This window comes from Thiomicrospira microaerophila (assembly GCF_000934765.1).
GTDB classification, from domain to species: domain Bacteria; phylum Pseudomonadota; class Gammaproteobacteria; order Thiomicrospirales; family Thiomicrospiraceae; genus Thiomicrospira; species Thiomicrospira microaerophila.
The window spans coordinates 1-42,950 of the sequence record NZ_JYNN01000024.1 but is presented as its reverse complement, the minus strand read 5'-3'; the positions used below and the strand labels follow the sequence as shown (position 1 = coordinate 42,950).

Genomic DNA, 42,950 nt, shown 5'->3' with positions numbered 1-42,950 from the left:
CGGATGCGCATTGGGTCAAAATAAGGAATGTGGCCGTGTTTTTTATCGTTATAAAAGCTTCTGGTGTAGAGCTGTTGAATCAGCTCAATATCGCGTTGTGAGAATTTGTGATCCGAGTGGTATTTGCTGAGCAAGTGAACCGTGGCATTGTTTTGTGGGAGCTGATAAAGCCCCACGATGGTTTTACGTTTAGCGCTAAACCATGGCCAGACCTGGTCGGGTTCGAGCTGGTGGGATTTGGCATAGTCCATAATCATCCACAGCAGTGTCGGTGCGCTCAGTAGCAGTTGGCAGGCGGCTTCACTGCGGCTCACAAACCACAGTGCGCTGAAGGTATGGCCTTCAAAGCGTTGCTCAAAGTCTTTTAGCGCCGCTAATACATTGGTCGGGAAGCTTTGTTGCCAGGCCTGGCTGTCCGGTTGATGGGTGAAAAAATCCATCGATAGGCCCTTGTCTTCAAAATAGGCCAGTGTGTAGATTTTGTGGTGAACATGGTGCAACCAGCTCACCCCTTTTTGCCAAGGCGTCAACTCGAGTTTTAATGGGTAGCCAAACATATCCGATAAATCAAAGGCGAGATTTGCATGCATGGATAGGCTCCTGTTTGATCGCTTTAGAGTTTAAATAATGTTGGGGATTAGGCTGGTTTTTCAGCTTCAAGTAATAAGGGCTTCATGGCTTGCACTAAGGTCTCAACAAACGGGGTATGAAACACCTGATCGTTAAAACCCATGTAACCCTGGCGGTGAGCACGCGCGCTAAAAAATAATAAAATCATCAAGTCTTCAATATCTTGGGTTTGTATCTCACCGGTGAGCTCAAACAGTTCTTGCGCTTGGCTTAAAAAACTAACATAACCTTTTTTTAGGCTAGGGTATTTGGCATCAAACATTTTGTAACCATCAATCTGGTGTGCAATTATAAAGATACCTTTTTCGTCCGTGTCGAGCATCGCGTAGGTGAGCTCAGCCCGTTTTATTCGTTCAAGCATGATCAATGTCCCCCTTGTGGGTTTGAATGAGTTGTTGAATCTCGCGGCTACTTTGTCCATAGCTGACAAATACCAGATCTAAATTGGCTTGGTTGAATCGCGCTAGGGTGCTCTCAATCGCTTGGGTAACCCAAGAGACCGGATTACCAAATGCCCCAGCGCCAAGCAAGGTCAGATAGACCCGTTTATTGCCGGTGCGTTGTTGTTCGAGTAGTGCATGATGAAATGTAGCTTCATAGGCGGCTTCGAGCACAAGCTGGGCAAAAGGTTGCCAGCGTTCCTCACTGTAGTTTGAATAGGCGACTGGCAAGGCCGAACAGTAGACTTGGCTGACACAGTGATCTGCCTTGCCGAGCGTGACTTGTGTGTTTTGTTGCAGACCGACTTTAATCGTGGCTTTGAGTTGTTCACGCTCCGTGCTATTCAGGCCACGCAAATACTGGTGGAACGCAACCAGGCCTGGTTGGGTTGGCATCACATAACCGTTCTGCATCTGCCAGTATTGATGCTGTTCGTTATGAATGGCTGATTCAAAGGCATCGAGCATATTGAGTTGACGCTGGTCGGTTTGACCTTGCTGATTTTGAATCGGAACAAGGTAATTACGGTAGAGCGTACCAGCGGCACAGGCCATCGCACAAACCGGACCTTGGGTTTTGTCATAGGCGTAGTCGCTAATGCCCTCAAGGGGCGTAACCTGGGGTGATACCATTTCGAGCAGGTTAAACTGCGAAGCGACTTGAAACAAGGCATTTTTATTCACGGGGTCTTGATGTAAATCGCGAACATCCCCCACCCATTCGGATAATCGATTCGGTGCGCTCATGATGGGTAAGGCGGCTGTTTGTTGGCGCAATTGAGCGAGCGTGGGCGTGAGTAAGCGCCCTGCTTGATAACGCCGACCATTTGGCAGACAGATGAGCGTATCGCCCTCCATCTCCAGCTGGGATTGGGTGCTGTGGTAATCGGTTTCAGCAAAGCCGGTGAGTTGTTCGAACCAGTTCATTTTGATGGTTGGCCTTTTGTTAAAATGAATATCAACGCTTAAAACAGCAAAATTAAATCCCATTAAAAGGTTATCAATCAACCAGAGCTTAATATACCAGAATTCTAGGCACGGCTTTTGTTACGCTTAATAGAACTCGTTGAGCGTCAAAACCTGATCAATCCGTGTGGTATATAGCGCACTTTTGGCTTAAATGTCCGATAAGATAATCGCGGATTTTTAAGAGGTTACTTTCCCCATCAGAAAGCTCGTAATACAATCAAAGTGGCGTTCAATCGCGTCAAAACTATGGTTGCCATCCGGTTCAACAACTAGGTTAGCTTGCGAAAACTTCTGTTCGGCAAACCGGTAATCCAGCACTTCATCCCCTTTTTGCAAAAGCACCTTAAAGCGATTGACACCCTTAATTTCGGCTACATCAAAACGCTTTAGTGACTCAACATAGCTTTGACGCCATTCAAATTTAGCGCCATCATAATGGTTTGCAACTAAGCCAACTTGAGTGGTGAGCAATGAAAAAGGCTTAACGGCAGGATTAATCAACACCGCGTTTAGCTGGTACTTTTCGGCTAAATAAGTGGCATAAAAACCGCCTAATGATGAGCCAATCAGCGCAATGGTTTCGGTTGATGGATAGGCCTGTATTAAAGTTTCCAGAGTGTCTATCGCCAATGCTGGTGCTACCGGTAAACTCGGCGCGATAAATGGTATGTTTTGTTTTGCATAATAGTCACCAAATGCCTGAGCTTTAGCGCCCATCCCACTTGATGCAAAACCGTGAATATAAATAATCATGTATTACTCCAATCATGCGTTGTTCCAACACACTGCGCATCTATCATCATGTGCAGATCCTTTTCACCCTGTCCGGAATCACAAACCTCACTGTCTAAATGAATGACATTGATTTTATCGATAAGGCTTTTACGCAAACGCTGACTGAACAGGGCTGGTGATACACGATAATCACGCGGATCATCCGCATCAAGATTAAATATCTCCATGCGGTGTTCCTTGTTCAGATCACAACACAACTCATAGTTGATTCTATGCCCAGTTTCCGGCTCAATCAGCGACCCATAGGCATAATCAATCGGCTCACCCAAACATAAAAAGTTATCGTGTATGGTTTGCAAAACCCGATCAGATAACACCGCAACAAACCGCGCATCAAAGGCTTTCGTAATCGACTTGTGCACCATCCCTCCTTTAAGACTTAAAACCCTGCAACTGGTCCTGCTTTAGCTTGAACTTCGGCAAAGAACACCAGATGATCGATGTATTGATAATCGGCTTGGATCAAAAACGTCTTCTGCTGAAACGCATTAAACAAAAAACAACAAGGTGCGTTAAGATTAATGCCCGCTGACGCAGGCGAATGGATTTTCCCATCCCCTAATTTTTCCAAGTCTGCCACCCCTCGCTGGCTTACACCGGTCGCATTAATAATAATCTGTCCTAATTCACCAGCGTTTTGTTTCGTGTAGCGTGGGTTTTGTTCATCAACCAATAACCATACATGAAGGTTTAATTCGTAATCAGACCATTCATTTGTTGGCTGTGTTGTTTTCGTCAACCAGGCCTGGTCAATCTCTATTAACGCCTGCTTTAATTTAGGCTCAGCATCGGCCAGCGTATTGTTTAAGTGTGCCAGTGCGAAGGTCTGCTCAGAACGCTGAGCTATGGCCTGCTCATTGTCGTAGAGTGACATTTCGCGTTCATAGTGTAGTTTGAACTTTAAACCAGCCCCACCCAAACCAGCGATTTGCTTCCAGCTTAATGCGTTTGAACCATAAGCATGGTCATATAACGCATGAAACCAATAACCGTGATATTGGCCACCGGGGCGATTTTCATCATCGGGAAAATCATTCCAGTTGGTTGCTTGATCATGGTGGAGCGGATGGTAACGCGACACATCAAACAGCGCGGCACAATGATCGGGGCGCAGGTTATAGTCTGGAGCATACCCATCCCAAAAATAGACCAGTTCCTTTTTGACCAATCCTATCGGCAAGTAATCATTTTGGGGAAACCTATGATGGCATGTGTCATCTAACCAATGCGCCCAATCCTGCTGAACTTGTATTAGTTTTTGGTTGATGGCAATGAGTTTTTGCCTTTCTTCAGATGTTAATTCTTCCATTGTTTTACCTCATCATCCGAATTGATATTTTCAAGCTGTATTCCGGCACACTTTAAAATTTGCACTTGGTCCGCCCGGACAATATTTTTTGACAATCGTAATGGCTCGATGAATGCGTTGCCTATCCGTAACCCCAGCCCAACTTACATAATGAGTATGAAACAAGTCACCGCCAAATTCAGTGGCCAAGCCATTAGCATCATAACGACAGACACCACGACAGGAAATTTTGAGATAACGTTCCACATCCTCTGGCGTAACAATCTCCGCGCTATCCCAAATAAATTGGTTCATATCTTCCAAAATCACGATCTTCAGAAACGCAGGATCCAGCTTTACAATGCTTTTAATTTCGCATTGTTCATTAATCGTAACCTCAAGGTTTTCAGCAAACCCGGTATCCCCCGTTTTCAAAAATTCAACAGCATCAAATAAATCTTGGCTCGCATTTGAAACACCCGAGAACACCATTAACACTACACTCGCAAATAAGGTTTTAATCACAATTCACCACCTCAATTACCTGAGGCTGAGATTCACTCAGCTTTTGCAAAAACCGGTCAAGCTCCATAAGGTGCCCCTCATGGCTAAGATCAAAAATTTCCAGTCGGCCTTCCTGGTTTAAATCCATACAAATTTCAAACAAAAAATCTTCACCATCAACTTTCGTTTTAAAATGGCCGAATGCGTAATTAACCCGATTAAGTTCATCCTCAACCAAAACACAGTGCTCCCCAAATAACCGAAGAACATCAGGCGGAAAAGCCTCAATTAATGCCGGGTGAAATATCTTTTCAGTATCATTGCTCAAGTTATCGGCTCCGTTTTGTGCCCACACCACAAACAAATTTTAGCCCGCGGTGTTATGCGTAAACGCTGACATTTTGGACAAGAATCCAAATAAATTAAAGCCTTATCGGCTTGCAATATCGTCTGCGCACAATCATGCGCAAAGCTGGAAGCCGCTAGAAAATCCTTATCGCAGGTTATCGGTGTTTTAGGTTCAGCAATCCTCATTTTCGGGCGCGTAAAGAACACCCGATAACAGTGATCTAATTCTGACAAGACCGAGGGCTCAAGCCAATGTGCGAAATACTTAAGCGCATAGCGTTCCTCAAACTCGCGGTACCTAGGTAGTCCAATATTTGAGCTTTGAATAAACTTCGAATAGGGATAAAAGCTAGGTTCAGTATTTAATTTAGATTGGATAAGTGTCATATTAAACCTCAAGTCGCTTTTTCATGCGGTTGATAAAGGCTTGCTCGGCCAAAATTAATGCCTGCATGGACTGGTTTTTTAGCGGTTCGTCTGTACTGTGTTTTTTTGAATTTTTGTCAACAATATTCGCTTGTGCCTCAAGTTCAGATGGCATTTCAATACCATCCACCAAAAACCAGGCCTGGTTGTTTTCAAGCTGCTTGCAATTTTTACGGATTAAGCTGGCGCAATGCTTTTGATACATGGCGAATATTTTGTGCTGCTTGCTTGTATTCATCAAATACCCGTTTTACAGCAATATTCAAGACAGAAATGATGGCTTCATCCACCGCCCGCACTCGCTGCTGAGAAGATAGCTTACCCTTGTAGGGCATATCATGCTTAATCATCAAAGTCCCATGAACCAATAATGGCTAATTTCGTCATAGCAAACACCTATCTAAATACTTGGCTTTAGCTTAAGTGATTGTGTTTGATAATGACAGCGATTGATAACTAAATTACGACATTAATTGTCGCATTGTCATAAGTAACAAAGCAGGTAGCTAAGATTCAAGAATCCTCCGATATTGAGCAGACAGCTTTTCAATTTCGCCAATTTTACTTTTATCAGCGTAAAGATTGGCCCAATATTTGTTCGGGTTCCATTCATGTACCCTTTCGGCTTTTTCAATTTTTTGGTTAAAGTAACCCCAAAACCACAGGTCATCCCACACCAACATCTGTTCAGCGCTGTATTTACATTTATCAATTAAAAAACTGTTTACATTAACGAAATTCCAATTCAATTTAGTTTCGTCGGATAACTTTTTAAACACTGACAATATAACGCTATCGACCGGCAAATAAATCCTATCAGGTAAAGCTTTTGGGGCATCAGCCCATATGGCTTGACCTTCAAATAAACCTATCGGTGATGGAAAATGGAGAAGGATCAATTCTTTGACATATAAAGCTGATGTTTTTGGCCCCCATCCGTTTTTCTCTTTAAGGTTTTGGTAAATATCTTCGTAGGTTAGTTGATTTTTATTGAGCTTATCCGCCTTAAGAAAGTCATTGAATTCTGAGTATGAGGTTAAGGTATTTTTGCCGTTATCATGAATGCTTTTAAAAAATTTAGCTAACTCGTCAAGATTGGGTTGACTTTGCGTATTTACGGTTAAATACAAATGACTCATAGCGCTTTCAGATGGGTTTGAGTAACTTAGAACCTGCTTTAAATATTCACGCTGTAAATTTTGGTTATAGACCCGATGCTCAGGCACACTAAGAAATCTAAAAAGTTCATTTAATTTATCTTCAAACATTGGATTGTCAAAATTTTTTATCCGCATTAGCGTTGTCCTTCGATTAATTTGTTAGCACTGCATTTGAATAATCAATGATGAATATGATTATCTGTCTACCTATACAAGCGCAGGTAATTGATATTAAATAATTTGGTAAACTGAGTGGCTAATTAACATTAAGTATTGCTGATTTAGCAATCAAGGTTATGAGTTAGTTTTCATGTTAACAACTTCCTTTAATCGCTGATAAATCTTTACCATTGCTAGTGTATCAAGCCGACAATAATCTAATAAAGCTTGCCGGATCCTGTCGCGTTGATTTGGGTCTTTCAGGCGGTGTAGGTTGGCAAAGGTGTCCATAGCCATGCCGCCGTTTTGGACTTGAAGCTGTTTGTAATCGAGTTCTGGGTCGTTAGGAAACATCGCTGGTAACACCGATTTGATGGAGAAACTGCCGTTAAAATCAGGATGGTAATAACCAAGTTTCCTAAACGGTACAATCAAATCTTTAAAACGCGGAACCAGTTTTAGCAGGCCTGGTTGATAGGCTTCAAAATCACGTGCTAAGTCTTTAATACGGCTGATTTCAAAGCTTTGGTTAAACGCGATAATGCTGCCCTGTTCACCTAAATCTTGAATCATCTGCACCACCAGGCCTGGTCGTGGGTCGCTATGTTCATCACCAAGATATTCTTTATGCTCTAGCTCACCGTTTTGATGCAGGATATGCAGCGAGTATTGAAATGGCATTTGCATATAGGGTTTTTGACCGTCAAAACGCGGAATGGCTTCCATAAAGGTTTCAAAGTCAAAAAAGTATAGCGGATAGACTAAATCCGCCATAAAGCCCTGAATGATGTGCGGCTGAATTAATGGCTGACCTGTACTGGCAGTTTCAACTTGAATGCGTTGCACCCTGCTGAGTGATTCGGTGGGCGGAATGTCGGCATACTGCACGATGCCTCGGTGGTATAAATTAAACTTTTTCGCCGCGTTCATGCGATTGAGATTAAACACGGAAACGGCCGGCACATCGCTCCAACAATGGTTTTTAAAATCGCAACTATGTGGATCACCACAGTGTGAGCCAATTGCCATTTGGGGTTCATCAGCTTTTAACATCGCCTCCATTCCCGCTAGATATTCAGGTACGTCTTCTACTAGTGTCAGTACGTTCTCGGTGATGTCTTCTATCCTAAAAAGATGCTGAACATCCAACTCGCCATGACGAAGATATTTATTGTTGAGGTGAACGATATGAATGCGTCCAAGCGTTAACACCTCGGACAGAGAATACCATTGAACAGCGGCATCTTTACGGTGATAGTCTTTAACGCTGGTGGAGGCTTTGACTTCATAAACATCCCAAACATCACCGTTTTTAACCAGAATGTCAGCCATCGCAAAAATGCCTCTTTGCTTAAAGGCCGCTTCATAAATCACCTCAACGCCATCCTCTATTAGTTGGCGAGTTTGTTCAATCATGCCATCAAAGTTTTTCGGGTCGAACTCAATTTCAACCCCGCCGGGGAATAGCTGACAAGCCAAATCGCCTACTGTATTCCCAGTGTTAAACAATGATTGCTGCGCGGCATCGGGCTTTTCTCGCAATTGGGGACGATTTTTTAACAACCATAAGGATTTATGGCACTGTAGACCACGAACATATTGAGATTTTGAGAGCATATTTGACGTCCTTCTCGTGTAATAGCGTCACTATACCTAACTTTTTTCCTCATGCTACTACTTTAATCTTTCATCCCGACATGTCATGTCGCATCGGATTGCTTAGACTATTCACAACATCTAGCACGCTCATTAGAATGGTTTTAACGTTATCGCATAGTATTCAAAAGTAAAAATCATCTGGAGTGAACGCTGATGCCTCATTGTTATTATGAGTTAAATTTATCGGAAATCTTTGGCTACCCCCTTCGCATAGGTTTGAGCCCATGGCATGTAGGGATTAAATGGTCATATCTCGATACGTCATCGCAAGCTGACGATCAAGACATAAGTCCAAATCTGGGTGTCACTCTGGCCGGGATTTTAAACACCGACAATCACCAGGCCTGGTTGAGTTGTATCCCACGACCAGTATTAAACCAAGCCTTGGTTTTTGAACAACATTATGGCCATGGTTTAAGTGCCTTGTCGTTAGCCAGCCAGGATAAAAGATTAAATCGAATGTTAGGTTTTTCGCCCTTTTTGTTGTGGCATATTTTAGAATACGGTGAACATCAGCGTTTAAGTCAGTACGAGCTAATCCAGCTTGCCGTCCTGCCACGTGAGCAAGTATTACGACGAATCGGTTTACCCCAACCCCTTTCGATTGAACGCTTGTTTAGGCATCACTATAATCCAGTTAACCAAATCGCTGAGCCTATTGATATTGATCTATTGCGCTGGCTTCGTGAGAACCCTGAAATCATGTACTCAAAATTTATCGAAGACACCCGTCACTGGTCTGCTGCCGAGATTCGACAAAAAGTTGATGAACTGAAACACATGGGCAGCCAGTTACAAATTCATAACATTACGCTCCAAGTTCAAAACTGTATGAGCATTAGTCACTTAAACCTGCTTTATGAACGATTTAACGAAAAGTATTTGTACTTCAAGCAACAGCGCCAAGAACTTTTAGGTTATCGTCGAGAACTGTCACATTATCCAAAACCAGCATTGGGTGTTCCCTCAAGCTGGCAGTTTATTGATAGTTGGCAACACTTGATGGAGGAGGCCTATTTAGTTGACCACCAAATCGGTTTGTATCACCCGATGATCTTACGCGGACAGTATGCTATCTTCAAGGTATGCAACCCTGAACGCTTAACCATCGGTTTTAGGGTTGAATCCGAACAAGTGGCGCTCGACCAGATCTGGAGGGTAAGAGATGAGGCGGCACGAGCGTAAGCTTTTCGACCAATAACACGACACCATAAAAAACCAGATTTAGTCTGAACCTCTACAAGTCAGTCTATGGATAACGGTGCAACTGAGGGACACTCACAACACCAAGCAAAAGCTTGGTGTCCGCACTCAAGTCATCTAAACGCTCAACTAACCACTTCACCAATTCTTCGCCATTTAAGGTTCTAATGTCGTACTCGTTTGCCAGTGATATCGCTTCATCGCTCAATGTGCCGGTTGTGACAAAGAGCTTCGTCACAACATGGTCCTGGTCGTTTGGGTCTTCAATAGCTTTGAGTTGTTTTATCCCATGATCGTCAGAATGACCTTTGTGATGTTTGGCCTGAACGTACAGTACCTGATCACCCAGCCAGTCATTTTTTGTCGCTTTAATGTCAATGTCACTGATATCCGCACCTTGGTTTTTTCCAAGTATGCTCGCCTCATAACCCTCAAGAACAAGCAGCTCTTTAATCAGTTTTTCCAATCCGTACCCACCACTTTCGAGACCCACATTTCCTGAACGAAGTGCGGCTAAGAATTCAGCTTCAAACTCTGCTTGTGCTTTTTCTTGAAACTGCTGAACCGCGTTGCGATAACCTACCTCTTTAAGGCTTAAGGATTTTGCCTGTTCAATCAGTTTATTTATTTCATCACCAAACCCATTTAAGCCAACAACTGACATACGAATCTTCAATCGTGAGCTTAACTGGTTGGTTAAACTTCCTCTTGGTATGCGAACAGGAACTCCTTCTTTGTTGACAAAGTTAACCTTAATACGGTTCTCACCAAAAACAACACCCCGCTCATACAGCCGTTCTTCCATCGCCTGAGCAATATAAATCGCACGACTAACAGGGACAATTACAATGTCCCCAGGCTGTATGTTAAAAAAGCGTCTAATTTGTTTTTCCTGCCGACCAAGGTTAATTTTTTTCGAACGCATGTGTTCTATCAAGCTATTGGCTGAATCAAACTCTACAAACGGAATAGCTCCCCAGCCATAGCCGATGAATCCATCTTTGACGAGTACCTCTGGGCTTCTCACTAAATAGTAATTAGGCATACACTTTCCTCAAGTTTTAAAACAGCTGTGCTGTTTTGTTCTTTTATTACTCTATTCTTCTGTTTAGGATTGTCACAAACACTCAAACAGATTCCATTTAAATACCATGCTCAACTTGAACATTTAAAAGTCATATTCATCAACACTGCATAATCGTCCGCTAACGGGATGGTGCAAAATTTTGGAAAAACAATAACACACTTTTTGCATCGGACAAAAGAATACCCACGAGTTTAGTCGAAAAATAGGAATACTATAAACTATAGACGCCTATTTACATGACCTCGCTCAAATTTTTGCGCCAACCCAATCAGCGATGTACTCATAGAAGTGCACCCAGCTAATCGTAGGTTTTACTTTTAACATAACCGATTAAACACAAACGTTTCACCTACTTTTTTGCTGAAGTCAGTGTTAACGCACCTGATTAGTGATGCTGTGTCTTAAAACACAGACTTGAGTTCACTTAAAAATCCAATGCCCGCTGATTTTTGATAGCCCGGTTTATAACTGCACTCCTCTTGCAGCGCTTCGAGCACCAGGCCTGGTTCTAGGTCTTGATAACCCAAGCTAAACTTGCGTTTTACGGCGGCAAAGTCGCCCGGTGTTAGAAGGCTGAGTTGTTCTATTTGTTTTTTAATGGATTCAACATCATCATCGCTCACATCTTGATCTTTGAGTAGTTGGGCGAATAACAACCAGGCCTGGTTGGGTTTTAGCGGTTTAAACTTGAGCTTGACATCAAAGCGGCGCATAGCGGCTTGGTCTAGGTCTTTGACCAGATTGGTCGAGGCGATAAACACACCTTCAAACGCTTCCATTTGGGTGAGCATTTCATTGACCTGAGTGATTTCCCAACTACGCTGTGCTTTTTCACGTGATTGCAGAAAGCTGTCGGCTTCATCTATCTGCAGCACTGCGCCTTCTTTGCGTGCTTCTTTAAACGCCGCAGCGATATTTCGCTCGGCTTGCCCGACATAGGGTGAGAGCAAGTCTGAGGCACGTTTGATAATCAGTGGTTTATCGAGCTGCTCAGCAACATAGTGTCCAAAGGCGGTTTTACCTGTACCTGGTAAACCATACAAGCAGAAACGTCCTTGTTCACGCCTCTTAATTCCCTCGACCAGTTTTTCTAGGTTTAGGTCTGTGTTGAGATAGTTAAGTGAATAAGCTAGCGCTTCGGTTGGGTTTTTAATCAGCAGTTCTTTTTTACCTTGGGCTTGCAGGGTGGCGTTCATTAAGGTTTCGATTTCAGTTTCGATCACACGCGGATTGGTTTGCTGTGCGTGAACCGATTTGGCGACTTTTATGGCGCGCTCCATCACAGCCGGAACGAGGCTGCGTTCTTTGGCGAGCTGGTCAATCCATTCAGCGCGCACCGGCAAATCGGCCACAAGGTTTTGCAAAATGCTTTTGCGCACGGAAGTGGGTGGTGTACTGATCTCCACCACCATATCAAAGCGTCGTAAATAGGCGCTATCCATTTGATGTACGGCATTGCTAATCCAAAAGGTGGGTACCGGGTTGGTTTCCAGCAACTTATTCATCCAGGCTTTGCTGTTCGGTTGTGAACTGCGTGGCATGAGCCAACTCATCATCGCACTTGGAAAAACATCCTCCACCTCATCAAACATAATCAGCGCATTGGCTTGGGTGGCGAGTACGCTTTGCGCAAGCTTATAGGTATCAACACGTCGCACGCCATTAACGCCATCGCCATCCTCGTCTTCGTTGTTGATTTCAAATAACTCACGGTTCAATGCGTGTGAAACGGCTTTAACCCATTGTGTTTTACCGGTACCCGGTTCGCCATAGACCAAAACATTTATGCCTTTTTTGCCCTGCTCATTTTTTAGATAGTTCAGCAAGGTGTGTGTGGGTTCTTCAATATGCGGATAATTGGACAGGTTGAGCACCGGTGCGTCACATTGTGTAAAGTAACGGCTAAGCAAGTTGAGCGGCGACTGATGTTCGCTGATAATTAATTCGGCAAATCCATTCAACAGTTCTGCCTTGCGCGATGCATCATTGGCACCATTATTGTCTATTCGCATTAAACCAGAACGATACAAGCGCCCTTCTTTGCTGGTGGCTTGGAGTATATTGGCCGTCTTGGTTGATAACACCACCGCTAACATTTGGACAAACTCACGGCGATTCATATCCCCAAGCATCCCAAGAAACAACTCTAATGACTTGTTAGTCATCAACACGATATAAAATCCCAGGACATCCGCTTCGGTTTTATTAAGGTCAAGCAGCTTAGCGATAGCGCCTAAATTATCCCCCAGCGCACCCACCAGGTTTAGTTTTGCGGCTTCCAATGTTTTGATCAAGCCTTTAGCCGGCTTGCGTACTTGTTTGATGAATTCAACCAGGTCGACATCTTCTTCATCTTCAAAGGGTAAATCATTGAAGGCAAGTAAATTCATTAGCTGGTTGGTGGAAATATCCCGAAACCGTTCAGTCGTTACCAACCGTCTACAACAGCGCGAATCCCTCAACACGCGCAAACACCACAGCGCTATCATGGCTGATTGATCTTCAGTATTTTGAATAGAATATTGCGCTTGTGGGGCGCTATGCAATGCCGTTTTTTTCGCCATTTAATTATCTCCTTGATCAGGCTGTTTAGGGATAATGTACGCGGATGCCGTTAAAATTGAAACGCTTGAGGCTGACTATAGCGACATTAATTGTCGCTTATGGGCCATGAGATGCCTAACCTGCTTTGGTGCGCTAGACATACAGGGCTGTGAAGGGGTTTTACGCGCTATTGGATAGATTGGCCAACAGTCGAAAACGCGTTATTGAGAGGCTAAAAAATTGCGCAGCTTGCTAGCAAGCCAATCACGCACATTCTGAAAGGGTTCAGATTTTACCAGTTCGGATAACACACAAGTATCAAACAAGTAATTCATAATGCCAAGTCTCGTATCGACTCCTTAGAACGCTCCACCACTAAATCATCACCTTTGGGTGCATTCAACAAGGTATCGAGCAGATAGTTAGACTTACCACTTATTTGTTCATAGTCTTTTAACGATAAGATCACAGCGACTTCGTTACCACGCCGGGTAATCAATTGGGCGCCTTGCGTTATCGCCCGATCAATCACTTCGCTAAAATGGGTTTTTGCTTGCTGTATCTGCCAGGTTTGCATCTTGCACCTCTTTTATTATCTAGAATAGTCAGTCTGACCATTCTAATGTCGTGTCATTCAAGACACAAGGATTGAAAAATAGATAGCGAGCTATGTTCTGGCCTAACTTGAACGCTATTTTCGGAAACATTTGACACGAGCCCATCAACTTGGTTACGCTGACGACATATTTTGTCACCATTAACCGAGAGGTCATTATGAACGATGCCTGCATGAGACGCATCCAAACACTTCGCCTGCTACCTAAAGCACCCGCTCGCATCAGTGTAACGCGCATTCACGATGCGCTCGTCGGCCAGGGTTTTGAGATAGATAAGCGCTCGATTCAGCGTGATCTAAAGTCACTCGCTAACCTATTCTCAATTGAATCCGATGGAAATAAGGATATTCCAGGTTGGTACTGGAAGAAGGATGCCGAAAAACTCGAACTACCTGAGATGGAACCGGCGGTGGCTTTGAGCTTTAGAATGGTTAAATCATTTTTAGAGCGTTTCATGCCCCCGAGTACCTTATCTGATCTGGGTGATTATTTTAATCATGCCGACAAGGTACTTGAAAACCTACCCAACAATCAATTGTCGGATTGGAGCAACAAGGTCGCCCTGCTCTCACGCAACCAACCGCTGATGAACCCGCTAATAACAGAGGATGTGCTCAACCAGGTCTATAGCGCCTTACTCAGTGATAAACAACTCAATGCCGTATATCGTCCTCGCCATGATGAGGAGACCAAAAGCTACACGATCAACCCATTGGGCTTGGTCATGGTTGATAAGGTGATTTATTTAGTGGGTACGCTTTGGAAATACCGCGACATTAAACAGTTTGCGCTTCACCGGTTTGAATCGGCTGAGGTGTCTAACGATGAGGCGATAGCCTTATATAACTTTGATCTGCAAAAATATATTCAACAAGGTCAGTTTGAGTATTTGGTGCAAGGTGACAAAACAATTAAGCTTAAACTAGCCGTCTCCGATGAAATCGCTTTCCATTTATCCGAAACGCCACTATCCGAAACCCAAACCATCAAGCTTGATAAGAACACGAATCGCCTGATTTTACGCGCCGAGGTTAAAAACACTCAGCAACTGCGTTGGTGGTTGATGAGTTTTGGTGCCGAAGTAGAAATATTAGCACCAAGTAGTGTACGAGAAGAATTCAAACAGAGCGCTAAGGCGTTGGTAGAGCTTTATGAACCTTTGGATTAGGACAGGGTTCTATCCTTTTTTCCATGGTAATTGGTGGCACCCGCCCTGTGAAAACATAAACGGCGACATACTTGAATGTTAGTCCCCTCAAAAACCCGATAGGGCAATGAATCAGGATCACTTAGCTCAGGTGTGGCAATGAGCGCCAGTATGGCAAAACCTAATGATTGGACTAACTCAGTCATTGCTTATTTAACTATTTAACGACATGGTTTTGGCTTGAATACCCTTGCTCTCACCTGAATTGGTATTAGCAATCAGCGGTTTAATCCAAACGGGTTTAGGCCTTGAGCACTTGTCATTATAAGGCGGCATTGAAATGTAGCCTTTTTGATAATGGGTTTTAAGCGTTTTATCAGCGCGCATGGCACTGACTGAATCATCTGATTGACTGGGTGATTTGAGGGGTTTTAATTTTTTGTCTTGGCACGGGGGCATTTAGTATAATGCACTACAGGCACGCGACTCAGAGCAGGCTTGGTTTGCGCCTATAGCACTGAGTTCCAAAGCGGATTAATTTTGGGCTTTTAGGCCAAAAATCCTGTCAAGTACTTTTTTAATTTTTTCAGGCTGAATATTTACCTTTTTTGCAGCCGATTGGCTTTAGTCCGACAGGCTCCTAGAGATTAATATTCAAAACATGATGACACTAACAAGGAGTGATGGCATGTTAGCTGAGAATTTTGATCCCCCGTATGTCGCATATGTAACATACAGGGCATCCATCAACTGCCTTTAGCTCGTACTAATACAATTTGTTTAGCTAAGCACATAGGTAAATCTAAGCCAGTGATTTCAAAAGTTCGATAAATGCAGGATTGGCGAGGGTTAGGCCAAAAATCATCAAGCCGATAATCACCTTCAGCAGGATTAGCATGTTTTTTTGTTCAGAGCGCACTTCGCTGATCTCAGCTCTAACAAACTCCTTAGTAGCTAACTCATTACGCAGGCTATCATAAAGTTCATTTTTTAGCTGTTGCTTTTTTTCAAGAATTGATTCAACAGCTTTATCATCAATCGCTTGAATAGACGACTCAATTGCGCGAGCGAACGCGTCTGTTTTCTGCTTGTCACCAAGTGCCTCGAGTAACAAGTCATAAATAGGGCGTGGCAAGGTATAGGTCATCACATAGTCCTTAAAAACTTAATATATGATGATTCTAACATTAATTTAACACATGAATAAATGAAATTGAATCGCAAAATTTTTGCAATCTAAAGGTAATAAGACTTCCTGTTATCGTGCCGGTCAAATCATCCGTGCTCATCCCCACAAAGAGCGCATTGATGAAATTGTCGCCTTCGATATAGATGTTTTCGGTGGTGTCCAGACCGATTCGTCATTGTCTGATCACTAGCTGTATGCGTCATTCTTGTGTTTTTTTGCTTGCGGTTTATGTGAGTAGATTTTTTTATTTTTTACTCACGTTTTAGAGTCTTGTTCAATTTTTGGCATTTTTTACTCATAGCCTATTTACCAAAATCCCGACGATAAATATTGTTCGTGTCGTTTTTGGTTCAATTGATCGTTAACCAATCCATTTGTACCAGATTGCGGGCGTGAGTATTGAACACTAAGCCGAGTTGGTGAATTTGTTTGCCGGCCTGTTGTTGCGCCAAGTATGGCTGAGAGTAGTTTTTAGCCTGGATTTGCGCCAGCGCCGGGTTGGAGTCTTGTGGTTGGTAGTCTTGGCTTTTATCCAGCTTGATTTCGGTAATGTAAATATGGTCACCGAGCTGAATCGTCAAATCCACTTGACCGTGATTGTTGATGTTTTCGGGGATAATATTGGCGTTGATGCTCGATAGCCAAGCAAACAAAACCGAAGCGTAATAGCCTTCGGCATCAGGTAAATCGTTTTTTGTGAAATTGCGCCAAGGAATTGAAGCGAATAAGCTTTCAATTTGTTGTTGAATCGCAGGGAAATCGGCGCTTGCTAGGGCTTTATACAGGGATTTTTGATACTCCAACGGATTGACTTGTTGGCTGTAATCGGTGAAGAACTGGTTATTTAATGCCAGATTAACTTCTTTATTCGGCACACGCAAATGGTAAACTTGGCCACCCCAAGGCGATTCTTCTACCCTATCAATCATTAAATATCCGGCTTGAAACAATAGCGTAATCGGATTGATCCGTTCAATATCAAACGAATCCAATACCTCTTCACCGACTTCAATGTCGGCCAAATCGGGTAAAAAATAGCGGTGTTGGCGAAATAATTTGAGCAAAAAGCTGGGATTTCCAGTTTCAAACCAATAGTTGCGGTAGGTTTGATGGTTAGAAATAAATAATAAAACATCAAACGGGTTATAAACCGGCTCACCGAGAAATTGATAACCGTTGTACCAGTCTTTCAATTTTGCCCAGTCCACACCTTGCAGATGCTGTGCAAACTCGGTTTCTAAATCGCTTTGGGTGTAGCCGCAAAGCGTAGCATAGTCTGAAAACAGCGTGATGTCCTTGAGTTGGTTCATGCCGCTAAACAAACTGCCCTTGGAAAACTTGGTGACACCGGTCATAAACACAAACTGTAGATGCGCGTCTTGTCCTTTGAATACCGAATAGATATTTTTCAGTCCTTCGCGAATTGAAGTGGCCGTATCGGTTTTATCGATATTGTCTAAAATGGGCTTGTCGTATTCATCCACCAGCACCACCACTTTTGAGCCGTATTGCTTGGCGGCGGCTTGGATCAGTTGCGCCATACAACCGGCCGGGTCATGCAAAGAAAAATTCGGGCAAGTGAGCCCAAGACGCTGTTGGTTGTCTTGCAGTAGGTTGTAAATCGCCTGATCGAGTTCGGCACGGGATTCCAATACCCCACCGCCAAATGAGAATTTAATCACCGGAAATGTTTTCGACCAATCCCATTTGTCTTCAATATATAGCCCCTTAAACAACGTTTGATTGCCTTCAAACAGCTCTTTAAAGGTATCAACCAACAGGCTTTTACCAAATCGACGTGGGCGTGAGAGAAAATAACGCCCGGCGCTGTTGACCATCTCATGCACCATCGGTGTTTTGTCGATATAGACGTAATCACCTTCACGAATCGCGCTAAGAGTTTGAATTCCAATCGGCAGTTTTTTCATGTGACCCAACCTAATACCGTGTAATAATTTTGTATTTTAGCATAGATAGCCTTTTTGCTCGGTTTCACCAATCCGTTTTTTGTCGTGCTTCTGCACATTCCTTCAGATTAAAAAATGGTTATTATCTTGCATGCTGTTGCGATGTACTGAAACAGAAAAAATCGCTATGGCACTGCATAGGCTTTTAGCATCTCAAATCGGTTGACTAGTTGAATCTGAGTTTCAGATTCAAGTTCTATATCGACCAGTGTCGGACTTGCCACCACAATCGCTAGAGCTTGGGCACGGGATATCGCGACATTTAAACGATTGGGGTTCAGCAAGAACTCGACACCCCGTGCTGTTTCGTTGGCATAGCTGGCGCACATCGACAGAATAACAATCGGCGCCTCTTGTCCTTGAAACAGATCCACGCTGCCGACCTTCGCTTGCGATCCGAGCGCACGTTTGAGATAACTCACTTGATAGTTATAGGGTGCGATAAACAAGATATCATCCAAGCTAATCGGGCGTTGCTCGCCTTTCTGATTGGTGAAGGTTTGACCGATTAAGGCATCTTTTAGTGCTAGGATTTTCTCAACCTCTTCGATGCTTGCTTGGCTATTGCCTTGATGCTCCACCTCCACCAGCACCAGGCCTGCTGATTTTGCTATCCCCTCGATGGGCTGGGTATAGTCTATCCGCTGTTTGGCACAATCCGCCGCAGCGCCAAGGCGTCCATCGTAAAAGGCGTTGGAGATATAGTCATTGACATCAGGATGCATGCGATATGTCATACCTAAAAACACGCCCAATTCAGGTGGTATTGTATGATGACCCTGTAAAAAATAATCTAAAATTGACAAATCAGTCGGTGAGGGGTGCGAGCCTTGTATTGGTTGCCCAAGTTGCATTTGATCACCCAGTAAGATCAGACTCTCAGCCGAAGAACTCATCCCAACCAAGTTGGCAAGCGATACCTGTCCTGCCTCATCAATAAACAAATAGTCCAAACTCTCACACATATCTTCACGCGCAAAACCCCATGCGGTGGTGCCAATCATAAAACCTTGTTCATACTCGGCGACCAGGCCTGGTAGGTCTTTATTTTGCACACACGCAATCCCGAGCAACTCGCCTTCTTCTTGATCGGATTGATTGGTATGCATCATCGGGAATTCTAGCCCCTGCTTTTGCGCCAATTCTGCAATGGCTTTCATCAGGTTAAATATCGCTTTATGACTATTGCTGGCAATGCCAATACGTTTATCCGCTTGAAGCAAAGCTAAAATCAGATGTTTGGCCGTAAAAGTTTTTCCTGCACCCGGTGGGCCTTGAATAGTGAGCACACCCTGTTCCATTTCAATCAATAAATGAATCATTAATTTGATGCGCTGTTCACTCTTTGCTTCATTGGCAATTTGATTCAACCAGGCCTGGCTCTGGGTAGTATCACGTCGCAAAAATCGGAGTAAAGCGGTTGGAGATTCAGGTTCATCTAAATACGCTTGCGCCACCGCTTCAATCGCTTCTGGAATCGGGCGTGGATTGACAAACTCATCTGGAATTAATGTTAGGGTCTGCGCGGGCTGGGTTTTGCTTTTTAACGAAAACCGATAGGTTTTGGGATTAAACTCAGCCATTTCGACTTTTTCTCCCTCTGCACCGAGCACATAATAGCTGCGCCCCGCTTTCGGCAATTTAAGCTCTTGCTCTGGATCTATTTGATACTCGTAACACAGATTGCGGTCACGCGGTTTAAGCTTAAAGGCTTCGCGGTCTGTTCGACGCGCATAGGCAATGCAATCGGCATCTTCATAAAGCTGCGCATCATCCATGCTCATGCGATCAAATAGTTTCCACCAAGTCGGCTTGGCTTCGCGTTCATGGAAAAACAACAGTTGGGCCATGAGTTCAGCCACCGCCGCTTCGGCGGGGTCAGTTGCTTTTAAAGCCTCGGCGCGCGCCATCAAATCGTCATGTAAGGCTTGCTTTTTGGCTGCCCGTGCGACTTTTTCTTCATCAATCGGCTTGTCCTCTTTTTCAATCCGCGCAAATTCAATGCCGGCTTGCTGCTGTTCGTCGCGCAGCCAGTCCACCAATTCTTGGGTGGAATCACAGTCGTCCTTGTTATACAGCCGAATATTGTTTAACACATCGGAATCTTGCCAGGTCAGACCATCAGGATTATCACGCCAAGCCTCATATACCACCACCGAATCGCCACCGTTGGCGACAGCGGTGTCGCGCTTACCACGATAAATATGCTCGACACTTTTGATCGAATAGTTTGGCTCACCAATACGCAGGCCGTGGCGAACAATGGCATATAAATCTACAAACACCTCATGGCGCAACAACTCATCCACTTGATGTTCGCATACCCCATAACGCCCCATTAACCGCCGGATGGCGGCGATTTCATAATGGGCATAATGATAGACATGCATTGTGGGGTCTTGTTGCCAGCGTTGATAAACCCAATTGATAAAATCAGCAAAGGCTTGTTTTTCTTGGTCGGCATCATGCGCCCAAAAGTCTTTAAAGTCGCGCTCGCCCTGGTCATTGAAATAGGTCGCGCCCCAAAGATACTCTAAACCGCCCTCCACCATTGGGTCGCCCTCGATATCAAAAAACACATCCAAAGCGGAATGCGGCGGCAATAGGCTCAAACCCTTCGGCTCGTCCGCTTTGGGCTGAATGACGCGGTAAGCCGGTTTAAGATCCCCGTTGGCTTGGCGTTGGCGGGTTTCAATTTGTAGCTGTGCTTGTTCTTTGAGCTTGTCGAAGGTTTCCGGCTTTAGCTTTGGAATCGTCGTAAGTTGGGTATGGGCCAGGTCGTCCATGGTGTCTATCCCTGCCGCATTGAGCTTCACAATTTGGCCACGCGTAATATTGGCGACTTGAATCAAATGGTCACGCGCGTGCAACAGGCTTTTGGCATAATCCGACCAATCACCCCAGTTTTTTGAATCGGCGGGGTCGGCGGGTTGGTGAAGATCAAACGCCTGATGCATCGCAACAAAACGCTGTTTCAAGGCCAGGTAGGCATAATAATAATCATCGGTTCTGAACCAGGCCTGGTGGTTATTTCCCAATACAACAGAGACCTGAACAGGCTTGATGCCCTGAATCGCTTCAAGCATTTGCGCATAGGCACACAATTGAATTAAAAAGTAGGGTTTTACCGACTTGGACAACTTTGTGTCCCACACCTGATAGTGGTAATCGCCTAGATTCGATGCGCCGGGTGATTTGACTAAAAAATCACTGAATCCACGAAACCCATCATGCGCTAAACAACCTTGAAAAATGACATCATAGCCTTGTTGCATCGCTTCAATAGTTAATGTGATGGCTTGCTGATTATCCGGCGTGTTCTCCGTTATCTCTTCTGAAATATCAATCACACGCCAACTTGGATTGGCTAGTTGAATCTGTTCATAAAAACGCGCTTCATGCGTATAACCTTTTGACTGCAAACTCGTCATCAGTGCGTCTGGCTTATCTTTCTGCGCCAGCAGGTCAGGCTGCTCTTTTGCCGCCCTCTCCATCCAAGAAGCAAACGGCGATTGCATAAAGCTCGTTAAATCAGAGGGGGAATAGAGATAATCACCTGTTGGAAGTTTGCGCATCAATTATCCTTTGCTTCTTTAAACTATCGACGGTTGGTAGGGTTAATACTTTACGATTCAGCGCTGTTTTAATCAAGGTTTTAAATGTCGCAATCAGGTTGCAACGAATCAACCAAGGCTAGCACTTTGTCGGACTAAAGCCAATCATCGGCAAAAAGTAACGCCTGTCTAACAAACCGTGATGGACTAGCCTATATCGCTGTTACCCCTTCTTCCCGAATAGCGTACTGTTATATTGGGTAACAGGAAACAATTGTTTCCATTAAAAATTGTTACCATTTCATTTTTAGCTTATAATGCGCTATATACGTTTTGATAAAGCAACTTTATAGGCAACTCCATGCAAACCATCTTGAGCTATAACCAAGTCGAAAAAACCGCTTCAGAGATGCTAGCCAACGGCATCCGTCCTACCGTGCGCGGTGTAATGAGTGTGATTGGGGGAAAGACTGAAACTGTATCGAAATATCTGCGTGATTTTTTTGAAAAACGCGACCAAGAAGTCGCCAGTATGGCCAACCAAATCGGCAGTACCGAAATAGCCAAGCTGATTGCCTCTGAAATTCATACACTGGTAGAGAAACGCACCCATGAAATAGCCGGTGTTGCGCAACGACAAAAACAACAGATCAATGAGCTGGTCGAGCTCCTTGAAGCCAAGCAAGAAGAAATCAACCAGATCACTAGCCAATCTCAATCACTCATTGAGCAAACACAATCTGAAGCACAAGCCAAGATAGACACACTCATGAATCAGCTTAACCAAGCCAAACAAGCAGAGCACGATGCGGCGCATAAAATCCAAGCCGCGCAAGACAAAGCCACCACCCTGATTGAAGCAGCCGATGCCCGTGCGCATAAATATGAAACCGAGGCCCTCACCTATCGTGATGAAATTCAAAAACTCAACATTGAAAAAGCGCGTTATCAGGTAGAACAAAAAGAATGTATGTCTGTACGGACAAAATATGAAAAGCTGGTCGAACTTCAAAATCAAACCCATTCAGAACTAATTGAAGCACGTGCCGAACAGCGCGCACTCAATAAAGATCTCGCACGCTTAGAGAAAGAAAACCAAAACCTTACAACTCAGTTTAATACCACTAAGAGCCTGTCGGACTAAACCCAATCAAGCTGCTGCCAACTGATTCAAGTCATCGGCCAGTTTTATTAAATTTCTTTTGAGTCTAAGGCGTTGTCGATTATCAAGACGATTTGAGACCTCGCTCATTAGTTGGTACATTAAAGCCTGATTTTGTTCAATTTTATTTTGATATATTTCAGATTTAGCCTGATAATCAATGGCCAATAAGGGTGTCAATTTATTGACAAAGTTAGGTTCATTTCGTTCTGCCAATAACCCCAAAAATTCACCCTGCCAAGCCTGGCGTAAAACTAACCGCTCATGACCCATTAAATGGTAGCGCTGTGACCAGTCCTCAATCAGCGCTAATTGCTCTTCATTCAGCCGCCCAGTGAAACGCTGAATTTGTTTAACTAGATTTTTTGCTTGTTTTTCCCGCTGCTCCTGCTCGGTCGGTTGAACAAACTTTTTGACAAATTTTTGATTAGATTTCTCGAAACCCTGTTCAATACCATATACCTGTGAATCATCCAGACTTTTAAGCAACGGAATGATTGAGGGAGCTGATTGGCTCAGTAGTCGATCAACTGAGCTCGTTATTGCATTTTGCACCTGTTCAATATCATCTTGTGTCCAGCCATTATCCACCTTATCGTGCAAGGACATGACCAGAGATGAATATACCGGCAAATGGTAATGGCGATGTTGGTCCAGAACTTCGTTCAAACTCTTTTTGAATATAGGATGCTGCTCAGCATCCCAACTAATATAATCGCGAAGCTGCCACGAGACCATCCAATCAAGCTTGTTGTAAAACAACTTTACACTACAGCCGCTCAAAAACAGCAGCAACAGGCTAACTAAAAATATTTTTTTCTTCTGCACTATATTTTTAATCCCTTGAGTATAGAGTCCCAAGTCTGATCGTGTATTTTAATCTTCACGAATTGGATATCCTCCGCGCGCGATGAGCCCACCATCAATCGTAAGCGTACTGCCAGTCATCCATGCCGATGCTTCACTTAACATGAAGGCTGTCGCTTGACCCATTTCTTCAACAGAACCATAACGCCCCATAGGAATCGTTTTCACCCATTTTTGCTCCATCTTGGGTTGATTAAGAATATCGAAGGTACGTTCAACTGGCACAACGCCAGGTGCGAGGTTATTAACCCTGATTCCATGCTTACCCCACTCTACTGCCATTACTTTCATCATCGCATCCAAACCCGCTTTAGATGCCGCGTAGGCACTGAACCATTCACAAGTTTGCTGTCCATGAATACTAGAGTTATTAATCACCACACCGGGTTGCCCTGCATCAATACATGCTTTTGCAAATAAAGTACTAAGCCTATATGGCGCCTGAAGATTTACAGCCAGGGTTTCACTAAATGCTAAACCCTCAATGTCTCGCAGTGCGGTGGATTTGGTTACTACACCTGCATTGTTAACTAAAGCATCTAATCCATTAAATTCCAACCAGGCCTGGTTGAATAGTTCACCCAAACTTGCATAGTCACGAAAATCCCCCTGCAAGATTGTTGCGTCTGCTCCAATAGTTTTGACTATCTTTAACGTATTTTTAATACCTAAGCTATTTTTACAGTAATGGAGCACTAGTTTGGCACCCTGTTCAGCCAGTGCCTTGGCCATTCCTGCGCCAATACCACTCGATGCACCTGTGATAAAAACACGTTTTCCTTTTAAATCTTGATAAGTTGCCATCAATTAAACTTCCTCAATTTGTTAAAGTCCGTCTAATCTAGCATTTGTTGTTAAATCATTCAGCTTTTTAGACTAACTTGCACAAACTATGCACCCTATATGTAAATAAGAAACCGGGCACAACAAAAGCAGATAATCCTTAAATCAAACAGGATAAACACATTTTAATTGCTTACCAACCACATCCCGATATACAGAATCAAAAATAAAAATATACATTTTATTTGATTGACCCATCTTTTTTTGTATAATCCAAATATGCAAATCTATTTGGAGTGTTCTGCGTGGTAAATTTTAAAGATTTAGAGAGCTTTTCTATACGGGTTGAAAGCTTACAGGAAGAAATTCTTGCATCTGAATACAAAAACCCTGAGGCTGTAAAACAAAGTCCACTTTTTACAATTTCTGATGCAGCCAAGTATGTAGGTGTTAGCAGAAAGCTTTTTAACGACCTTATTGCGGATGAGTCTATCGAAAGAGTCACACCCATAAAAACGCTTGAAAAAGAGGGGGTCACTATTGAAAAAACTATGCCTGCTAAATTCACACTGGATCAAATTGAAAAAATCAGGCAACACCTTAAAGCTAATGGTCAGAAGGGAAATTACACCAACAGAAGACCCAAGCATACAAAGAAACCTTATACGCTTATGATTGGTAACCTTAAAGGTGGCGCAAACAAAACAACGGTTTCAATCCATCTTGCTCAATGGTTAGCATTAAATGGTTATCGCGTACTGGGTATTGACTCTGATCCACAGGGTAGCTTTACTTCATTAATGGGCTTTCTACCATACGAATATAAAGGCTTACCCGATGGCGCTTATTATGTTGATGAGATAAATACACTCTACCCACTTTATTCTGACAACGAGCCCTTGCGCCCAGTTAAAACCTACTGGCAGAATCTTGACATCATTCCCGCTAACATTGATGTCTATTCAGCTGAGTTTTCATTGCCAGCAAGACAAATACGGGATGGCGAGTCATTTTTTGATATTCTTGCCAAAGCACTTGTCACTAAAGAACAAGACTGGCCGACCGAATTTGATACACATTATAATGGCGAATATCTTGGTGATGTCTACAACCCTGACGATTACGACATTATCATCATTGATACCCCACCCTCTTACTCTTACGCAACATTAAATGCCATTCAAGCGGCCGATGCTATGGTTATTCCTGTACCTGCTCAACATTTGGACATACTAGCAACTGGCATATTTTTTAAGCAAATGGTTTCCGTTTTTAGTGATTTAGAACAAATTTTTGGCTTTAGTAAGGAGTTTGATTTTGTTGTTGGACTAAAAACCAAAATGTCTGAAAATTTTGAAGCACTTCAAAATGGTGGAAGGATCTCAGCCATTTTTAGAGAGTCTTTAATCAATACTCCTTTTTTGATTTCTAAATCCATAACGGTTGCATCAGACTTTAACAAAACAGCCTATGAACTCCAAAATACCGATATCATTGGCCGATCAACCCTTAAAAAATCACTGGATAATTTAGAGCAAATCCACCTTGAAATTGAAAACAAAATCAAGCAGTTTTGGCAAATACAAACTAAACTGGAGATTAAATAGTGACGAGAAAAACCAAGGAAGAAAGGCTTGCCGAACAGAAAGCATTGATTGAAAAAGCCTCTTTATCTGCTGACTTGACAGAGAGAGAATCCAGAGGTAATCGCGCCTCTGTGTTTGGGCGCAATATGGCTAAAGATGCGCAAATGAAGCTTGAGGAGGCAAATAATCAAATTATAGAACTCCAAAAACAAATAGACGCCCTAAAAAACTCGAATATTGCACCTGATCTTATCGCAACCCTAGAACAAAAAATCAAAACTTTACAGAGCAAAGCCACTCTAGATCTTAATCCTCATCAGGTTATTGTTACCCGTTTTGCCAATCGAGATGAAATATTTTTTAGGACAGCCGAGTTTTATGAGCTAGTTGAGTCCATTAGGGAAAATGGACAAGCGATACCCATTACCGTTCGCCCCTCTAGCCTTACCGATAGCTTTGAACTTATTTCAGGAAGACGTCGTCTAGAAGCCTGTAAAATTCTTGGTATAGATGTAGTGGCTATTCTGGTAGAGGCCGATGACAAGAAGCTTACTGAATTACAGGTTTTAGAGAATTTTCGCGACGACCTATCTCATTTTGAAGAAGCCGATAATTTTGACCTTATGATTAATGAAGGTTTTTTTAAAAGCAACACTGAGCTTGCCCGCACCTTTAGCATATCAGAAGGCAAAATATCCCAACTGCGCTCCATTTCAAGAATACCTGTTTGGTTGAGAAATGAATTTCTTATTGAGATTATCGAATCAAAAAGAACACTACCCTCTGGCGACGTTAAAGATGTCGTTGAATTAAACATAGCGCCCTCTAGAATGTGCTATGAACTCTCCAAACACATTGGTCAAGACTTTGATACCAAATATAGCAATCTTATAAAAAATGCGTCGGCCTTCATAAAAAGCCACTCCAAATTTCAGGATAGAATCAAAAGTATGATCGACATTCTGGATGGCAATTCTTTACCAAGTAAACCATCTAAACCGGCACTTGTTAAAGAAAAGATTCGCATTGGAGACAAGGTGGTTGGAGAAACATCAAAAGTTAATGGTAGTTTGCAAATTCGTATACCAAAAAAATACAATTCCGAGTCACTTACTGAAAAAATTGAGCAGGCTGTTTTTGCTGCGATAGATGCGCACTTTAGCAATAAGTAATTTTTTACAGCGCTTTTTTATTTAAAACTTTACAATATTTAACTGCTTTACAGAGAATACAAAAAAACGCTGCAAGCCTTATAAACAAAGGGGTTCAGCGATTCTTTACAGCTGTAAAGATTAACTTTTAATAGGATTTACAAAGGCATTTTTTGAGATTAATCAAGAAAGATATTTAAGGATGACCCTAGCAAGATATTGGCGTATCTCGCTAGGGTTAGAACTAGAACTAGAGTAATGTTGAAAACATCCGTAGCACTAGATTTGCGACAATTTCTATTCTACTGAATTTTCTTCACCAGGTAAAGCCCTGCTCCACGTTAAGTTCAATAATTTCAAATTTTCGGGTCATTGAGAAGGTATAACTATGTCTATACATTTTCAATAACAAGCCGAAGCTGCTGGTTATTACCTTAATTATCTTCTTCACAATAGGAAGAAGACATGAATTTAACAAGTAAAGAGCTTGATAGTGTAATGCATGATGACATTTACTTTGCCCTGCCACTATCAACGATAAAATGGCTAAACACTTTCAATTTAAACGCTTCACAACGGCTTATTATTGAGCGAGTTATTGGCTTTGCAATACAGCGGCCTACGCGCGCATTGAAAAACCTCAGAATTAGATTAAGCACAAGTCTTATATCTGAGTTCACATCAATTAAAGAACGAACCGTTATAAGCTCGATTCAAAAGCTTGTGGAACTAGGTCTGCTGTCTAAAGATGGCAGCAATCAAAAAGGGACTCTTTACACAATAAACCTTAGCAGTGAAATCAAAAATCTAGTAAAACCCAGATTTAAGGCAACAAATATTAAATCTATTGAGCGAAAAGAAAATGTAGCGTCGGTTATATCTGATAGCAGTGAAAAAACATCCGAACAAAATGATGTCGATTTATTAAGAACAAAGTTAAAATTAATTCAAATCAAAATAAAAGAATTATCTCCAAGCCTACCCAAAGACTTTTCTCCAAAACTTATGCTAAAAAAATGCTTCACCTTTAACGATGAAGCATGCCAAGCAATATCTAAACTTCGTGAAGATGAGTCTAATCTAATCAAACAGATTGAACTTAGAACCACCAAAGTTAATGACAAGAGATTAAATGAAGTACAAACAACGCAACCTTCAAAGCGTAAAGACTCAAAATCACCGTTCAGGTTTGTGCGTGCAATCGATTCCAAATCATTAATGACAAGGTTAAAAAATATTGGCCTATTCAAGTCTGCAACAGAACAAGAAAAGTATCACAAAGAAATTTTGTGGGCGATCAGATTTGGTTGGTATAAGGATTTTAAAGGAACAACATTTCATTGTATAAACCATGCTTTAAAACTTATTAAAGACAACACATGGAGAACACCAGCTGGCTATCAACAAAATCAGATTGAAGGATTAATTTCATTTCATAAAGTTTCAGTCTAAGAAAAGAAAGTAGGGGTGCAAAATTTGCAGATATATAATAAATCTTCTAACGAAGCTTAAAAAAGAAATAAGCTATGCAGCAATAGCAAAGCCATATTTCTTTTTTACATAGTAAACTTATTGAAAAGCTAAAAAAAGCAGCTGGAATCGCGAGTATATCGGTAAAAGACTTAATGAATCGCTTAAACCAAGAAGACAAGCCGAAATCCTAATCATCAAGTCTACCTACCCTTGTTTAACACGCATCATTAACTCTCTGCTATTAAGTTAAGGATTATGGAGAAACTAGACCTGTTTCCCTCATTGACCTATCACCCTGAGCGACTTCGCGCAGGATGACGACGCTAGGTAAAAAATTAGTCATTGCGAGGCCGTAGGCCGTGGCAATCTCTGGCAGACTGCAGGTCGTGCGCGACCTTGAGAGATTGCCGCGTCTCGCAATGACAGGTTTCTTAACTTAATGGCCGTGACGCACAGCGTTGGAACGAGGTTGTTAACCAGTCTAGTTGAATGGATTATAGGGTTTGCCAGTCGATTTGCACGAGGTTGCGGGCGTGTGTATTAAATATTAACCCCAGTTGATGTATCTGTTTACCGGCTTGTTGTTGGGCGAGGTATTTTTGCGCGTAGTTTTTGGTTTGGATTTGTTGCAACGCCGGGTTGGGGCTTTGGGCTTGATAGTCTTGGGTTTTGTCGAGTTTGAATTCGGTGATATAGATGTGATCGACGAGCATAATGGTCATATCCGCCTGTCCGTGGTGGTTGATGTCTTCAGGCGTGATAACGGCATTAATACTGGAGAGCCAAGCAAACAGCACCGAGGCATAATAACCTTCCGCATCAGGTAAATCATTTTGGGTGAAGTTGCGCCAAGGAATCGCCGCGAACAGCGATTCGATTTGGTGTTGGATGGCGGGGAAGTCAGCCGACTCAAACGCATCATACAGGCTATCTTGTCGATGTAAACGCAGTTCAGGTTGGGTTTGGCTGTAAAGATCCGCAAAATGATCAGAAAGCGCTTGTTGTACTTCAAAGTTCGGTACTTTTAAATGAAACCGTAATCGCTGGCGTTTCTCGGTTGTTTTGGCAATCGTGAGATAACCCGCTTGATAAAGTAAAGTAATCGGATTGATCTGTTCAACATCAAACGAGTCCAACACTTCTTCGCCCACTTCAATCTGCGCCAGGTCGGGTAAAAAGTAGCGCTGTTTGCGGAACAGCTTGAGCAGAAAGCTGGGATTACCGGTTTCAAACCAGTGGTTGCGGTAGGTATGGTTTTCGCTGATAAACAGCAGGATATCATACGGGTTGTACACCGGCTCACCGAGAAATTGATAGCCGTTGTACCAGTCTTTGAGTTTAGCCCAATCCACCCCTTCAAGATGCTCAGAAAACTGGTTGTGAAGGTCTGACTGGGTGTAACCGCAAATCGTGGCATAACGGGCATCGAGTGTGATGTCTTTGAGCTGGTTCATGCCGCTAAACAGGCTCACTTTGGAGAATTTGGTGACGCCTGTCATAAACACGAACTGGAGATAAGCATCTTGGCCTTTAAGCACCGAATAAATGTTTTTTAATCCATCACGGATGGAGGCGGCCAGTTCGGGTTTGTCGATGTTGTCGAGTATCGGTTTGTCATATTCATCAACGAGTACCACCACTTTTTGTTGGTAATGGTCGGCGGCCGCTTGAATTAATCGAGTCAAACACCCAGCCGGGTCGTGCAGTGAAAATTGATCACAGGTGATGTTTAGTCGTCGCTGATTGTCTTTTAACAGGTTGTAGATTAACTGATCTAAATCCGCACGCGATTCAATCACGCCATTAGCAAAATTTAAATGCACCACCGGATAGGTTTTAGCCCAATCCCATTTATCTTCAATGTACAAACCTTGGAACCAGGCCTGGTTGCCTTCAAACAATTCTTTAAGGGTATCGACCAACAAACTTTTACCAAACCGACGTGGACGCGAGAGAAAAAAAGCTCCAGCCGATTGCACCATTTGATAGACCAGTGGGGTTTTATCGACATAGACAAAATCGTCTTCACGGATTTTAGCGAAGGTTTGAATTCCAATCGGCAGTTTTTTCATCCAGCGTTCCCGTTGATTTTGATAGTTTAATCATTTTAACACGTTAGATTGAAAGCCACGTAATCCTGTTTTAAATTGATAGGGCAAAGCTCTATTGATAGTCCTGCACCGAATGTTTAGCTTCGCTTTCTTCGATTCGCTGAGAACAACCGGCTAAGCATGTGATGGTGCAGCTCAGGCCTCTTTTTTTAAATATTAACGCTTATGCGCATTCACATCCCAGATTCACGCCCAGAGGATGTAAACCTTAATGCTTAGCATGAGACAGTTCTTCTCTAACCGCCCGTCTTACAACTTCTTCTAAACTTGAACCGCCAGACCCCAAATACTGTTTAAGTACACGATTAATCTCAGTTTGATACCCAGTTCCAAGCTCTAAAGCTTTTAATTTAAAACCTTCAACAACATCTTCATCAAGATAGATAGTGATGCGTTTTTTTTGACTTTCGACCCTTAATTTATCGAATCCCGCGTAAAACCCCGTCGTCGTTCACCTAGTTCTAATTAGAGCTCAACGAGCAGTCCAAATAAATATGTTTCTGAATCGAAGACTGTGCAGAGTGCATAGGGAGCCTGAACTGTGTCTTCCGGGATTTGAAGATAAGTGGGGAATCCAAAAAATTGGAGCACTTGAACCTTGTGATAAAGTCGAACGCGCTTTAAAATAGTTTATACAATGTTAAAACCTAGTTAAACCACAAAAGGCCCGCACCATGCAAACCGCATTAAGACAAATTGGCAATTCAAGGGGCGTGATTATTCCCGCCCCGATTATTGAACAGCTACACCTAGATCAGCCTATTGAAATGCTGGTTCAAGATGGCGCACTATTGCTCAAACCAAGCGAAAATCCTAGAGTGGGATGGTTTGATGGTTACGACCCGCTAAAAGATGATCAACCACTGGCAAGCATGACCGACTTAGAAACCGAACAAGAGGACTGGGAATGGTAAGTCGTGGTGAAGTGTACTGGGTTGAACTTGACCTCACATTAGGCAGTGAAATCAGCAAAACGCGCCCCTGTTTGATTGTATCGCCTGACGACATGAACAACGCTTTACCAAGGGTGATTGTTGCACCTATTACCTCAAAAGGGCAACCACTAGGCTGTAGACCTGAAACCACATTAGCCGGTAAGCAAGCACGTATATTGCTTGATCAGGTCAGAACGATTGATAAAAAGCGCCTTAAAAAGAAGATGGGTGTGATTCCTTTGGCTGTTTGGCATAAAACAATGATTCAAATGCTTAGCTAGGAGCCTGTCGGACTAAAGCCAATCGAGTTATCGCGGTTTTCACTTTTTAGTTGGCACTTTGTTTAAAAACGCCATAATGTCGATATTGCCAAGAATGACCGGTTGATGCTTGGGGTCTTGGATTTGATGTTCAGGCCACAGGTTATAAAGTTCAAAGTAGTACCAGAGTAAGGCTTGTTTGACTTTGATCTCACGTACGCCCTCCTGCACTTCAAAATCCATTTCGATTAATTTCTTCTGTGCGCTATCAAGCTTAGGGTTCGGTTTGAGTTTCAGGATCAACAGCGTATGCCAGGCCTCATCAGACATAAGGGTTTGGCCAGGTTCACTTTGCGTGCCTGTTTCACTGATACGCCCCACTATAAAGTCACGAAATCCTTTGCTTTCATGGCACCAGGCCCGAATGTGCGTGCGTCGGGTCGTGGTGACAAATGTGTGCGGGGTGATGCGGCGTCGTTTACCGTTAGGCTCGTTATGAGAATGGTAAAAAATGTCGATACTTTTATTTTGATAGATGGTGCGTGCCACGTTGCGCACTACATCCATCGGGGTGCGGCGTGAGGGTGCTGACATGGCATAACTATCAATTTCAAACGTGTCGCTATGTGAATCTAGATCACTTAGAGAGGGCGTGTAAAACAGGTTTTTGACCGAATCATTTACTTCATAGCGTTTAGAGGAATTGTTTAGCCCTATTTTACCGGGGTTGAGTTGCTGATATTGTTTTAAGATAGCGGTTGTTTGTGGATTTGACATACGCAGTCTTAGTGCAAGTTCGGTTCGCCCAAGGCTTCCCTGCCAAAATAAACAACGCTCAACTTCCTCCATCCGTTGAATGGCGTCCCACTTTAAATCGTTATAGTCTTTAATCATTTTAATTTGCCTTTTTTATGATAAGGTTATATTATCATTAACAGTTAAAAAATTTAACTGTTTTGCTGCAAATGTAAGTGGTTTCTTAAAATGGGGGGTTAGATGCTTAAATTAATACATACCGCCGACTGGCATTTAGGGCGCGTACTGCACCATCAGTCTTTGCTTGATGAGCAAGCCAGTGTGCTTGACCAGATTATTGACTATGCTATCACTCATCAAGTGGATGGCCTGCTGGTTGCCGGTGATATCTATGACCGCTCCATGCCGCCAGCCGAAGCGGTGCGCCTTCTTAATCAAATAGTCAATCGTTTCGCATCGCTGGATATACCGATGATTATGATCAGCGGTAATCACGACAGCGCCGAGCGTTTAGGTTTTGCGGCTGAACAACTGCAAAAAACCGGTTTGCATATATTGTCAGACCTTAATCGAGTGAGCGAACCGGTACACCTCCAAAAAGGTGATATCACAGTTCAGGTGTTTGGCATTCCTTTTGCCGACCCAGAGCGTGTGCGCAATCAGTTTGATCAACCCGTCCATGATTATGACCAAGCGCATAGCTTTCTCGTTGAGCGGATTCAGAAATCACGCGACAAGTCTTTACCTACCGTTTTAATGTCCCATTGTTTTGTGGATGGCGCACAAACCTCTGAGTCTGAAAAAACGCTTTCTGTTGGCGGTTCAGATCGTGTGTCGTATGAACCGATGCTTGATTTTGATTATGTGGCGCTCGGGCATCTGCACGGCCCACAATTTCGGGGTGCGCAACATATTCGCTATTCTGGCTCACCGTTGAAGTACAGCTTTTCTGAGCATAAGCACAATAAAGGCATCACACTACTAAGCTTTGATTCAAAGGGCTTGGTTGAACAGCAACACTTGCCACTCAGCAGTCAGCGTGATGTGCGTGTTATTGAGGGCATGCTTGACGAGGTGATTGCACAGGGTAAAGAAGACCCACATAACCACGATTATGTCATGGTAAGACTGGCCGATACCACCGCGTTACTCGACCCGATGGGGCGCTTGCGCGAGGTCTACCCCAATGTGTTGCATATTGAAAAACGCCTTTTACAGCCAGAACAGGTCGGGCAGGCCAATCGCGAACACATCAAACTCGATGCGCCCAAACTGATTGCCGATTTCTATCAGCAAATCCAAGGTGAACCCTTAACCGCGCAACAACAAACCATTGTTGAGCAAGCGTTGAATCAGTTAAACAAGGAGCCGAGCGCATGAAACCTTTAAAGCTAACCATTCAAGCCTTTGGCCCTTTTGCAAACACGGAAGTGATTGACTTTACACAATTGGGTGAACATCCGCTGTTTTTAATCAATGGCACCACCGGCTCGGGGAAAAGCACTTTGCTCGATGCCATGGCGTTTGCACTTTATGGTGATACCACCGGTAAAGATCGAGCGGCCAATGATATGCGCTGCCAATATGCGGATGAAGCGCTATTGAGTGAGGTAGAGTTTATTTTTAAGCTCGGTGCCAACATCTACCGGATTGAGCGACGACCTGAGCAAGAACGAAAGAAGTCACGCGGCGAGGGCACAACCACCCAAAAGCCAGAAGCCTTTCTCTATCAAGTGAATGATGATGGTTCTGAAGATTTATTGGTGTCAAAAAAGATAAAAGAGTTTAATGACAAGATTATCGAGTTGATAGGCTTAAACTCCGAACAGTTTCGCCAAGTAATGGTGTTGCCACAGGGCTTGTTTCGCAAACTCTTATTGGCGGAATCAAAAGACCGTGAACCCATTTTAAGTCAGTTATTTCAAACCCATATTTACAAACGCCTCGAAGAGCATATTAAAGCGCAAGCGGCGCAAGTCACCCGACAAAAGCAAGCCCAGCTTGAGCAGGTAAAAGGCATTCTCCACACCGTAGACTGCAACAAACGTGATGCCTTGCATGAGCGACTTGATTTGGTAAAGCAGGCATTGGCCACACACCAGCAGAACAAACACCATGCCAACGAGAAACTTAAAAAGGTTGAAGCCGATTATCAGGCGGCAGAGCAACTAAAGCGCCGTTTTGAACAACGAGATGGGTTGCTCCAGCAAAAACAGTCGCATCTTGAATCGCAACCGCAGATTGACCAACTCAAACAGCAATTACGTTCAGCCCAGGCAGCGCAAAAATGCCTTCCCGACTTCCAACACTACCAGCAAACTCAACAGGGCGTGAGCCAGCTGCAGCGTGAAATTATCCAAGACCAAACGGCTTTAACGCAAGCCGAGGCAGGACAACAAAAAGCCGAGCACACACTAGCACAAGCGCACAACGCATACCAAGCGCGAGATGGCCTAAATCAGAAAATTAGTCAACTAGGTGGGCTCAAACCCAAGCTCAACGAACTGGCTGAGGCCATACAACAGCTAAAAACCGTTCAAACGCATGTTGACTCCAAAAACCAAGCGTATCAAGGTGCATTGCAACAACTAGATAAACGCAAACAGCAACGTCAGGCCATCCAAGAGCGCAAGCAAACGCTCGAAAAAATGCCCTTCAACGAAGCGGGTTTAGTGACCCAAATCAATCAACACACGCGGCGCATTGAACAACACCAGGCCTGGTTAAAGCTAAAGCAAACCCAGCAGCAACGCCAACACGAACTGACACAAAAACAAACGAGCTTAGAGCAGGCAAAACGTGCGCTAGACCAACAGCAAACCGCGCTCAACCAACTCGAATATAACTGGCACCTAGGTCAGGCGGCCATTTTGGCGCAAACCCTTCAGCCAAACCAAGCTTGCCCGGTGTGTGGCAGTCATGACCATCCGCGACCTGCACAATGGCAGGCGGATATCGAACCCGTTGATAAACAGACCATAGAGCAGGCGAAAACAAGCCTACAAAACGCCCACCAGGCCTGGTTGTCGGTTCAAGAGGTTGTCACTTCGTTGCATAGCCAACTTAACAGCACCACCGAGCAACTTGATAGTCTCATCGAGCAACACGGCGACTTGAGTCAATTGAGTAGTGAAAAACTGCAGCAGAATTTCAAAGCATTGCAGACGCAATTAGCGGACGGTCGCGAACAGCAGGCACTGTTGGCAAAACTGACTCAAGACCTACAACAGATTGAGAACACACTCCAATCCGAGCAAACAGCGCTTGAACAGGTTCACCAGGCCTGGCACCAAGCCCAAACACAGCTTGAACTTGCTAAACAAAAAGTGGCGCATCTTGAGCAGCAGATCCTACCAGACTATCGTGATTTGAATGTCCTATTGAATCAAATCTCACGCTTAACCCAACAGGTCACCCAGCTTGAGCAAGCCTATCAAAGCGCACAACAACAAAAAGAGCAGGCTCAAAACCGCTTGATTCGTTGCCAGCAAACACTCGCATCACGCCAAACCCAGCTTGAAGAACAACGCGCACTACTCCAAAAAGTGCAAACGCATTGGCAGGCCGTATTAACCGCCAGCGAATTTGAAAATGAGCTGGGATTTCAGGAAGCCTTAGTGGATGAATCGCGAGCCCAGGCCTGGTTAAATGAAATTGATGCCTATCAAGAGCAGGGCGCAAAAATGGAAGGCGCACTGCAACAATTACAAACAGAGCTTGAAACAACAGTGCCACCGGATTTGCCCGCTATGCAAGCACAACGCCTCGCCGAGCAACAAGCCTATCAAGCCGTTGAAGACGCCTTTAACCAAGTCAGTATTGATTATGGCAAGCTGCAAAGTGCATTGCAAAAGCTTGAACAAAGTGATGTGCAAAACCAAGCCTTAGAAGCCGAATTTGAAATCATCGGCACCCTCAGTTTAGTGCTCAGTGGCGAAAACAATGCCAAGGTCAGTTTACAGCGTTTTGTACTCGGCGTACTGCTCGATGACGTGTTGCAAATAGCCACGATACGACTCAGAAATATGACTAGGGGTCGATACGACCTGATTCGAAAAGACTCGCGCAGCAAAGGGCTTAAAGCCTCTGGTCTCGAGTTAGAAGTGTTTGATAGCTACACCAGTCAAAGTCGACATGTATCCACCTTGTCGGGCGGTGAATCGTTTTTAGCGGCGTTAGCTTTAGCCCTTGGCTTATCAGATGTGGTGCAAAGCTATGCCGGTGGCATTAAGCTCGACACGCTCTTTATTGATGAAGGCTTTGGCAGTTTGGATCCCGAATCACTCGAGCTGGTTATCGACACCCTTAAAAATCTACAAACCACCGGACGCATCATTGGCATTATCTCCCATGTGCAGGAACTAAAAGAACAAATGCCGCTGCGCATCGATGTGATATCCAGCGTGCAAGGCAGTCATATAAAAGTAGTCGGTATCTAGTTTAGAGGAGGCGATATGGAACGGATTCTTGAGCGATTAATTTTTGGTGAAGAACAAAAGCAGGGCTTAAAAGGCTTGGCGTTGATTCCAGCACCCACCGGGTTTGGTAAAACCTATGTGACCTGCGATTTTATCGCTCGAAACATCGAACGCCTGATTGAACAGGACATCAAGATTATTTTTGTTACGCCGTTACTGAAAAACCTGCCAATTGATACCTTAAAACAAGCGTTTGAACGCTATGGAAAAGGCGAACAGTTTGATGAATATTTTCTTCGTTTACCTAGTCGCTACGACAGCTTTAATGACACGTTTAATAAACAGTTGGATTACATTAAATCTGCCATGCCGGGCGAGTTGAAAAAATCGGCTGGGTTTAAAAATGTAGCTAACTTGCTTCATCAGAGTAAGCCGCAACATGCAAACGCATCCAATAACCAGGCCTGGTCTAAGCTTTACGATTTGGATAAACGATTTCGAGAGGTTGAAACGGAGTTTCGCCGCGAGCTCAAACGTGAGGTTTTTCGGGGAAGTAGAACCAAATCAGAAAAGAAAAAAATCCTCAACCAGCCGGATAATCAATGGGTTTACCGACTTTATCCGGAAGCCTTATTCGATGACAAGCCGATTGTGATGATGTCGATGACCAAGTTTTTAATGCCGTTTTCCACTTTAGTCGAGTCGGCTTATCCGTTAGTGGAAAAATTAAAAGCCGGCACCGTTGTGTTTATGGACGAGGTTGATGCCTGTAAACAGGATATTCAAAACGTCATTATCGAACGCGGGTTAGATCATCACTATGACCCAATTCATTTACTCAAGTCCAGCTACAAACACCTAAAAACCCACAGCCATCCCAGTTTCTTTTTAAAAGATTCGCCAAAGCGCAAAAACAAGATGGCCGAGAAAGGCTGGCAATCGATTCAAGATACGATTGATTTTTTGACCTCACGCATGGAGGAGGTGTATCAGCGTTTTGAACTCGGTTTTCAATTAAAAACCGAGCAGTCGGAGCACAGTCGTCAGTTTTTATTTAGCGACTATCGCACGATTCAGGTGGCTCAAAAAATCTTGGACGTGACGACCGATCAACAACAAGGTGTGAACTGGATTAAACACCATCAAAATCTTGAAGTGCCCGACTACCAGTTAAATGCACTGCTTGGCGGGGTGCAGAGCGTTAACAAAATGCTCAAGCGCAATATTTCCAATGTTGCTAAAAACTATCTCGAAAATAAAAACCTTGACCGTGCTGAAAATCAAGACGAAATGCTACGCGAACAGGCGCTTAACACCGTAATGAGCGAATACGGCATTGAGCAAAGCAATCGTTTTAGACAATCCTTTTTTGACGCGCGATTACAATACGCCACCAATATCCGTTTTAAGCCGCCACTCGATGAAGATTTTTCCGGTTTTTGCGCCCAGGGTTTTAGTCTTTTTGAGATGAGTGATAGCCCAAACCATGACACCTACTCCGCGCTCAAACATTATGTGTTTACCGATACGCCGGAAAATTATTTGGCTTATTTATGCGACAAGGCGCGTGTGATTGGGCTTTCCGCCACCGCTGAATTCGAAAACCCATTGGGAAATTTTTATTTTAATTATTTACACCAACAACTGGGTGATAAGTTCATTTGGCTAAACGATGCCGAACACGCGCGCATTCAAGATGAATTTGATCAACGCACACAAGGTTATGCCAACATTAAATTAGACGTAGGGGTGTTAAAGAATGCGAGTGATTTTGAGCAAGAATTGTTGGATGTGTTAGACGACAGCGAAATGGTTGAGCAATTGATCGCTGAAATAAACGCTTTTATATTGGAAACACAAAAACCAGATTATTTCCTACAACGCTATCTAAACTTGTTTAACACCATGCAACAGTTTATTGAAGCTGAAGATATGTATGGTTTTTTGGCGTTATTTACTGCCTTGCCCAAGCCGGATAACCCAGCGTTTGATTTAGCCTGGGTTGAGCGCGTTTTTCGCCATTTAGCAAAGGATAAAAATAAAGAAATACCAGGCCTGGTGCTGAAGGTTTTGCAAAGCCAAAACTATGCAGACGATTTGGCTAAAGTGACAAAGCTGTTATCTGAAGGAAAACGGGTGTTTGTGGTATCCAGTTATGCCACGTTGGGGGCAGGGCAAAATCTGCAATTTCCGATTCCTGACACGCTGAAAAACAGCGTGATCACCATCAATGATTCTAACCCGAGCACCGAGATGGATTTCAACGGCTTGTACCTCGATAATGTGACCAGGGTTATCCCCAATCCAAAAGAAAATGATGAGGGTTATCAGCTTAAAAACGCGTTAGACCGCATTTTTAAACTCATGTACTTGCACGAAGTCGGCGCACTTAGTACCGACCAAAAAGACGAGTTAGTAAAACACAGTTTACAAGTGCTGTACGCCAGTAAAGCCTTTAACCCCATTGGTCTAAAAGAATTACAAGCCCATCACAATGCGGTGGCAGCGAAATTGATTCAAGCCATTGGCCGTTTGTGTCGCACCAATCAAAAAGCGCCGCGTATCTTTATACGTTTAAGTGAAACCCTGCTAAAAAGTTTGCACCAGGCAGACCTTCCGGCCACCACGCCTTTGTTGCCGGAAGTTAAAGCCATTTTAGCGCTTCAACCATCGCAATCAGTGCAAGCAAGCGCAAATCAGCAACTCATCACCCAAGCCGAAAACCGAAATGAAAAAGTGGAACTCTATATCGCAAGAATGTTAGGAAACATCACCAGCCCTAATCATATAAAAACCTGGCGAGCGCTACGCGCCTATTGTTTAGCTCATCCTTGTTTTGATGAATGGACAGATGAATACCACTCCGACTTGCACCTTCAATTGCCACAAGCGCAAGCGAAATACTGGTATAAACCTAAAGATGCCAATCTAAAAGAGGTGGACATATCCGACCGTTACCAAAGCGATTATCGAGATACCAGCGATCTGAGTCGCGCGCTGGAGCGAATGATGAAACTACCAGGCCTGGTGGATTATTTTGAGAAAAAAGGCTGGGAAACAAAGCACGCCAAATCGAAATACTGGTTGGTGCCGGTGCTTTGGCAGAATATTTATCAAGGCGCATTAGGCGAAGAAATCGGTCGCTTTGTGTTTGAGCAGTGCTTGAGCTATCCGCTTTACGACTTAACGGATGACTATCACGAACTGTTTGACTTTAAACTAAAAGAAGGCGTGTATATCGACTTCAAATTTTGGCTGAATTACCGTGATGAAGCGACAGCTTATCGCGCTAAGATCCGCGAAAAAATGCAGCGCATTGGCGCAAGCAAAGTGCTGGTGATTAATGTCTATGGTGATGAACCGGCCCAGCCCATCAATATGGGAACCGATATTATTGAAATACCAGGCCTGGTGGTACAGGGCGAGTTGAACTCACATGCCAAGCAAACCATTACAAAGGCTTATCAAGAGGGTGAAGAGTATGACCAGCGTAAAAACTAACCAGGCCTGCTTTGAATTCGATTTAGCGGTAATTAACCGAGACTTTAAGTTTATTTGTCTGGAGCGTGATCAAGGCAATTGGTTTGGTTCGCCAACGTTAGATCAAGCGTTGCAAGACACGCCCGCTAAAGCGGTGCACTATGGTTATGGCAAGTTACTGTTTTTAATGTTTGATGCTACACAGGATGTCGAAAAAATTAAACACCAACTGCAAGCGCACGACACCCTCAGTAAAGTTAAAATCCAAAGCGTAAACGCCATCGAACAACCGCAAGGCGAGGTTGACCCCGCCACCAGGCCTGGTATTTTCGGCAAATGGTTGGCGCAAATTTTAATCAATAGCCTGGTTGCAGCTAGAGCCAGCGACCAAGCCCCGATATCCAACCTCGGCGGTAAATTTTATTGGCTGGTGAGTAAAGACAAATTCAAAGCCCTAGCGTTAAAAGTGGAGATTAACTTTCAAGGTATGCTGACTTTGCAAGCCACGCATTTTTCGGCGCAATCCGCCGGTTGGGTCGATAAATCGAAACCGCAATATACTATTGAAAGCAGTAACAGCTTCAAGCGCGTGTTTGTCGAGGAAATTAAAGCCAAAAAACCTATTACATATATCGCCAAAGCCTTCACGATAAAAGGCCAAACCACTAAAGCCGGTTTGCCGTTTTTAACTATCAATAAATTGTCGGGCTTTAATAAGAGTAAACTGGGCATTTGGCATCAACTGCATCAGCGCATTGAAAAGCGTTTAAATCCTTATCTAAGGTTGTCGTTTGATGAATTAAATCTCATTGAACGCCGCAAGCTGGATAAAGCAACGACCTTAACAAAACGTGCTAAATTACTCGGTTGTAAACGCATTGTGCTGGTCGATGAAGTTCATGCCGACCAATCGCAAGCCGCACTCGATGACATTCAAACCACTTTATCAGCCCAACCAGGCCTGGTGGTGACGCAAGCCGCACAAACTCAGCCTAATGCGCTCAATATACGGCTGGTCAATTCAGCGGATTATTACGCGGATAACAAGATTGCTGATCCCTATCAATCCGCCCATTCCCAGCACGCGATTCAACACCTTATTTTATCAACCTGGCAAGAAGCTGAAACCAACAAAGCGCGAAAGCCCATTTTGCAAGTCTGCTTAAAAGAAGCCCAGCTCAAACAAGAGGTGTTGCAACAGCAACTGGTCAGTTTCGATTGGTCAAGGTTTTGTAAAACCCATCACATCCAACAGCCTGTCAGCTTTTTAAAACTGGTTTACCCCAGCCAACAAGAACGCGGCACCAAAAAAATTTTAGAAGAACACATTTCCCTTAACGCCATTCAGATTCAACCCAACGGCCAACTCTCGCAAAGTCGGATTGATGATCAAATCATGGCACTCACATCTGAAAACAGACTGCACCAGGCCTGGTTAGAATTAGCACGAGCGGAACGCTGTAAACAAAGACCCAAGGAACACTGGTTGGGTGATTTAATCGGACTGATGGTCATCGGTGAGCAAATCCTTGGGTTTTATCAATCGGAAATGCTGGTGATGCCAAACTACACCCAAATAGGCCAAGTCTTAAAACAAACAGAACAACCCTTGCCGGAACATTGGCAAACCCCGCAGGATTGGCTCAAACAGCTTGAAACCTTCAAACAGCAACCATCAGGCCTGGTGAATGACCTAGAGCACTCCGAGCGACTGGATAAGTTTGCGACATTATTAAACCAGTGCGAAAGCGATGTCATTTTCAATCGCAAACAAATCAATCGTTTGATTGGAGAAGGCCTAACCAAAAACACGCTCGTCTATATTGCATTTAATGACTACCTAGAACAACAGGGCATTGTGTTACGCTTTAGTAAAGCTCAAGCCAGTTTAGATGTTCACACACCAGGCCTGGTGGAATTGAATATATATCAGCAAGGTGCGGCATTAGGTTATTCGGTAGGCATGCCGCGTGGTGCATTGCAACAAACTTTTGAACGCGGTTCACCGATTCGTTGGATAAAGTCGCTGAACGACCAACCGATTGAAATCGAAAAAACCAGCGCACTTCTTGCTGACCTGCTAGATGTTGATTTTATCCAAGCCAAACAAAGCGGCACAGTTTGGCCGTTTGTGTTTAGTTTGATTGACTAAACTAGTCTACAAAGATATAGATATTTTGTAACTATTCAGCCACTACATGTGGTCCCAATAATGTATTTTTGACACTACCTGTTGTAAAAACATCTTCAAGAAAGCATCGAAAAATAGATTTTTTGGTGAT

The 42,950-nt window shown here is 43.5% G+C and carries 35 protein-coding genes and 1 pseudogene; 12 read left to right on the top strand and 24 right to left on the bottom strand.

Annotated features, from left to right (window positions below):
- The 12 genes from NA59_RS08955 to NA59_RS08895 all read right to left on the bottom strand — a co-directional run.
- The coding region (locus tag NA59_RS08955; RefSeq protein WP_044411232.1) for a hypothetical protein at nt 1–590 on the bottom strand (590 nt) is incomplete at its 3' end.
- 47 nt (nt 591–637) lie between these two features.
- Complete coding sequence (locus NA59_RS08950) at nt 638–991, bottom strand: hypothetical protein (RefSeq protein ID WP_044411229.1); 354 nt, start codon at nt 989–991, stop codon at nt 638–640.
- Nucleotides 984–1,997 (bottom strand): hypothetical protein, encoded by a 1,014-nt coding sequence (locus tag NA59_RS08945; RefSeq protein WP_044411242.1) that lies wholly within the window; start codon nt 1,995–1,997, stop codon nt 984–986. The genes NA59_RS08950 and NA59_RS08945 overlap by 8 nt, the downstream gene beginning before the upstream one ends.
- Nucleotides 1,998–2,216: 219 nt before the next feature.
- Nucleotides 2,217–2,792, bottom strand: coding sequence for a YqiA/YcfP family alpha/beta fold hydrolase (locus NA59_RS08940; protein ID WP_044411226.1), 576 nt, complete (start codon nt 2,790–2,792; stop codon nt 2,217–2,219).
- Nucleotides 2,789–3,196 (bottom strand): hypothetical protein, encoded by a 408-nt coding sequence (locus NA59_RS08935; RefSeq protein ID WP_157792584.1) that lies wholly within the window; start codon nt 3,194–3,196, stop codon nt 2,789–2,791. Before NA59_RS08935 ends, NA59_RS08940 begins: the two co-directional genes overlap by 4 nt.
- Nucleotides 3,197–3,213: 17 nt before the next feature.
- Nucleotides 3,214–4,143 (bottom strand): hypothetical protein, encoded by a 930-nt coding sequence (locus NA59_RS08930; RefSeq protein WP_044411221.1) that lies wholly within the window; start codon nt 4,141–4,143, stop codon nt 3,214–3,216.
- A gap of 30 nt (nt 4,144–4,173) precedes the next feature.
- Nucleotides 4,174–4,647 carry a hypothetical protein gene (locus tag NA59_RS08925; RefSeq protein WP_044411219.1) on the bottom strand — a complete coding sequence of 158 codons (474 nt, stop codon included), beginning with the start codon at nt 4,645–4,647 and terminating at the stop codon, nt 4,174–4,176.
- Nucleotides 4,640–4,954: a hypothetical protein gene (locus NA59_RS08920; RefSeq protein ID WP_044411217.1), complete on the bottom strand. Its 315-nt coding sequence runs from the start codon at nt 4,952–4,954 to the stop codon at nt 4,640–4,642. Before NA59_RS08920 ends, NA59_RS08925 begins: the two co-directional genes overlap by 8 nt.
- A gap of 408 nt (nt 4,955–5,362) precedes the next feature.
- A complete protein-coding gene (locus NA59_RS08910) occupies nt 5,363–5,638 on the bottom strand; it encodes a hypothetical protein (protein WP_232504068.1) in 276 nt (91 codons plus the stop codon).
- A complete protein-coding gene (locus NA59_RS08905; RefSeq protein WP_044411212.1) occupies nt 5,571–5,750 on the bottom strand; it encodes a hypothetical protein in 180 nt (59 codons plus the stop codon). The genes NA59_RS08910 and NA59_RS08905 overlap by 68 nt, the downstream gene beginning before the upstream one ends.
- 156 nt (nt 5,751–5,906) lie before the next feature.
- On the bottom strand, nt 5,907–6,695 hold the full coding sequence (locus NA59_RS08900) for a hypothetical protein (protein ID WP_044411210.1): 789 nt from the start codon (nt 6,693–6,695) through the stop codon (nt 5,907–5,909).
- Nucleotides 6,696–6,854: 159 nt separating this feature from the next.
- Entirely contained in the window at nt 6,855–8,336 is a 1,482-nt protein-coding gene (locus NA59_RS08895; protein WP_044411208.1) for a DUF2779 domain-containing protein, read from the bottom strand.
- A 195-nt stretch (nt 8,337–8,531) separates the two neighbouring features.
- Between NA59_RS08895 and NA59_RS08890 the strand changes: the two genes are divergently transcribed.
- Nucleotides 8,532–9,563, top strand: a complete 1,032-nt coding sequence (locus NA59_RS08890) for a hypothetical protein (protein ID WP_044411205.1) — start codon at nt 8,532–8,534, stop codon at nt 9,561–9,563.
- 64 nt (nt 9,564–9,627) lie between these two features.
- Here the strand turns inward: NA59_RS08890 and NA59_RS08885 are convergent, their stop codons facing one another.
- The 3 genes from NA59_RS08885 to NA59_RS08875 all read right to left on the bottom strand — a co-directional run bounded on the left by NA59_RS08885 (nt 9,628) and on the right by NA59_RS08875 (nt 13,789).
- On the bottom strand, nt 9,628–10,626 hold the full coding sequence (locus tag NA59_RS08885) for a restriction endonuclease (RefSeq protein WP_044411202.1): 999 nt from the start codon (nt 10,624–10,626) through the stop codon (nt 9,628–9,630).
- Nucleotides 10,627–11,069: 443 nt separating this feature from the next.
- Complete coding sequence (locus NA59_RS08880; protein ID WP_052501570.1) at nt 11,070–13,232, bottom strand: AAA family ATPase; 2,163 nt, start codon at nt 13,230–13,232, stop codon at nt 11,070–11,072.
- Between the two features lie 311 nt (nt 13,233–13,543).
- Complete coding sequence (locus NA59_RS08875; protein ID WP_044411200.1) at nt 13,544–13,789, bottom strand: type II toxin-antitoxin system Phd/YefM family antitoxin; 246 nt, start codon at nt 13,787–13,789, stop codon at nt 13,544–13,546.
- Nucleotides 13,790–13,986: 197 nt separating this feature from the next.
- Here NA59_RS08875 and NA59_RS08870 point away from each other — a divergent pair, with 197 nt between their 5' ends.
- Nucleotides 13,987–14,997, top strand: coding sequence for a helix-turn-helix transcriptional regulator (locus NA59_RS08870; protein WP_044411197.1), 1,011 nt, complete (start codon nt 13,987–13,989; stop codon nt 14,995–14,997).
- 192 nt (nt 14,998–15,189) lie between these two features.
- On the opposite strand, the gene NA59_RS08865 is transcribed toward NA59_RS08870, so the two are convergent.
- The 4 genes from NA59_RS08865 to NA59_RS08850 all read right to left on the bottom strand — a co-directional run bounded on the left by NA59_RS08865 (nt 15,190) and on the right by NA59_RS08850 (nt 21,707).
- A complete protein-coding gene (locus tag NA59_RS08865; RefSeq protein WP_044411194.1) occupies nt 15,190–15,435 on the bottom strand; it encodes a hypothetical protein in 246 nt (81 codons plus the stop codon).
- A gap of 343 nt (nt 15,436–15,778) precedes the next feature.
- Nucleotides 15,779–16,123, bottom strand: a complete 345-nt coding sequence (locus NA59_RS08860) for a hypothetical protein (RefSeq protein WP_044411191.1) — start codon at nt 16,121–16,123, stop codon at nt 15,779–15,781.
- 392 nt (nt 16,124–16,515) lie between these two features.
- Nucleotides 16,516–18,093 (bottom strand): ATP-binding protein, encoded by a 1,578-nt coding sequence (locus NA59_RS08855; RefSeq protein WP_044411188.1) that lies wholly within the window; start codon nt 18,091–18,093, stop codon nt 16,516–16,518.
- 164 nt (nt 18,094–18,257) lie between these two features.
- Entirely contained in the window at nt 18,258–21,707 is a 3,450-nt protein-coding gene (locus tag NA59_RS08850; protein WP_044411185.1) for a TM0106 family RecB-like putative nuclease, read from the bottom strand.
- Between the two features lie 340 nt (nt 21,708–22,047).
- Here NA59_RS08850 and NA59_RS14365 point away from each other — a divergent pair, with 340 nt between their 5' ends.
- On the top strand, nt 22,048–22,830 hold the full coding sequence (locus NA59_RS14365) for a DNA-binding protein (RefSeq protein WP_052501569.1): 783 nt from the start codon (nt 22,048–22,050) through the stop codon (nt 22,828–22,830).
- A gap of 6 nt (nt 22,831–22,836) precedes the next feature.
- Here NA59_RS14365 and NA59_RS08840 read toward each other — a convergent pair whose 3' ends face one another.
- Nucleotides 22,837–23,676 carry a DUF6279 family lipoprotein gene (locus NA59_RS08840; protein ID WP_044411182.1) on the bottom strand — a complete coding sequence of 280 codons (840 nt, stop codon included), beginning with the start codon at nt 23,674–23,676 and terminating at the stop codon, nt 22,837–22,839.
- A gap of 48 nt (nt 23,677–23,724) precedes the next feature.
- Nucleotides 23,725–24,519 carry an SDR family NAD(P)-dependent oxidoreductase gene (locus NA59_RS08835; RefSeq protein WP_044411179.1) on the bottom strand — a complete coding sequence of 265 codons (795 nt, stop codon included), beginning with the start codon at nt 24,517–24,519 and terminating at the stop codon, nt 23,725–23,727.
- Nucleotides 24,520–24,803: 284 nt separating this feature from the next.
- On the opposite strand from NA59_RS08835, the gene NA59_RS08830 reads away from it, so the two are divergent.
- From NA59_RS08830 to NA59_RS08820, 3 genes are all read left to right on the top strand, one after another.
- Nucleotides 24,804–26,105 (top strand): AAA family ATPase, encoded by a 1,302-nt coding sequence (locus tag NA59_RS08830; RefSeq protein ID WP_044411176.1) that lies wholly within the window; start codon nt 24,804–24,806, stop codon nt 26,103–26,105.
- Nucleotides 26,105–27,256: a ParB/RepB/Spo0J family partition protein gene (locus NA59_RS14360; RefSeq protein WP_052501568.1), complete on the top strand. Its 1,152-nt coding sequence runs from the start codon at nt 26,105–26,107 to the stop codon at nt 27,254–27,256. The genes NA59_RS08830 and NA59_RS14360 overlap by 1 nt, the downstream gene beginning before the upstream one ends.
- 444 nt (nt 27,257–27,700) lie before the next feature.
- Nucleotides 27,701–28,687: a helix-turn-helix domain-containing protein gene (locus tag NA59_RS08820; RefSeq protein WP_044411173.1), complete on the top strand. Its 987-nt coding sequence runs from the start codon at nt 27,701–27,703 to the stop codon at nt 28,685–28,687.
- Nucleotides 28,688–29,202: 515 nt separating this feature from the next.
- On the opposite strand, the gene NA59_RS08815 is transcribed toward NA59_RS08820, so the two are convergent.
- Both NA59_RS08815 and NA59_RS15815 read right to left on the bottom strand, forming a co-directional pair.
- The gene (locus NA59_RS08815) at nt 29,203–30,780 is read right to left on the bottom strand and encodes an ATP-binding protein (protein WP_044411170.1); all 1,578 of its coding nucleotides are present in this window, start codon (nt 30,778–30,780) and stop codon (nt 29,203–29,205) included.
- 247 nt (nt 30,781–31,027) lie between these two features.
- Nucleotides 31,028–31,225, bottom strand: a pseudogene (locus NA59_RS15815) (BrnA antitoxin family protein); the annotation flags it as partial.
- Nucleotides 31,226–31,493: 268 nt separating this feature from the next.
- Here NA59_RS15815 and NA59_RS08810 point away from each other — a divergent pair.
- Nucleotides 31,494–31,733 carry an AbrB/MazE/SpoVT family DNA-binding domain-containing protein gene (locus NA59_RS08810; RefSeq protein ID WP_044411167.1) on the top strand — a complete coding sequence of 80 codons (240 nt, stop codon included), beginning with the start codon at nt 31,494–31,496 and terminating at the stop codon, nt 31,731–31,733.
- Nucleotides 31,727–32,035: a type II toxin-antitoxin system PemK/MazF family toxin gene (locus NA59_RS08805; RefSeq protein ID WP_044411164.1), complete on the top strand. Its 309-nt coding sequence runs from the start codon at nt 31,727–31,729 to the stop codon at nt 32,033–32,035. The genes NA59_RS08810 and NA59_RS08805 overlap by 7 nt, the downstream gene beginning before the upstream one ends.
- A gap of 39 nt (nt 32,036–32,074) precedes the next feature.
- Here NA59_RS08805 and NA59_RS08800 read toward each other — a convergent pair whose 3' ends face one another.
- Entirely contained in the window at nt 32,075–32,908 is an 834-nt protein-coding gene (locus NA59_RS08800) for a WYL domain-containing protein (RefSeq protein WP_044411162.1), read from the bottom strand.
- A 102-nt stretch (nt 32,909–33,010) separates the two neighbouring features.
- Between NA59_RS08800 and NA59_RS08795 the strand changes: the two genes are divergently transcribed.
- Genes NA59_RS08795 through NA59_RS08780 form a run of 4 tightly spaced genes read left to right on the top strand, consistent with a single transcriptional unit; the run spans nt 33,011 to nt 42,820 of the window.
- A complete protein-coding gene (locus NA59_RS08795; protein WP_044411160.1) occupies nt 33,011–34,150 on the top strand; it encodes an exonuclease SbcCD subunit D in 1,140 nt (379 codons plus the stop codon).
- On the top strand, nt 34,147–37,209 hold the full coding sequence (locus NA59_RS08790; RefSeq protein WP_044411157.1) for an AAA family ATPase: 3,063 nt from the start codon (nt 34,147–34,149) through the stop codon (nt 37,207–37,209). The genes NA59_RS08795 and NA59_RS08790 overlap by 4 nt, the downstream gene beginning before the upstream one ends.
- Nucleotides 37,210–37,224: 15 nt before the next feature.
- Nucleotides 37,225–40,689: a DEAD/DEAH box helicase family protein gene (locus NA59_RS08785; protein ID WP_044411154.1), complete on the top strand. Its 3,465-nt coding sequence runs from the start codon at nt 37,225–37,227 to the stop codon at nt 40,687–40,689.
- A complete protein-coding gene (locus NA59_RS08780) occupies nt 40,670–42,820 on the top strand; it encodes a hypothetical protein (RefSeq protein WP_044411151.1) in 2,151 nt (716 codons plus the stop codon). The genes NA59_RS08785 and NA59_RS08780 overlap by 20 nt, the downstream gene beginning before the upstream one ends.
- Nucleotides 42,821–42,950: the final 130 nt, after the last annotated feature.

Coding starts and splice junctions, on each gene's coding strand:
- NA59_RS08950 (WP_044411229.1), bottom strand. CDS start 991: ATGCTTGAACGAATAAAACGGGCTGAGCTCACCTACGCGATGCTCGAC.
- NA59_RS08945 (WP_044411242.1), bottom strand. CDS start 1,997: ATGAACTGGTTCGAACAACTCACCGGCTTTGCTGAAACCGATTACCAC.
- NA59_RS08940 (WP_044411226.1), bottom strand. CDS start 2,792: ATGATTATTTATATTCACGGTTTTGCATCAAGTGGGATGGGCGCTAAA.
- NA59_RS08930 (WP_044411221.1), bottom strand. CDS start 4,143: ATGGAAGAATTAACATCTGAAGAAAGGCAAAAACTCATTGCCATCAAC.
- NA59_RS08910 (WP_232504068.1), bottom strand. CDS start 5,638: ATGAATACAAGCAAGCAGCACAAAATATTCGCCATGTATCAAAAGCAT.
- NA59_RS08905 (WP_044411212.1), bottom strand. CDS start 5,750: ATGATTAAGCATGATATGCCCTACAAGGGTAAGCTATCTTCTCAGCAG.
- NA59_RS08900 (WP_044411210.1), bottom strand. CDS start 6,695: ATGCGGATAAAAAATTTTGACAATCCAATGTTTGAAGATAAATTAAAT.
- NA59_RS08895 (WP_044411208.1), bottom strand. CDS start 8,336: ATGCTCTCAAAATCTCAATATGTTCGTGGTCTACAGTGCCATAAATCC.
- NA59_RS08890 (WP_044411205.1), top strand. CDS start 8,532: ATGCCTCATTGTTATTATGAGTTAAATTTATCGGAAATCTTTGGCTAC.
- NA59_RS08885 (WP_044411202.1), bottom strand. CDS start 10,626: ATGCCTAATTACTATTTAGTGAGAAGCCCAGAGGTACTCGTCAAAGAT.
- NA59_RS08880 (WP_052501570.1), bottom strand. CDS start 13,232: ATGGCGAAAAAAACGGCATTGCATAGCGCCCCACAAGCGCAATATTCT.
- NA59_RS08875 (WP_044411200.1), bottom strand. CDS start 13,789: ATGCAAACCTGGCAGATACAGCAAGCAAAAACCCATTTTAGCGAAGTG.
- NA59_RS08870 (WP_044411197.1), top strand. CDS start 13,987: ATGAACGATGCCTGCATGAGACGCATCCAAACACTTCGCCTGCTACCT.
- NA59_RS08865 (WP_044411194.1), bottom strand. CDS start 15,435: ATGCCCCCGTGCCAAGACAAAAAATTAAAACCCCTCAAATCACCCAGT.
- NA59_RS08860 (WP_044411191.1), bottom strand. CDS start 16,123: ATGACCTATACCTTGCCACGCCCTATTTATGACTTGTTACTCGAGGCA.
- NA59_RS08855 (WP_044411188.1), bottom strand. CDS start 18,093: ATGAAAAAACTGCCGATTGGAATTCAAACTCTTAGCGCGATTCGTGAA.
- NA59_RS08850 (WP_044411185.1), bottom strand. CDS start 21,707: ATGCGCAAACTTCCAACAGGTGATTATCTCTATTCCCCCTCTGATTTA.
- NA59_RS14365 (WP_052501569.1), top strand. CDS start 22,048: ATGCAAACCATCTTGAGCTATAACCAAGTCGAAAAAACCGCTTCAGAG.
- NA59_RS08835 (WP_044411179.1), bottom strand. CDS start 24,519: ATGGCAACTTATCAAGATTTAAAAGGAAAACGTGTTTTTATCACAGGT.
- NA59_RS08820 (WP_044411173.1), top strand. CDS start 27,701: ATGAATTTAACAAGTAAAGAGCTTGATAGTGTAATGCATGATGACATT.
- NA59_RS08815 (WP_044411170.1), bottom strand. CDS start 30,780: ATGAAAAAACTGCCGATTGGAATTCAAACCTTCGCTAAAATCCGTGAA.
- NA59_RS08810 (WP_044411167.1), top strand. CDS start 31,494: ATGCAAACCGCATTAAGACAAATTGGCAATTCAAGGGGCGTGATTATT.
- NA59_RS08805 (WP_044411164.1), top strand. CDS start 31,727: ATGGTAAGTCGTGGTGAAGTGTACTGGGTTGAACTTGACCTCACATTA.
- NA59_RS08800 (WP_044411162.1), bottom strand. CDS start 32,908: ATGATTAAAGACTATAACGATTTAAAGTGGGACGCCATTCAACGGATG.
- NA59_RS08795 (WP_044411160.1), top strand. CDS start 33,011: ATGCTTAAATTAATACATACCGCCGACTGGCATTTAGGGCGCGTACTG.
- NA59_RS08790 (WP_044411157.1), top strand. CDS start 34,147: ATGAAACCTTTAAAGCTAACCATTCAAGCCTTTGGCCCTTTTGCAAAC.
- NA59_RS08785 (WP_044411154.1), top strand. CDS start 37,225: ATGGAACGGATTCTTGAGCGATTAATTTTTGGTGAAGAACAAAAGCAG.
- NA59_RS08780 (WP_044411151.1), top strand. CDS start 40,670: ATGACCAGCGTAAAAACTAACCAGGCCTGCTTTGAATTCGATTTAGCG.